The sequence below is a fragment of the Yeosuana aromativorans genome, from assembly GCF_014646655.1.
In the GTDB taxonomy this organism is placed as follows: domain Bacteria; phylum Bacteroidota; class Bacteroidia; order Flavobacteriales; family Flavobacteriaceae; genus Yeosuana; species Yeosuana aromativorans.
Window position 1 is genome coordinate 626,572 of record NZ_BMNR01000001.1, and the last position, 57,671, is coordinate 684,242.

Genomic DNA, 57,671 nt, shown 5'->3' on the forward strand with positions numbered 1-57,671 from the left:
CTTCTCCAGCATTTGGTAATACATCAATTGTAACATTAACTTCCGAAGTGTCTGAACCACAAACGCCGTTGGTAACCGTATAGGTGTAAACTCCCGCAGCATCAATTGAAGGATTGAACATTCCCGTGCCGCTCGATAAACTTGGAGACCAAACTCCACCTGTATCTGGTGTACCATTTAAGCTACCAAATAAATCCACAGGGCTACTGTTCATGCAAATCTCCAAATCCCCGTTTTCTCCAGCATTTGGTAATACATCAATTGTAACATTAACTTCCGAAGTGTCTGAACCACAAACGCCGTTGGTAACCGTATAGGTGTAAACTCCCGCAGCATCAATTGAAGGATTGAACATTCCCGTGCCGCTCGATAAACTTGGAGACCAAACTCCACCTGTATCTGGTGTACCATTTAAGCTACCAAATAAATCCACAGGGCTACTGTTTATGCAAATCTCCAAATCCCCGTCTTCTCCAGCACTCAAGGTATTAGCTTGTTGAAAATCAAAAATACTATCAGAATTACTATCCAGAGGGATTGTATAGCCATCGGGTTCTCCAATAATCAAGCCATTTGCGTCAACAGTATCTGGAAGACTACCTAAAGTACCATTTCCATCACCATCGATAAATCCTGCTTCAATAACATCAAAGCAACCATCACCATCACTATCTAAATCTTGATAATCTGGATGGTTGTCTCCATCTGTATCTCTGTTTGGGTCTCCATTTTGTTCAACGGTGTCAAGAATTCCATCATTATCATCATCTAAATCATCATCATTCAAAATCCCATCTTTATCAAAATCAGGGACACATTTTTCTCTTACTTCATACTCACTACTACATTTTGAAGGGTTATCTTTTATATATATATTACCATTAATAGTCCCTCTAGTCAATAAATTACATAGGACTGAACAATCGGTCAATGAAGAGTTCCCACTAATACTCATGGCAGTACCTCCAGGAGAATCTAATATGAAAATATTTTCTAACCCGGATAAATTTGTCAATGAGGGATTCCCACCAACACCTAACATTCTAATCTCTATAAGGCTTCTAAAACCCTGTAAACTTATTAAATTATTATTTAGTCCTATATCTAAATCTCCTTCAAGTTTAGTTAATCTTGTAAACCCTGTTATTTCTAAAAGATTATCATTTTCATGAATATATAAGTTTCCCCAAGAAGGGTCTAAATCTCCAATAATTTGAATATTATTGAAACCGCTTATATTTGTCAATCCAGTCTGGCGTATTTCCAAACCACTACCAATTGTTACAAGATTATCAAACGTTGGTATTTCAGTTAACAATGGACATCCTACAAAATAACCCCCAATATTAATTTGATAATCTACCTTAGTCAAACTTATAAAGCCTATTACACTAGTTAAGTTAGCATTCTGCCCAATATCAATATTTCTCACAACCTCCATTAACGAGTTAAATCCGTTAATTTCAGTAAGAGTTACATTATTTTCAATACTTAGATTCCCTTTAAAAGATGAAATGTCGAAGACAGTACCAATTCTTATGAGGCCATTAAATCCATCAATTTTTATTAGTGAATTATTTCTTAATATGCTAAACCACCCATCTACAATTGTTAAATTTTGAAAAACATCTATAGTTTCCATTAAAGAATTTCCAGAAATTTCAAAATTTCCTCCAACAGTTTGTAATGCATCAAAACCATTGATTCTCTTTAATCCTCCATAATTATCTGTTATGGAAAAATTGCCATTTACAGTTTGCAAATTATTGATTCCATCAATAGTTTCTATTAAATGACTTTGATCAATTATAAAATCTCCACCTACATATTCTAAATTTCCAAAATTTGAAACACTGTTAATTTTAGAATAACTAATTCTTAAAGAACCTTCAATCCTTTTTATGGACGTTATTCCAGAAATATCGGTGGCGTCACTTATATATAAATTTCCAGTAATGACCTCGCAAGTTCCAAAATTTGCAATATAATTTTGTACATCTGTTTGGCTATTTAAATAAACATCTCCAATTGGGCATTGTGAATAAAATAATTGAGCTATGAAAAATATTAAAATGAAGTAAACGTACTTGTGCACTAATTCTTAAATTTTAATTTAAAATTAAATGTAATTAAAATTTTGTAAGAAAATTATTTTTTTGTTGATATAAGAGTTTAACGTTCTTGTTCACTCAGCTTAATCACCTCATCAACCATACTATCTTCTTGGTTGAAAATTTCTTCATAGGCGCCATTGCCATACAATTGGTCTCCCAAAGTGGCCTTTAAATATTGCTTGACTTCATCATGGTAGGCAAGAAATGTGATTTTTGAATCTGTTCGAGCATTTAAAAAATCTTCAAAAGCATATACCATATCATCGCCAACTTCAAAATTGTCGATAAACTCCTGTCTAGGTATGTTGTTGTAAAAATTTCTGTCTTTTTCAAGTTGTTCAAAAATAAAATAGCCCATAAATCCCTTACGCTGTAAATACGACAAGGTTTCATTTTTCATACCACCATCAATAGGCACAAAAATATCTGGGATAATGCCGCCGCCGCCGTAAACTATTTTCCCTTTGGGTGTTGTATATTTTAAAGAATCTGCCACTTCTATTTTTGCAGAATCTACCAACTCGCCGCTTTCCAAACGGTTATAATAATCGTCGTAGTAATCTTGAACACCGTGATTATATGGTCGTTGAATGGATCGTCCTGTAGGGGTATAATATCGCGATACCGTTAACCGTATGGCACTACCATCACCCAATTCCATTTCCCGTTGTACGAGCCCTTTACCGTAAGACCGCCTACCTACAATGGTTCCTTTGTCATTGTCCTGAAGCGCTCCAGCTACTATTTCGCTCGCAGAGGCAGAATTTTCATTGATGAGCACATACACATCACCTGTTTCAAACTCCCCTTTTTCTGTTGCAAAACTTTTCTCAATAGCACCGCTTTTGTTTTTTGTAAACAAAATAAGCTTTCCATCTTCTAAAAACTCATCAGCAACTTGCTCTGCAATACCCAAAAAACCTCCTGGATTATCCCTTAAATCAAGTACTAGTTTTGTAGCGCCTGATTTTTTAAGCTTATCCAATCCTTTTTTAAATTCTTTATAAGTAGTCTCAGCAAACCGATTGATTTTTATGTAACCCAAATCCTTGGTCAACATATAGGCCGCATCCACACTTTTAATAGGAATATTGGCTCGTTTTACTGTAATGTCTAAAAGCTTAGGCTCTCCTCTTCTATAGACTTTTAAATCTACTTTTGAGTTAATGGGCCCTTTAAGTTTTTCAACAATCTCACCATCTTTCAACACGTTTCCAAACAAAGAATCACCATTAGCCATAATAATCCTATCACCACCTTTAATACCTGCTTTGTCACTTGGACCTCCATCAACAGCCCGTATGACGGCAATGGTATCTCTGTAGGTATAAAAATTAACACCAATACCCACAAAATCACCTTTCATGTTTTCGGTTACGCGCTGCATATCCTCTTTTGGAATGTAAACAGAGTGCGGATCCAGATTTTCAAGGATACCATTTACGGTAACATCAACAATGCTATCGGTATTCACATCATCAACATAATCATATTCTATATAATCAATAAGTCTATCCAGTTTATCTTTTTTGCTATTGGAAGAAGAAAACAGCCTGTCTGGCGAGTCTGAAAAATTCAACTTACCACCAATAAAAATACCTAAGGCAATAGCTATTCCTAAAAGTAATGGCAAATATTTTTTTTGAATGTGCATTAGGCTTCTATATCTTCAATTAATGTGAGTTCAATACCTGCTTTTTTTAAAAATTGCAAACCAGAATCATCTTTATAAGCTACTTTATAAACAACCCTAACAATACCTGCCTGATGGATTAGTTTACTGCATTCTTTACAAGGTGACATGGTTATGTATAAGGTTGCGCCTTTACAAGATTGCGTAGAGCTTGCCACTTTTAAAATGGCATTGGCCTCAGCATGCAATACGTACCATTTGGTGTAACCGTCTTCATCTTCACAAAAATTCTCAAAACCAGATGGCGTTCCGTTGTAGCCATCAGAAATAATCATTTTATCCTTAACAATCAAAGCACCAACCTGTTTGCGTTTACAATAGGATAATTTCCCCCATTCATTTGCAATCCTTAAGTAAGCTTTATCGTATTTAAGTTGTTTGTCTTTTGACATAAAATATATTACTAATTAATTGAGCTTGCTTGTGGTTTTTACAGAATTTTGGTAAAGTAACAAATAAAAAAAGAGCTACAATAATTACTTATGATTTTATAAACTAAATGTATAACGAAGATAATCGCTTGGAATTTTAATTACAATGCTAATTCGTTAAAGTTTTATGAAAGTTTTAAGAATAGCAGGCCTGTAAAAACGGTTAAATATGCTTTAAGCTAAAAAATCCACCGACCCATAATCATGGGGATAACAAGACCAACCACTATGGCCGAAATCACCATCATCCAATCACGCCTTGAGAACCTAAAAATAGTTTGCATGATGTATCCCAAAAAGAGCACACAAAATACAATAATGATTTGCGAGATTTCAATGCCAAGGGCAAACTCCACCAAGAGCGCTAACTTGCTATCTGTTTTACCAGCAAGCATGTGGAACTCTCTAGCAAAACCTAAACCGTGAATCAAACCAAAAAACAATGTTGAGAAAAACAAGACACCCACTTTGCTTTTCTGTGGACCTTTTCCAGCAGTAAAAACATTGAATACCGCAACAATTAAAATGGTAACAGGAATTAAAAACTCAATTAATCGTCCGTTTACACTAACAATGTCATAAGCTGCCAATACAAGGGATACGGTGTGACCAATTGTAAATGTAGATACCAATAAGAAAACCCGTTTCCAATCCTTAAACAAGTAAGGAATGGTAAGGACTATGAGGAATAAAACGTGGTCGTAGGCATTTATATCAAGCACATGGTTTATACCATATTGTACATTGAACCAAAAATTTTCAAGCATGCTGTTTTAGGTATTTGGGTTTCCCAAATATACAATTATTTGGAATTTGTAACCGTGCTGCTATATTTTTTCTGCAATTGGGATATCATTTCCTTGGCAATATCCTCAATAGAAAATTTATGTTGCCAGCCCCAGTCTTGTCTTGCAAATGAGTCATCAATACGCTTGGGCCAACTATCGGCAATCTCTTGTCTGTAATCAGGATTGTAGGTTATTTTGAAATCTGGTATATAACCCCTGATGGATTCTGCCAACTCTTTCGGTGTGAAGCTAATGGCCGATAAATTATAAGACGAACGAATTTTTACTGACTTAGCTTCAGCTGTCATAATATCAACTGTTGCCTGTATGGCATCTTCCATAAACATCATAGGAAGTTCTGTGTTTTCATTTAAAAAACACTCATAGTTTTTGTCCGTAATGGCTTTGTGAAAAATATCCACCGCATAATCAGTAGTGCCGCCACCAGGCAATGTTTTGTAACTTATAATGCCTGGATAACGCAAACTTCTCACATCAACATCATATTTATTATGATAGTATTCACACCACCGCTCGCCTACCTGTTTGGTGATACCATAAACGGTTGAAGGTTCCATAACCGTAAATTGTGGCGTATTCTCTTTGGGAGTTGTTGGTCCAAAAACGGCTATACTGGACGGCCAAAACACTTTTTTGATAAATTTTGCCTTAGCCAGATTGAGTACGTGAAACAAGGAGTTCATATTCAAATCCCAAGCTTTCATAGGGTATTTTTCACCTGTAGCACTTAACATGGCCGCCATTAAATAAACCGTATTGATACGGTATTTTTCAACACAAATTTTAACCGCCGCATAATCTTGCGCATCAACAATTTCAAAAATTCCTGAGTTAACAATATCCAGATTGCTATAGCTTATATCGCTGGCTATAACATTTTTATCACCGTACATTGCCCTAAGCTTATAGGTCAGTTCAGACCCAATTTGACCGCAGGCACCAATAATTAATATTTTGGGATTCATTAAATGTCGATTTATAAGAATATATCAAAAATAATAAGATTTTATTGAAGATATTGTATTTTAAGACAAAAAAACAAAAACTCATTGCACATTGTTTAAAATAAGATTAAGTATTCGTTTATATTTGTAAAGTCGCTTATAACGCAATAAAATGAAAACATCTCTTATAATTGGAATCTGTTTAAGCATGTCTTTGCTATCGTGCCACAATGCTTCAAAAAAAAACAATACCGAGCAAACATTCCAAGAACCAGTGAGTAAAAGTTTATCTGAAAAAGATATTTCAAAACTTAAGTATGTGGAATATACTTTGGATGTAAAAACCGAAAACGCCATTAAGGATTGGCTTAAATACAAAGACCTTGAAGATGTTGTTGAGAATGTGAAAAAAGGAGATCTTTCTTATTTTAACGATAACAAAAAAGGCATCCAAACGTTTTTGGTTGAGTTGTCAAAAACCATCCCAGACACCGTTAACACGCCTTCTGTAACAGCAAGAATCACTGCTTTTGAAACCAAGCTTTATAAACTTGAAAGCCTGGCCAATTTACAAACGACTACAAAGCAGGAATTGGGTGAAACCATTCGGGAGTTTCTGGAAGCCTTTTCAAATTTAAATTTCCAAATGAACAAGAAGTTGGAAAAAGACTCCCAACAGATTGAAAGGCCTTAAATGAACATAAAAAAAGGCATTTTATAAGTTATAAAATGCCTTTTTTTATGTGTGAATTATTTAGTTTTTTGGCTGTGCTGCTTCTGCTTGAAGTGCTTGTTTTTGCCTTAGCAATTCGTTCTTTGTCAATTGTATTAAATTGAAATTAGGAGCGGTTTTTAAAGTGGCGTCCAAAATATCAACAGCAGCATCAATATTGGCTTTGGTATCTCTGTTATAAGTTACTAGAGCATTCAAATACATGAAAGCCGATTTTAATGGCACCTTATACGGATTTTGTGTTTCATAATAGGTTTTTGTCATGTCATCTTTGGCGTTTGCCAATCCATAATCAATATGCTTTTGCGCTTCATCTAAATTTTTGATTTGTAAATTAAGCTCTGCCAATTCATAAGCAATTAAGGCATTTGGGTTTCGTTTGAACATTTCATCAAAAAACCCAATGGCCATCTTTGGTTGTCCCAATGCTTTTAATGATACGGCCTTTACTTGGATGGCAATATCAGAATCATTGGCAACTTTATCAATCCCAATGGTATTTAAAGCTTGGGAATATTCCTCATTGCTCATATAGATATACGCTAAGGTATCTAATCTTGCTTGGGAAGGTGATAGCACATTCAAATGCGTTATACCGTTAATAATTCCTTGAACGTCTCCCTGTTTTTTCATTTGTTGATAGTACGCCTCAAAATGTTTCAATAATTCTGGGTTGCTCTGTGCACTTAGTTGAAAACTACTCACTAACACTATCAATACGACTAATCGTTTCATCTTAATTATATTTAATTTTTATTGACCGCGATAAAACTATAAAAATTTAACATTTAATCTCTTAAAACAATGCTAATTATTTTAAAAAAATTACACGCAATCAAATCATTTTGTTTTGACAATCTATTAAAATATTAACTTAATATTATCTGTATTATCAAATTCTATCAGTTTAAAACATCTAAAAATATAGATTTAGGAAAAATGAAAAAAAATAATTACATTTAGTTATCTTAAATTGAAGTACCATGGGAATAAAAAGTTTTCTTGCCGCAAGAAGGAACAAAAAAAAGACAGCTGGAGATACACCTTTAAAGGTTAGTGACTATATGACCAGAAATTTGGTAACATTTAAATCCAACCAACCTATTGAGGAAGTTATTAATGCCATTATTAAGTACCGCATTTCAGGTGGCCCAGTTGTGAATGATAAAGACGAACTAATAGGGGTTATATCTGAAGGTGACTGTATAAAGGAAATCAGTGAGAGCAGATACCATAACATGCCTATGAGCAACCATACCGTTGAAAACTATATGATTAAAAATGTGGAAACCATAGATGGAAACATGAACATTTTTGACGCGGCCAATAAATTTTTAGAAGCTAAAAGACGGCGGTTTCCAATAGTTGAAAACGGAAAACTGATAGGGCAAATAAGCCAAAAGGATATTTTAAAAGCAGCCTTATCAATTAAAGGTTCTACCTGGAAAAAATAATTTTTATTCCCGTTTTACCAAGGCAAAATAATCGCCTTCCAAGGGTAGGTAACCTTGATCATACACAAAATAATACACGGTACCGGCTTTGGTTGTGTAGATGCTTGTAAAATAATTAAAATCAAAACCCGCCTCGACAAGTTTGGCCCTTGAAACTTTTGTTTTTTGGTCAGGATTGAGCATTTCCAAAATTCTATAATTTTTCCGCAGCCTATTATTAGTATTGCGTATTAAATTTTTACTATCCTTATTAACCTTGTTGTTATAAGCATTTCTACACGCATCACTACAGAATTTTTTGTCAATTCTGCCGACAATTTTTTCGCCGCATTCTAAACATTGTTTTGCCATAATTTAATTTTAAAAAATTATTATTACCATCTGCCAGCATATTCTAAATCAATAGCAGAACTTTCTTTTAAATAATGATATTGATACCTAATTATTTGCCGAATAGCAAGTAATCGTGCGCCAACCAATTGGCGAGAAATTGTTTTGCGGACAAAGGCCCTAATTTAGGATGTTGGTAAACATTGTTCCAATTGGCATTAATTTGTGCATGCAACCAACTGATGGAATGATTGCGTTCCTCTAAAAATTCATGAACTTGCTTATCATAATTTTGAGACATGTACCGTCGCTCTAAAACCCAGCCTTCAGGATTTATGGAAGGCATTTCCAAAAGAGGGGTTTCTAGTGTATGCTTAACTCTGGCTCTAAAATCATCACGCTCTTCGTCCAATAAATGACACACAATCTCTTTTAAACACCATTTTTCAGGTTGTGGCCTCCATAGATATTCTTCCTTGCTTTTAAGCACCAGCAAGCTTTTAAAAATATATTGGTTATTACCTAACTGATTAATAATCTGCGTGATAGTCATGATAAAAACTGCATATAGGTGCTAATATACACAATTTTTATTCGTTTACAAACGACTACAAACATTTACAAACGATTTTAAATATTTATTAACCGAATAACATTTGGAAACCGTCACATCTTTGCCTTGTCGAAACATAAGAACTCGATAGTATTAACTGTTTAACCTTTAAATTTAAAATTATGAACACGCTTAGAAACAAAGTACAGTTGATTGGTAGATTAGGACAAGATCCTGAAATTGTAAACTTTACAGATGGTAACAAAATGGCTAAATTCTCACTGGCAACAGATGATAGCTACAAAGACAAAAAAGGAAACAAAGTGGAACGCGCCTATTGGCATAACATTGTTGTAAAAGGCGGATTGGTAAACGTGGTGGAAAACTATATTACTAAAGGAAAAGAAATTGCTGTTGAAGGCAAGCTCACCAACCGCTCTTGGGAAGATAAAGATGGCAACAAACATTATACAACCGAAATACTTTGCAGTGAATTATTGATGCTTAGCAAATAATACTTAACCTATACGTTATAACTTTTTAAACGAGACTTCTCCCAAAAGTCTCGTTTATTTTTTTACGTTATCAATATTAAAGTAACCTCCTTTATTTTCTGTTCGTTCCAATGATTGACCAATTATTAAATGAGCTACATTAACCATGTTTCGCAATTCGCATAATGAGGTTGTTATTTTAGATTCCCGATAAAGATCTTCTACTTCATTATAAATTAATTCCAAATGTTTTATGGCTCTTTTTAACCGTTTGTTGCTTCTAACGATACCCACATAATCCCGCATTAAAGCCTGTAATTGTTTCAAGTTATGCTGTATTAAAACATGTTCCTCAGGAATGGTTGTTCCTTCGTCATTCCAATCAGGGATTTCAATAGTTAGTGTACCATATTCATGGCTGCTATGAAATCTAAAAATATTGTGGGCATATACCAGCGCTTCCAACAATGAATTGGAGGCCAATCTATTCGCACCATGTAATCCGGTTCTGGTACACTCGCCACAGGCAAATAAATTGGATACGGAAGTCTTTCCGTCTTTGTCAACTTCAATGCCACCACATAAATAATGAGAAGCCGGCACCACAGGAATCCAATCTTTTGCTACATCAATATGATGCTCCAGGCATTTTTCGTAAATATTGGGAAAATGATTTTTAAAGTCCTTGATATCTAAATGGGTACAATCTAAATAAACATGGTTTTCACCTGATTTCTTCAGCTCCCTATCAATGCTTTGTGAGACAATATCCCTAGAGGCCAATTCTGCCCGTGCATCATAATCAGGCATAAAACGATAGCCATTTTTATTTCGTAAATAGGCCCCAAAACCTCTAACTGCTTCCGAAATCAAAAAAGAGGATTCTCCTTTTGCTTCGTACAATGCAGTAGGATGAAACTGAATAAATTCCATGTCCTTAATCTTGGCTTTTGCTCGATAGGCCATGGCTATACCATCTCCAGTAGCAATTTTGGGATTTGTTGTATGGCCATATACACAACCAACACCTCCGGAAGCCAACAGTGTGCTATTAGCTTTAATTGTAAAAATATGTCCTGTCTTTTGGTCTAAAACATAAGCTCCATAACACGAAATTGTATCTGATTTTACATTTTTTATATGATGGTTTGTTACCAAATCAATTGCAAAATGATGTGATAAAATAGTGATGTTTGGTAATTGATGGACGCATTTCAACAGGGCGCGTTCAATTTCATATCCTGTGATATCCTTATGGTGTACAACACGATACTCGGAATGCCCGCCCTCTTTACCTAAATCAAAATCCCCGCTCCCATCCACATCAAAATTAGCACCCCAAAGCAATAATTCTTTAAGGCGTTTGGGGCCTTCTTCAACCACCATTTTAACAACACCCTCATCGCATAATCCATCCCCTGCAATCAATGTGTCTTTAATGTGCTTTTCAAAAGAATCTGATTGTGTATCCAAAACAACGGCTACGCCTCCTTGGGCATATTTGGTATTGGATTCTTCTTCATCAGACTTGGTTATAATTATAACCTCTCTATCAGGAAATTTTTCAGCTATCTTAATGGAAAAGGTCAGCCCTGCAACACCTGAACCAATGACCAAATAATTTGTTGTCATCATCATTATTTTGATAGTTCAAGCATGCGTTCTATTGGCAGTAATGCTTTTTTTCTAATCTCTTCAGCAACTTCTATTTGAGGCGACTCATTCAATAAGCAATCATACAGTTTTTGCATGGTATTCACCTTCATAAATCCACATTCACTGCAAGCACAGGTATTGTCTTCGTGTGCTGGTGCCGGAATCAATTCTGTTTGGGGAACCTCTTGCTGCATTTTGTGCAAAATACCTGCTTCAGTAGCCACAATAAATTTTTCTTGCGGATATTTCTTCACATAATTTATCATACCAGATGTAGAACCAATGTAAGTTGCTGTATTTAAAATATGCTCTTCAGATTCTGGATGCGCTATGATTTTGTGATCTGGATATTTTTTATGCAACTCAATCAATTTATCAATAGAAAAAGCTTCGTGTACAATACAACTACCGTCCCAAAGCAACAGATCTCTCCCAGTCTTTTTCATGATATATTTACCCAAATTTTTATCAGGAGCAAATATAATAGGCACGTCTTTTGGAACAGATTCTACAATCTTTAAAGCATTTGATGACGTACAAACAATATCACTCAACGCTTTAATTTCAGCAGAACAATTAACATAGGTGATCACCACATGGTTGGGATGTTTTTTTATAAATGCTGAAAAAGCTTCTGGAGGACACGAATCAGCTAAGGAACATCCCGCTTTTAAATCCGGTAAAACAACAGTTTTTGTTGGATTTAATATTTTAGCTGTTTCGGCCATAAAATGAACACCAGCAAACACAATGATATCAGCCTCTGTTTCAGCTGCCTTTTGCGACAAGCCTAAACTATCACCAACATAGTCTGCTACATCTTGAATGTCTGCCGTTTGATAATAATGGGCAAGAATAACCGCATTCTTGTCCTTTTTAAGTTGAATTATTTTTTCCTTTAAGCCCATTATTTGGTACGATAAAAAATTAAGAGTGCAAACTTATTGCTTTTTAAACAAAAATCATAAATAACACTTTAATAAAGATTAAAACATCTTTTTTTCTTATGTTTGAAAACAAAAACACTTATGCTCTCAAATGCTTGTAAATATGCCATTCGTTCTATTTTATACTTAGGAATTCAAACGGATGAGAACACTAAAGTAGGTGTTAAAAGAATTGCTGATGAGCTAGAAACACCTCAGCCTTTTTTAGCCAAATTATTGCAACAGCTCACAAAAACCAATTTGGTGTCTTCAACCAAAGGGCCGAATGGCGGATTTTACTTATCACAAAAAGACAAGGAAAATTCTGTTTGGGATGTTATTAAAAACATAGACGGCACCTCAAAATTTGATGACTGCTTTTTAGGTTTGTCAACATGTAGTGACAACAATCCGTGCCCGGTTCATTTTATTGTATCACCATTCAAACAAAAACTATTGGACAATTTTAAGGATAAAACCATTGCCCAATATGTTACGGAAATAACCAAAACAGGAAAAGTTATTTCCCTTAAGGATTTTGATATTTTAAAAAACTAGCTGTTAACGGGAATTAGTGATAGGTTTTCTATTTCTGAACCTATGTTTTGTAACATTTTTACACTCTTCTCCAATTCATTTAAAACAGAATCTTTTATTTCTTCAAAAGCATTGGTGACTGTTTCAAATAAATTTTGATAATACAAAACACCTTCCTGCATATTATTTGTAAAAGTCAATAGATATTTTTCTTCTTTTTTGTTCATGTTCTTTTTGGCGTCTTCCAATTTATTTTTTAGAAAATCCATATAAATATGAAGTTCTTTGATGAACATATTGGGCCGATCTGTTCTGGTTATCATGTTATCCCGTCCATAAATATGATCGGTCATGTTTATTAGGCTCATGATTTTTGAATAGTAAGCCATATTGGGTCCAGGGCAAATGGAAACACCGGTGCCTTCAACTTTAGTATCCAAATTATAGGACAACAAAGCAGATGTACCCAAACCTACACAGGTACAGGTTTTTTCGGTGATTTTATTTAGACTCTCTTGATAGGCCTCTGCTGATAATTGCTGTCCTTCAAGCTCTTTTATTTTTAAATATTGGTATTCCCGCGAAGCCGTACAAATACCGGTTTCCTTGAATTCTTTGTTTAAAGACACAAACTTCTTTGGGCATGCGCTTCCTGGTCTTCCCTTAGCTATAAAGGCTTCTTTTTCTAAATCTTTAGTATTGCCTCTAAGGTTATTAAACGGAACACCTAAGGGAGAAATATCGCTTAAATACAAATCCTCTTCCTTGGCCTCAACCAATTGATGTAATGTTTTTTCATCAACCGTTGTGGCTTCGGGAACCAATAAAAATGGAGTGCCCCAACCAATGGAATCCAATTCATAATGGTCCAATAAAAACTCGTGTTCCTCTTCAGTGCCAACACCGCCTTGAGCAGAAATTTTTATGGATAAATTATTGTTTGAAATAATGCGTCCTTGGTTCTCTAATTCTTGATTTAAAACATCTTGAATAGTAGCCCTTAACTCTTCCCGTTTTTCTTTAAACTCCTGTAAAACCGGGCCTAAAAGATAGCCATCGGTCGCAAAGGCATGGCCACCACAATTAAGGCCTGATTCTATTCTATATTCTGAAACCCACAACCCTTTTTTTGCCAAAAATTTTCCTTGGATTAAAGCCGATCTGTAATCACTGACTTTTAAAATTATTTTCTTGTTAAAGTGACCATTTGCATTTGGATAAAAATCATCAAACTGGCTCATGTAAGCATATAAACGTGGATTCATACCTGCAGACAATATCACAGATGATTTTAACTTACTTTGTGCAAAACCTCTTAATGCGGCATGGGCATCATTATATTCTACGGGGAGTTTTTCAGTTTTATTATAATTGTCTTTATCAACCTTGGTCATAATGTTGACATCTATATGGCCCATGGTTAAATTTTTGTTTGCCCAATTTTTAATTTCTGATAAATTGAAACCATTTTCCATTAGTTTATTGAACTCTGTTTTTAAAGACGAACTATCTGGAAGCATGGCAATATATTTCTTGATTTCATCAGTCTTTTCAATAGACACATTTTTTAAGGCCTGGAAATTTTTTTCGGCCAAATCGCTAATTAAATTTAAATAGGATGTGATTCGTTTCGCCCTAAAATCGTCAATTTTATCTGTGATTTCTTTGTATGGAATCTCAAATTTTTCGCTGTACATTTTGCGTAATTTCTCGAGGAGAATATCATCAACCAAAGAAATAACCGAATCGATTCCGTATTGAGCAACTTTTAAAGGCGTGTCTATAGTAAATCCAATGCCCATTACAGGAATATGGAAGGAGTGTGTGTTTTTCATAGAATTTGTTTAACAATATGTAAATCGGTAAAGATATTTTATTGAAACCTTACAAAATATGACATTCATCATATATTAAAAGGCTACCTTTTTTAGATAGCCCTTTCAACAATGAATTATAATAAAATTGCAGATACTATTTTCCCAACTTTTATTTATCTATTAAGACCCCTAATTTATGTTCTTGATGTTGCTCTTGGAATTTTGTTATGGCGTTGGCTCGAATATCGGCCAACTTGGTTGATGGTTTTTCAATATGGTAATGCCTTAACTGATGCTCTTGTTGTCTACCAGAACTAAAACTTGATACCCGTTTTAAATAGCCAATAACGCGCGTTGCGTGATCCACATCAGTAGAGCCACAAGTAGTACATACATAATTTGTTTGTTTAGATATGGCATTACAATCATTACAAATGGTAATTCTGATATTAAAACAGAAATAATTACAACCAGCGGCAGCCGTTGCATGGATAAGCTTAACAAAACCATCTTTGTTTGGCGCTTCCTCAAGATTAAGGTGAAGTGCTGAACCGCCATCAAGGTATTTGATAATGTCTTTACCGTGTAATATAATTTTATCAAGCGTATTGGTTTGTTGGTCTTCCACTTTATAGAAATAAGAGTTGTAGCAATCTCTTGGAACCAACAAGCCATCTTCTTTGTCCCATTTGGCATTTTTAACACCTAAATTTTCTGCAGGTACAAATTCTGTATTGAACATATAGCCATAGTGCTTTTTAGCCAATTTATTTTCATCATAAATGGCTTTTAAATGCGAGTTTACAAACTTTTTATACGTATCATTATTGCCAACAGTAATCCCTTGGCTTTCGGCAGCTTCAACCATACCATTAATGCCAATAGTCAAAAATTGTTTGTCCAGTGCTATAAATCCAGCTTTATAAACGGGAAGCAAGCCCGCCTGTTCATATTCTTCAATAAGACTTCTGTATGCCACTTGATATTGATGTATTTTTCTAACCTCATCAACAATATTGGCGCCTTTTTGAACCAAGCGGTTCATGTTGAGTGTAATCACGTTTATGGATCCTGTGGCCACACCGCCGGCTCCTAAAGAGTAGCTGAACGTATTATCACTTATCTCATTTCGCAATCTGCAACAAGATGCCAAACTATCGGCACTTTCAGATTGATAGATGAAAAATGAATTGCCCTCACTTAACTCTTTGGCACACATATCAGTAAATTCTTCATCAACCGGTTTGCCATCATTTACCAACATAGCAGCCGTAACCACTGGAAACGTGAGAATGGCTTTATTACGTTCGCCATTGAACCATTTCATAAAAAAGGCTTGTAGTTTTTTTAAGCTTTCCCATTTGGGTTTGGTCATGTCTGGAAATACAAAATCCCCAAACATGCTGTTAAAATACATTTCATCATATAAGGAAATATTCCAAAAAACTGATTGATACCCCCGAGCTGCAGCTGGTTGATTAACCGCATATACCACGTGCTGCAAATGATTGGCTATAATATTTTTATGGGTGTCCAAATAATTTTCACCATAATCATTGACTGCAAAATGATCAAAGTACATCAAAAATTCAACGGTTGCCAAAGCCCCTGCAAATTGCGAGCTTATCGCAAACACCAAATTAACAAACTCACCACAAAAACTTTCCAAATGCTTGGGTGCCCTGCTTTCGCCACCTACCTTGGTAAGGCCATCCAATAAAAATGGGTACATACTAATGGACACACAATAGGGTTTTAAAGAGGTTTCGTCATGAATGTAAATTTCATGTGATTCAATTTGCTTGATGTATTCATTGGCCAAGTCCTCACCAAAAAGCGATGCTATTTTCCGTTTTACCAAAGCCCTGTTGACCTGTATATTGATATCCTTATTAAGTTCTGCCTCCATGGTTGCAATGTTTTTTGAGGTGACATTGGCATTGGCATCTACTTTTGAACCATCGGCTGCATTGGCCGAATGGATGTAATGTTCAATAAAATCAATTTTCTGGTTTACTTGGGCGTTGGTAAGTCGGATCATAATCGTGTTAGTTTTTTATAAATAAGTTGTTTTTTATGGTATTAGATGTTATTTCTATGAATTTTTGATTGGTTTTTTCACTGCTCAATCCGCCTAATTCGGGCATCCATTTTCCTGTTTTTATCCAATCAAGCTGATTAAGTATATCCTTTGAGACGGTTTCTTCCCCGGTATATAAACAGGTTTTATATTGTTTGTTTTTGGCCAGTTTTAATAAATCAACCAACTGGTCTTTATGCCATTCGCCACCCATAAAAAGCACACAGGTAGCCAGGTTTTTATATTGTTGCAATTTTTCAGAAAAAACCGCTTTTGTTAATTCATAACCATTTTCTTCTTTCCATAAAAAAGAAGAATGACAACCTTCGCATTGAAGTGAACAACCGCAGATTGAAAAACACAAACTGATTTCTCCGGGTACTTCTTGCAATACAACTTGAAAGTCGTAGTAATTCATTTACAAAAATATTTAAAAGATTATAGGGTCTTTTATTATTTTATAAAACTAACCACTATTTTTTTTGAATTAAACCCAAGCCAAATGAGTTATTAAAAATGTTATTAACAATCTTGTAATCGCCATATAACATGATAGTTAGTCAACATATATTTTTGAAATCAACAGAAATATTACATCTTGAGAAACCGCTTTTGGAAGCAACTCTATGTGAATTTTAGTAGTTCCTCGATATAATTTGACATTGTAGTTGAAAGATGTTAAATTAATATCAGTTTTTTTTAATTATTCTTAATGAGAATTCATTATACTTTAAAAATCAACAAAACTTATTAGATAAGGCAATGATTCATGAAAGCTTCATTACTTTTACACGTAATTAAAAATTAGATTGATACTATGTCCGTAGAGCCAAAATTAGCACGATTCAAACAAAACGTTTTATCCAAATACCAAATATACAACAGTATATTCATGACCTTGCCTTTTGACACCATTACTAAAACAGGTGTTTTATTGCCATTATTCCATGAAACCTGTAAAAAAGGATTTGCAAACGGTGATGATCCTACTACTATTGTCGACACGTTTTTTAAGAAATACCAAGCAAGACGCACCAAGGAAAGCCAAATAAATTTATTGTTCCGGTTTATTCAATATATAGAACGCCAAGTGGTATTATTTGATGCCATTGAAGATGCCGCTTTCCCAATAGTAAATAACATGGAAGGTATTGGCACCTTAAGGAACCTTAAAGAATCGGCCATTTCTGAAAACCGATTGGAAGAGCTTAAAAGCTATCTTGAGGAATTTAAAGTGCGTATTGTATTGACCGCTCACCCTACGCAGTTTTATCCAGGGTCTGTTTTGGGCATCATCACGGATTTAACCGAAGCCATTAAACGCAATGACCTAAAGGAAATCAACAATTTGTTTGCCCAACTTGGTAAAACACCTTTCTTTAAACGAGAAAAACCAACCCCTTATGATGAGGCCGTCAGTTTGATCTGGTATCTGGAAAATGTATTTTATAAGTCTTTTAGCGAAATTTATAATTACATCCAACAGAATATCTATGACGATAGTAAAAAGCATAACGAAATCATAAACATTGGTTTTTGGCCCGGTGGCGATAGAGACGGAAACCCGTTTGTAAAACCAGAGACTACCTTAAAAGTGGCCGCAAAACTAAAGCAATCAATCTTAAAAAAATATTACGCAGACCTTAAGGATTTACGACGAAAATTAACCTTTAGAGGCATTGAAGAACGCGTGATTCGATTGGAAACCATCATGTATAACTTCAGCATCAACTTAAATGCCGAAGAAACCATTTCGTCCAAGGAACTGCTCCACGAATTACTGGATATTAGGAACACCATCATAGAAAAACATCAATCCTTATATGTTTCTGAAATCAATAATTTAATCAATAGGGTACGCCTTTTTGGATATTATTTTGCAACCCTTGACATCAGACAGGACAGTAGAATCCATCACTCGGTTTTTACAACCGTCATAAATCATTTAATTGAAACCGGTCACCCATCGTTTCCAAAAAACTATCATGACTTATCTGAAGATGAGCAAATCAAGATTTTATCAGAAGCTTCAGAAGGAAATATTGATATCAATGTATTTGAAGATGAAATGGTGTTCAACACCTTAAAAACCATTGAAACCATCAAGGATATTCAAAAAACAAATGGTGAAAGAGGTGCCAACCGATATATTATAAGCAACAACCAAACCGCATTAAATGTCATGCAGTTGTTTGCCATGTTAAAATTAGTAGCGTTCAAAGATCATTTAACGGTTGATGTAGTACCGCTTTTTGAAACCATCACAGACTTGGAAAATGCTCCAAAAGTAATGGAACAACTGTATTCCAATCCAAACTATATGGCCCATTTAAAAAGCCGTGGCAATAAACAAACCATCATGCTCGGCTTTTCTGACGGCACCAAAGATGGCGGTTATTTAATGGCTAACTGGGGTATTTACAAAGCCAAGGAATTGCTTACTGAAATGTCAAGAAAATATGATATTACGGCCATATTTTTTGATGGGCGTGGTGGGCCACCTGCTAGAGGTGGCGGAAAAACACATCAGTTTTACGCATCTTTGGGACCAACCATTGAAGACAAAGAAGTCCAGTTGACCATCCAAGGGCAAACCATCAGCTCTAACTTTGGAACATTGGATTCTTCTCAATACAACTTGGAGCAATTGATTAGTTCGGGCATGTTTAATCGTATTGGAAAAGATAAACTTGCCATGTCTGCTGATGACAGAGTTGTCATGAACGATCTGGCCGAGACAAGCTATCAAGCTTATAAAGACTTTAAAAATCACCCCATGTTCATTCCTTATTTAGAGCGAATGAGCACCTTAAAATATTACGCCAAAACCAATATTGGTAGTAGGCCATCAAAACGTGGCACTTCAGATAAGTTAGTGTTTTCAGATTTAAGAGCTATTCCGTTTGTAGGTTCTTGGAGTCAGTTAAAACAAAACGTACCTGGATTTTTTGGAGTAGGAACAGCCCTAAAAGCCTATGAGGAACGCGGCGAATTCCACAAAGTAGAATCCTTGTACAAAAACTCAAAATTCTTTAAAACACTATTGGAAAACAGTATGATGTCATTGACTAAATCGTTTTTTGATTTAACGCAATACATGTCAAAAGATGAAGAGTTTGGTGCATTTTGGAACATCATACACAATGAATATCTTACCACAAAAAGGTTACTTTTAAAGTTGACAGGATATAAAGAATTAATGGAAAATGAGCCATCTGGAAAAGCGTCTATTGATGTACGGGAAGCTATTGTATTACCATTGCTGACCATTCAGCAATACGCTCTTAAGCGAATTCAAGAGTTGGAAAAAGAACCCGTTAAAGATACCGAACAAATCAAGATTTTTGAAAAGATTGTAACCCGCTCATTGTTTGGTAACATTAACGCCAGTAGAAATTCGGCTTAATAAATAACTGTTTATAAATAAAAAGACGGCTTAAAAAGCCGCCTTTTTTATACAATATATTGTGTTTATTAATGTTCGTTCAGCCTAAAATCCGGATACGCATCCATACCATGTTCATGCACATCAAGCCCTTCCAGTTCTTCTTTTTCAGACACGCGTATTCCAACTGTTTTCTTTAAAACAATAAGTATAATAAAACTAGTGATGACGCAAAAAACGCCATAAACCGCTATTCCAATCAATTGGCTTATAAATTGGTTGAATCCTGCCAATGCACCAAAAATACCAACAGCCAATGTTCCCCAAACACCACAAACCAAGTGAACGGCAACAGCACCTACAGGGTCGTCCAATTTTAATTTATCAATAAAGCTTACCGCAAATACAATTAGAGTTCCGGCAATAGCCCCAATTAAAATAGCATCCATAGGACTCATTTGATCGGCTCCCGCAGTAATGCCAACCAATCCGCCCAAAATACCATTTAAGAACATGGTCAAATCTAAGTTCTTATACATGGCGGTTGAAACCAACATGGCTACAACTCCACCTGCAGCAGCTGCCAAGCAGGTAGTAACCAATGTTATGGATGTTGCTGATGGATCTGCCGAAAGTACTGACCCTCCATTAAATCCGAACCACCCTAACCAAAGTATCAAAACTCCTGTTGTTGCCAAAGGAAGATTATGACCCGGAATGGCCTGAACTTTTCCGTCTTTAAATTTCCCAATTCTTGGGCCCAATAAACATACAGCCACAACGGCTGCCCAGCCTCCAACAGAATGTACTAAGGTTGAACCAGCAAAATCATAAAAAGGTGTGCCCATGGTTTGCAAAAAACCTCCGCCCCATTTCCAAGAACCAGCAATAGGATAGACTAATCCTACATAAATAACTGTAAAAATCATGAACGGTACAATCTTGACACGTTCAGCAACAGCTCCAGAAACAATGGTTGCTGCAGTTGCCGCAAACATCCCTTGGAATAAAAAATCAGTCCAGTACGTATAGCCTCCACTTGCGTAAAGCGTTCCATCTGCATTTGTAAATGCATTTTGCATGCTTCCCAACCCAATACCAAAGTGTGGCATGGCTATAACGCCATTGAAGGCGCCTGGATACATTAAGTTAAAGCCAACCAAGCCATATAAAAGTAGGCCAACAGTAACGATAAAAATATTTTTAAATAAAACGTTTATTGTATTCTTTTGTCTTGTTAAACCTATTTCCAAAAGTGAAAATCCAAGGTGCATAAAGAAAACGAGCGCTGTACAGATCATCATCCATACATTGTTAGTAGTTAGTAATTCCATAAATAGTGTTTCTGATAATTTATTTTAATGTCTCTCCTCCTTTTTCGCCTGTTCGTATTCTGTAAGACTCTTGCATGTCAGATACAAATATTTTTCCATCTCCCACTTGCCCCGTACCTGCTGAGCTTAAAATTGCTTTTATTGTGGCATCTGCAAAGTCATCATTTACCACAATGGATAAATATCTACGTTGAATATCACTGGTACTGTAACTAACACCCCTGTAGACGTGGCCTTCTTTTTCGTTCCCAATTCCAGTAACATCCCAATAAGAGAAAAAGTTCACTCCAACACCGTGCAAGGCTTCTTTTACATCGGTGAATTTCGATTTTCTGATAATCGCTTCAATTTTTTTCATGATGGTATTATTTAATAGTTTGGATCCAAAAGTAGAAAAATAAATTTTAAATGGGTTAAAATTTGAGGTAGAGCGGTTAAAAAATGATAAAATAACAAAAGGACCCCTAAAAAATTAGGGATCCTTTTTTAAAAAACGTTTTATTAATAAAATTTGATATTAATGCTCGTTCAATCTGAAATCTGGATAGGCTTCCATACCATGCTCATGGATATCAAGACCTTCAATTTCTTCTTTTTCAGAAACGCGTAAGCCCATTGTTTTCTTGAGGATGAACAACACAATGAAGGATGCCACTATGGCCCATAGTCCAATGCCGAAGACACCCGCAGCTTGAGCACCTAATTGGCCAAACCCACCACCGTAGAACAAGCCTCCATCAGTAGCAAATAAGCCAACACATAAAGTACCTATCGCACCACAAACACCATGAACTGAAACAGCTCCAACTGGATCATCAACTTTTAATTTTTTATCAACAAACTCTATTGACAATACTACAATGATACCACAAATAATACCAATTGCCATAGCACCAAAGTTATCTACTGCAGCACAACCAGCAGTAACACCAACCAATCCTGCAAGCACACCATTTAACGTCATGGATGCATCTGGTTTTCCGTATTTAATCCAAGTGAAGAACATAGCCGCAAGACCACCCGCTGCACCAGCCAAGTTTGTTGTAATGATAATGTTTGATACATGAGCAGCACTGTCTCCAGAAATTGCTAACTCAGAACCACCATTAAATCCATACCATCCAATCCAAAGAATGAATACACCCAAGGCTCCAAATAAGATACTGTGACCAGGAATAGCGTTAGATTTTCCGTTAGTATATTTTCCAATTCTAGGACCCACCATAGCGGCAGCAACCAAAGCAGCCCATCCTCCAACAGAGTGCACCACAGTTGAACCTGCAAAATCAATAAATCCTAAGTCAGTTAACCAACCATCACCTTGCCATACCCAGTGACCGGATATAGGATAGATAAGTACGGTCATCAATAATGAAAACACCAAATAGGTTGTAAACTTGGTTCTTTCAGCAATGGCTCCAGAAACGATAGTGGCAGCTGTTGCACAGAATACTGTTTGAAAGAATAAGTTATGCATCTCACCAGCATCATTGAAAAACAATGAAGGCGTTCCTATAAAAGAGCTAATATCATCGCCGTACATAAGTGCATAACCGATTAACCAAAACCCAACAGATCCAATACAGAAATCCATTAAGTTTTTCATAATAATATTTATAGTGTTTTTAGATCTGGTAAATCCTGTTTCCACTAATGTGAACCCTGCTTGCATAAAGAAAACCAATGCTCCTGCAATTAATATCCACATAATATCTAGCACACCATTAATGTCTGCTATTCCTTTTACTACTTCTTCCATAATAAATTATTTTTGTTGATTATTACTTAAGGGTATCCCCACCTTTTTCTCCCGTTCTTATTCTATATGACTCAAGGACATCAGACACAAATATCTTTCCGTCACCTACTTCGCCAGTTCCTGCAGAACTAATAATGGCTTTTACAGTTGGGTCTGCAAAGTCATCATTAACGACTATAGATAAGTATCTGCGTTGAATATCACTGGTACTGTAAGAGATCCCTCTGTATACATGTCCTTCCTTTTCATTTCCTATTCCGGTAACATCCCAGTAAGAGAAAAAGTTTACCCCAACACCGTGTAGTGCTTCTTTAACCGCACGGTATTTTGATTTTCTTATTATTGCATCAATTTTCTTCATAATTATATGTTGTTTTAATTAGGATTTTTTAGAAACTATAAATAGCAGCTAATGTGAAGGCAGCTAAACTTTTTGTAGGAGCTAAGTCTGAATCTAAATATGGCTCATCATTGCTCCAAGAATCTAATCTAATCTCAGGTTTAATTATTAAGTTTTCAACTGTATAGCTTCCTGTAAGAGTGGCCGCAAAAACGCTTGGCAAATTGCTGGCATCTTTTACATGGTAACCAAAATACTCACCTCTTAATCCAATACTAAAATCATCAGATGTTTTTAACTGCGGATATAATGCAGCGCCATAAAAACCAGCATCATCCATAGTTTGATAAGCGCCATTGATTCCTAAGAAGAAAGAATCAGATAAATCAAAACCTCCTGTATAATCAATTTCAAAACCTAAAACTTCCTTGTTATCATAGTAAAAGTTTAAAAATTGGCCAGAGAAACCTAACTGGGCACCAAGAGCATAGCCTCCAGTCATGTTGTTGTTAACATCTGTTGGATTCATAACGGCAAGCATCAAACTGAAATCATCTGATAAAGCAAAATCAGCTTTAATACCAACATGAGAGAATGGTCCGTTAGAAAATAAATAAGATGTGCTGTAGTTAAAGTTACCCACCGGAGAAATTACTTCATACCCTAAATACGTATTGAAACGACCCATTGTTAAGGTTGTGCTTTCTGAAACATTCCAGTATGCATATAATTGGTTAAGATTGTAACCGCCAACAGCAGCATCACCTCTTGGTCCAAAAACCACATCGGCAACCACACCTGTTTTTTCACCTTCATAAGATGCAATGATATTGGCCATGCCTAATGCAAAGCCTGTCTCATCTGCAAATGAAGTTCCAAATGACTGTCCTGAATTATCTGGAGCGGTTAACATAGTTTGATAATAAGCATCTACTGTACCGCTAATACTTACTTTTTTAGCCGGAGCCTCTTCTTGAGCGAATAAACTAAACGCTGCTAAAAACATTGAAAGTGTAAAAATTTTTTTCATGATTGTTTAATTTTTAAGTTATTGTTTTTAAATGTTATTTTATTGTTAATATGGCGTAAAACTATATAAAAAAGTTTTAACCCCTAAAAAAAATAGGGTTAACTGGCTAACTTTTATTAATTTTCATGTTTTACCCCTATTTTTTTAATGGCAAACCATTTATTTTTTGATTTTTTGATTTTTTGATAACTACACAATTGAATTATTTGCAGTTAATTTTATTATTTGGTGATATTATTGCTGACAATGGTAATTTTCTTTGCTTTTAATTAACATATTGTTATTTATCATTGATTTTTAGCGATTGAATATTTATTAAAATATCCTTATATTATTGTTATATAATTATTTTTATCTCGCTTATACATCAAAAATCGAAATAATGAAATAGCCCTTGCTATTATTTAAAATCTACTGCATATATTCGCTTTGAAAAGTAGGATTTCAAACCAAAATTTGTTGATTATGTTGAAGAAACAAGGAATGTATTTGCCAGAATTTGAACACGATAACTGTGGTGCTGGCTTTATTTGTAGTTTAAAAGGAATAAAGTCTAATGACATTATCCATAAAGCTCTGGAAATTCTTGAAAAATTAGAACACAGAGGTGCCGTAAGTTCAGATGGCAAAACGGGTGATGGTGCTGGTATTTTAATAGATATCCCTCATGATTTTTTTAAAGAAAACTGCAGTTTTAAATTACCTAAGCCAGGAAGCTATGCCGTGAGCAACGTGTTCTTGCCAAAAAGAGAAAACCAACAAACGTTTTGTATCAATGTTTTTGAAAAACATATTAAAGAACAAGGCCTTCATGTTTTGGGCTGGAGAGATGTTCCCGTTGATGTTTCAGTGTTAGGTGAATTAGCCGCCAAAACTCAACCCTATGTTAAACAAGTATTTGTTGGAAAAGAATCTTCTAAACAAGATGATTTTGAGTTTAATTTAAAATTGTTCATCGCCAGAAAAAAAGCAGAACATGAAATATATGGCTCTAAACTTTCTGAGAGTTCATTTTTCTACCTTCCTAGTTTATCAACCAAAATCATCATCTATAAAGGATTATTGGTGCCAGAAGACATTAAATTGTTCTACAAGGATTTAACCGATCCGCTATTTGTTACCAGACTTGCATTGGTGCATCAACGTTTCTCAACAAACACCTTCCCAACCTGGGATTTGGCACAACCTTTTAGATATATGTGCCATAATGGTGAAATCAATACCTTAAGAGGAAATGTGGCCAGAATGTTTTCTCGGCAAGAACTGATGAAAAGCGATTGGTTTGGGGAGGATATCAAAAACATATTACCAATAGTGCTTCCTGGAAAATCAGATTCTGCTTCTATGGATATGGTTGTTGAATTGTTACTCATGACCGGACGTTCATTGCCTGAAGTGATGATGATGCTCATTCCTGAAGCTTGGGAAAAAAATCCAGAGATGTCTGAAGCCAAAAAGGCGTTCTATGAGTTTAACTCATGTTTGATGGAACCTTGGGATGGCCCCGCTTCTATCCCATTCACCGATGGTAATTATATTGGTGCTGTACTGGACAGAAATGGTTTGCGTCCATCAAGATACACCGTTACAAAAAGCGGTTATGTTATCATGTCCTCAGAAACCGGTGTTATAGAAATTGAGCCTAAAAACGTGGAATATCACGGCCGATTAGAGCCCGGTAAAATGTTCTTGGTTGACATGAACGAAGGCCGTATTGTAAACGATGAAGAAATTAAAGAGGAAATCGCTACTAGACATCCATATAAAAAGTGGCTGGATAAGAACTTGGTACATCTTAAAGATATTCCTTATAATGATTGTCCAGTATTCTTTAACGAAGAAAACTTACTGAAAAGACAAGTTATTTTCGGTTATACAGAAGAAGACATCAAGACCATTATTTTACCAATGGCCCAAGGGGGGAAAGAACCTATTGGATCCATGGGAAGCGACACGCCGCTAGCGGTTCTGTCTGATAGACCTCAACTTATATACAACTACTTCAAACAGTTATTTGCGCAAGTTACAAACCCACCACTTGATGGTATTCGTGAAGAGCTTATCACTGATATCAGTTTGACCTTGGGCAGTGACTCTAATATCTTTGACCTTAATGAAGATCATTGTAAAAAATTAAAAATTAAAAATCCTGTTATTTCAAAACAAGATTTAGATAAAATAAAAAGCTATCAAAATCCAAACTTTAAAGTTACTTCCATCCCCATTTTATACGAAGTAAAAAAAGGACATAATGGGTTAGAGGAAGCCTTGGAAGAAACACTTTCTTCCGTTTCAAAAGCTATTGATGAAGGTACCAATATTGTAATCTTATCTGACAGAGGCGTTAATGAAACCATGGCCCCGATTCCAACGCTTTTAGCATGTTCTTATGTTAATAGTGCATTAAGAACTTTAGGAAAACGCTCTAAAGTAAGCATCATTGTGGAGTCGGCCGAGCCTCGTGAAGTCCATCATTTTGCATTATTGTTTGGCTATGGTGCCAGTGCCATCAATCCATATATGGTTAATGAAATCATTGAAAATAAAATCACAGAATTAGATACCACTATTGATACTCAAGAAGCTGTAGAAAACTATAATAAAGCAGTTGGAAAAGGCATCTTAAAAGTGATGAACAAAATAGGGATTTCAACGCTTAACTCCTATCGTGGTTCACAATTGTTTGAATGTATAGGAATCAATACGAATGTGGTCAACAAATATTTCCCAAATACCGTAACAAGAATACAAGGAATAGGCTTGCACGAAATTGAAAAAGAAATCAGCAAGCGCTACTTAAACGCTTATAAAGAACGTAACATTGCAGCCGATTTAGATTTAGAAGTCGGTGGTCAATACCGCTGGAGACGTAATGGTGAGCAACACATGTTCAATCCATTAACGGTTGCCAAATTACAGGAATCCGTTCGTAGCAATAAGCCTGATACTTATAAAGAATATTCAGAACTTATCAATAACCAGTCTAAGCATTTAATGACCATTAGAGGCTTGTTCCAATTCACTAATTACGACCCTATTTCCATTGATGAGGTGGAACCTTGGACAGAAATTGTGAAGCGTTTTAAAACAGGTGCCATGTCTTACGGCTCTATTAGTAAAGAAGCACACGAGAATTTGGCAGTGGCCATGAACCGAATTGGTGGTAAAAGCAACTCTGGAGAAGGTGGTGAAGACGAAGAACGCTTTTATAAAGATGCCAATGGCGATTGGAAAAACAGTGCCATAAAACAAGTGGCATCGGGCCGATTTGGAGTCACATCCAATTACCTTACCAATGCTTCAGAAATTCAAATTAAAATGGCTCAAGGAGCCAAGCCAGGTGAAGGTGGGCAATTACCAGGACCAAAAGTAAACCCAAGCATTGCCAAAACAAGAAATTCAACGCCATACGTAGGACTGATTTCTCCACCACCTCATCACGATATTTATTCCATTGAGGATTTATCACAATTGATATACGATTTAAAATCTGCCAATCGTGATGCCAGAATCAATGTGAAACTGGTTTCAGAAGTTGGAGTAGGTACAGTTGCTGCTGGGGTTTCAAAAGCAAAAGCTGACGTGATTTTAATTTCAGGTCACGATGGTGGTACCGGTGCATCTCCATTAACATCGCTTAAACATGCTGGATTGCCTTGGGAATTAGGCCTGGCTGAAGCACAACAAACCTTGGTGATGAACGATTTAAGAAATCGTGTGGTTTTAGAATGTGATGGCCAGTTAAAAACTGGGCGTGACGTTGCGATTGCTTGCTTGCTTGGGGCCGAAGAATTTGGCTTTGCCACAGCGCCTTTGGTAGCGTCAGGCTGTATCATGATGCGTGTATGCCACTTAAATACATGCCCTGTTGGTATTGCCACTCAAAACCCAGAATTGCGCAAAAAATTTGAGGGCAAACCAGAACACGTTGTTAACTTCATGTATTTTGTAGCACAGGAGTTGCGTGAAATTATGGCAAAACTTGGATTTAGAACCGTTAACGAAATGGTCGGCCAAGTTCAAAAACTCAATAGAAATAATGCCATTGAACATTATAAGGCTTTAGGTATTGATTTAACACCTATTTTACATAGAGTTCCGGTTGCTCCTAATACCAAATTATACAATACAGAGAAGCAGGATCATCATATGGAAAAATCGTTGGATTTTAAAATTATAAATAAAGCACATCCGGCTCTTTTCAGAAAAGAAAAAACCGTTTTGGATTTCAAGATATGCAACATGGACAGAACCACGGGAGCCATTTTAAGTAATGAAATTTCTAAGATTTATGGTGCACAAGGCTTACCTGAAAACACCTTAAAAATAAACTTTACAGGGTCTGCTGGTCAAAGTTTTGGAGCCTTCTCAACACATGGCCTTACCCTAGTGGTTAGCGGTAACACCAATGATTATTTAGGGAAAGGGTTGTCTGGTGCGAAATTAATCATCAAAGTTCCTGAAGAAGCAACCATTGTTCCTGAGAAAAACGTCATTGTTGGAAACGTGGCCTTATATGGAGCCACTGCTGGTGAAGCCTATATCAATGGAAAAGCAGGGGAACGTTTCTGTGTAAGAAACTCAGGGGCTAAAGCCGTTGTTGAAGGTATTGGTGACCATGGTTGTGAATATATGACCGGAGGAACTGCTGTTATTCTTGGAGAAGTAGGCCGTAATTTTGGTGCCGGTATGAGTGGTGGTATTGCCTATGTCTATGATACTAACAAGACCTTCAAAAAACATTGCAATACTGAAGGCTTAAACCTTGATCCAGTTACCGAAACGGAGGATATTGCAACATTAAAAGGCTTAATAGAAAATCATTACAATGCTACATTAAGTCCGTTGGCACAGCGCATCTTGGAAAAATGGGAGGCTGAATTACCAAAATTCATCAAAGTGCTTCCAGAGGAATACAGACAAGCTTTAATCAGATTAGAAAAAGAAAATCTTATAACACTTTAAGACTATGGGAAAGATCACAGGATTTTTGGAATATGAAAGAGAAGTAGAACAGTATGAGCCTGTTGAAAACAGGGTCAACAACTACAAGGAATTTACCATTCCAATGGAAGAAAAAGCCCTTAAAAACCAAGGTGCTAGATGTATGGACTGCGGTATCCCCTTTTGTCATAGTGGTTGTCCACTAGGGAATTTAATACCAGATTTCAATGATAATGTTTACAAAGGCAAATGGAAAGAGGCTGCTAAAATTTTGCACTCAACCAATAATTTCCCAGAATTCACGGGGAGATTATGCCCAGCTCCTTGTGAAGAAGCTTGTGTGCTTGGCATCAATGAAGACCCTGTTACCATTGAAAACATTGAAAAAAATATTGTTGAAACCGCCTTTAAAGAAGGTTGGATTACGGCACAACCTCCGCAGACCAGAACAGGCAAATCGGTTGCCGTAATAGGTTCTGGACCATCAGGCTTGGCGGCTGCCCAACAACTCAATAGAGCTGGTCATTTAGTAACCGTTTTTGAACGGGATGCCAAAGTAGGCGGTTTATTGCGTTTTGGAATTCCCGATTTTAAAATGGAAAAACACGTTATTGATAGACGTGTGGCCGTTTTAGAAGAAGAAGGTATTACCTTTAAAACCAATGCCCATGTTGGGAAAAACATTAGTGTTGAAACACTTAAAAATGAGTTTGATGCCATTGTGTTATGTGGTGGTGCAACTGTAAGACGTGGCATTCCTATAAAAGGCGCGCATTTAAAAGGCGTGCATCAAGCCATGGACTTTTTAAAACAAAATAATCAACGTGTTAGTGGTATCACTGATTTTGATGAAGTTTTAACGGCCAAAGACAAACATGTTATTGTTATTGGTGGTGGTGACACAGGATCAGACTGTATAGGAACATCCAATCGTCATGGCGCAAAATCCGTGACCAATTTTGAGATTCTTCCAAAGCCAACCACAGGAAGGCCGGCGAATCAGCCATGGCCTTACTGGCCTATGCGTTTACGTACCAGCTCATCCCACAAAGAAGGTGTAGAACGCTTTTTTAGTATTTCAACCAAGGAATTTTTAGGTGATAAAGACGGTAATTTAACAGGGTTGATCACTACTGAAGTGGAATGGGTATTTAAAGATGGCGAACGTCCTCAATTAAAAGAAATACCAAACACTGAAAAGCATTGGGATTGTGATTTGGTTTTATTGGCACTTGGGTTTACCGGAGCTGAAACCACACTTGTTGAGCAACTTGGTTTAGAAACAGATTTTAGGACAAATATCAAATCTAATATCAAAAATTATATGACCAACGTGCCTGGTATTTTTGTAGCTGGAGATATGCGCAGAGGTCAATCATTAATTGTTTGGGCTATTTCTGAAGGCAGACAGGCTGCCCATCATGTAGACTCCTATTTAATGGGGCATTCTAATTTGCCTTTAAAAGATGACAACGATTTGCCTAGGGTTTAAACACTCTAGGCTTTACAACAAAAACTTGCAAGCGTATAATACCGCTGTTTGAGAAGTTTTAATTTTTTTTAACAACTTTGTTTTTATAAAGCAGTAAATTTGCCGTCTTGATTAAATAATAATGAAAAAAAACACAATAGCAATCTTACTAACTGTATTGTTTATGGCGCTTATTTCAGCCCCATCAATAATTGTTGCTATTGATGATTCTGTTGATACGTCCATATTTTATGGTATTACAGAAGAAGAAAGTCAAACCTTTAAATTAACCTTGACAAAAGGGTTTAGTGAGTTAGAAAATTTCTTCGTTTCACCTAACAAACAATATTCTGGGTATCAGCACAAAACTTATCCCAAACCACACTTAAACCTTATCTCTCCGCCACCGGAACTTCGCATATTATAATTCTATCAGCTTTATTAAAGCTCAACTTTTAAATTTTTAACAACATTTAGATTTTTTCTAAATGCATAAAATTATTATAATATGTTTAAATATATTAAAAATGACTTGCCAGCGAGTATAGTCGTCTTTTTTGTAGCATTACCGTTATGTTTAGGTATTGCTTTGGCTAGTGGCGCTCCATTATTCTCAGGAGTTATAGCCGGAATTATCGGAGGTATTGTCGTGGGCTCATTGAGTGGCTCAAAAATTGGTGTTAGCGGTCCTGCCGCAGGTTTGGCAGCCATAGTCTTAACCGCCATTGGAACATTGGGTGGTTATGAAAACTTTTTAGTAGCTGTCGTGTTGGGAGGCATCATCCAACTGATATTTGGAGTTTTAAAAGCAGGTGTTATAGGCTACTATTTCCCATCTTCTGTTATAAAAGGGATGTTAACCGGTATTGGTATCATCATTATTTTAAAGCAAATTCCTCATTTTTTTGGGTATGATGGCAATCCAGAAGGGTCTTGGTCATTCATACAAATTGATGGTGAAAATTCCTTTTCGGAATTAATCAATATGATTAACTACATCAAACCAGGTTCGGCTTTAATTGGTTTAATTGGTCTAGGTATCTTAATTTTTTGGGATAAAGTTCTATCTAAAAAGCACAAGTTTTTTCAGGTTATTCAAGGACCATTAGTGGCTGTTATTATTGGAATTGTTTTTTATGCCTTAACACAAACAAATACAATTTGGGGGATTTCTCCAACTCATTTGGTAAGTGTCCCTATTCCAGAAGATGCCATATCATTCTTAAACCAATTTAGTTTTCCTAATTTTAATGCTATTACAAACCCTGAGATATGGATTACGGCTTTTACCATTGCGCTAGTTGCCAGTTTAGAAACACTTTTATGTGTTGAAGCAACCGATAAATTAGACCCACACAAAAATGTGACCCCAACAAACAGGGAGCTATTGGCCCAAGGAACAGGCAACATCATTTCAGGACTAGTTGGTGGATTACCCATTACACAAGTCATTGTTAGAAGTTCTGCCAATATTCAATCCGGTGGACGAACCAAGTTTTCGGCTATATTTCATGGGTTTCTTTTATTGATATCGGTTATCTTAATTCCAAGGTTACTCAACATGATTCCATTATCTGTTTTGGCTGCCATCTTATTGGTGGTTGGTTATAAATTGGCCAAACCGTCCTTGTTCAAAAAAATGTATGGATTGGGTTGGAAACAATCCATTCCCTTTTTTGTTACCGTAATAGGGATTATCTTTACAGATTTACTTGTCGGAATTAGTTTAGGGCTTTTGGTTGGTGTTGTGGTCATCCTTCTAAAAAGTTATCAAAATTCGCATTTTCTTCATATTGAGGATAAAAGCAATGGAAAGCACAAAATAAAAATGACGCTTGCCGAAGAAGTCACCTTTTTTAACAAAGGTGCTATTTTAAAGGAATTGGAACGTCTTCCAATAGATACTTATTTAGAAATAAATTTGATGAAAACCAGATATTTAGACCACGATATTATAGAAATTCTAGATGATTTTGCATTTAAAGCAAAAGAACGTAACATTGATATCAAGTTAGTATCAAAACGCGGTGTTGTAGAAAATCCACCAAGTTTTATTGGCTTCTTCAAGGAAAGACCAAAATCAACATTAAGTTTAAGTTAAAAAACACATGAAAGCACATACAAGAGAAACACAGGCAACCATGACGCCTCAAAAGTCATTACAATTTTTAAAAGAAGGAAATCAAAGATTTCAAAACAATTTAAAAGCCAATAGGAATTTACTGGAACAAGTTAACGATACCAGTGACGGTCAATTTCCGTTTGCAACCATTTTAAGCTGTATCGACTCAAGGGTATCGGCCGAGTTGGTTTTTGACCAAGGTCTGGGCGATATTTTTAGTGTTAGGATAGCCGGTAATTTTGTAAACGAAGACATCCTTGGAAGCATGGAGTTTGCTTGTAAACTGGCCGGCACAAAACTCATTGTTGTTTTGGGCCACACCAGTTGTGGCGCCATAAAAGGAGCCTGCGATGACGCCAAACTTGGAAATTTAACCGCCATGCTTAGCAAAATAAAACCTGCTGTAAAAGCGGTTAAAGAACCCATGGATTCCAGTTTAAGGAATTCCAAAAATCAGGAATTTGTTGATAATGTATCAAAAATGAACGTTCAATTAACTATTGATAGAATTCATGCCGAAAGTCCTGTACTTAGTGATATGGAAAAAAATGGAGACATCATGATTATTGGCGCCATGTATGACATTAACACGGGTGCCGTTACTTTTTTTGAATAATCACTAGAAAATAAATTGAAAAAGAAAACGTCTAAAAGCGGTATTGATTTAAAAGGCAATGCCGCTTTTTTATTGTGCGTCTCTCATAAATTCCTCAACTTTTTCAACCATATTTTTACTTCCGCAAACAAACGGAACACGCTCGTGTAGTTCTGTTGGTTGTATATCCAAAATCCTTGTAAACCCATCACTTGCTTTTCCGTTAGCCTGCTCGGCAAGAAAAGCCATCGGGTTACATTCATACAACAACCGCAATTTACCATTGGAATTTAAGGAGCTCTTTGGATACAGATAAACACCGCCTTTTATCATATTTCTATGGAAATCTGACACCAAAGACCCAATATATCTTGATGTATATGGTCTGTCCCCTTCTTCTTTTTGGCAATATTTTATATAGTTTTTTATGCCTTGTGGAAAATGGATATAATTTCCTTCATTTACTGAATAAATATGGCCGTTTTCTGGGAATTGCATGTTGGGGTGTGACAAATAAAATGTTCCAATGGCAGGGTTAAGTGTAAACCCATTCACACCATGACCGGTAGTGTAAACAAGCATCGTAGACGTTCCATAAACCACATAACCTGCAGCCACTTGTTGATTCCCTCTCTGTAAAAAATCCTCAATGGTAACGGGTGTTCCAATGGGTGTTACCCTCCTGTAAATGGAAAAAATAGTCCCCACCGATACATTTACATCAATATTTGAAGACCCATCCAAAGGATCTATCAAAACAACATATTTATTTTGATGGTTCTCGTCTTGACTGTTAATAGAAATGAAATCATCTTCTTCCTCGCTGGCAATGCCACAAACTATATTTCTATTGGTAAGCGTTTGAATAAACTTCTCATTGGCATACACATCCAGTTTTTGTTGGTCTTCACCTTGAATATTAACATCGCCGGCAGCTCCAATAATATCAACTAATCCGGCTTTATTAACCTCATGGTTCACTACTTTTGCCGCTAAGCGAATAGAATTGATAAGACTTGACAATTCCCCTGATGAATACTTAAAAGCAGCTTGGTTTTCTATAATAAATTCACCTAATGTTTGTTTTTTATTGGCCATGAATACTGTTGATTTGTTTGTGCAAATATCTACCTTTTTTAAATGAACTACAACGTTTTAGTGCAATAATGCCATATTTATATAACGAACTTTACGTTATCTTTGAATCAAATTTCAAAATATGACTTTTACAATTAGAGATGCCGTTAAAAATGATATGCCTCAGGTATTAAAGCTTATTAATGAATTGGCCGTATTTGAAAAAGAACCCGATGCCGTTGAAGTTACCGTGGACGATTTAGAGCAAGACGGTTTTGGCAACAATCCGGCTTTCCATTGTTTTGTTGCAGAAGTAAATAATAAAATTGAAGGCATGGCTTTGGTTTACCAACGCTATTCTACTTGGAAAGGCAAAACAATACACCTTGAGGATTTAATAGTTAGCGAAGCTATGAGAGGTTCAGGTATTGGATCTGCTTTGTTGGATGAAGTTGTTAAATACGCCCATCATTTGGGAGTGAAACGGATTAATTGGGAAGTACTGGACTGGAATGAGCCCGCCATTGTTTTTTATGAAAAAAAAGGTGCTAATGTAATGCGTGATTGGAACGTTGTACATTTAGATGAGCAAGGCATTAAAAATTACATTTCAAAATTATAACATGCAAGTATTTAAATTTGGAGGTGCTTCAATAAAAGATGCCAATGGTGTTAAAAATTTAGCATCGGTTTTGCAAAAAGTTGGTTACGCAAAGACCTTGATAGTGGTTTCTGCCATGGGAAAAACAACAAACGCCTTGGAAGTGGTAATCAACAACTACTTTGATAACAAAAGTGAATTGCAAAGTTCGTTACAGGATGTAAAAAAATATCACAATGCCATTCTTTTGGACTTATTTGAGAATGAGGATACAGCGGTTTTTAAAAATGTGTCCAATTTATTTGATGAATTGAATCGGTTTTTAAACAGTAACAAATCACCCGATTATAATTTTGTATATGACCAAATAATCGGTTATGGTGAATTGGTTTCCACAACCATAATAAGCCATTATTTAAATGACATTGGATTAAAAAACAATTGGTTGGATGTAAGAGACTATATAAAAACCGATACTTATTACAGAAGGGCAAACGTCAATTGGGATGAGACTCAACGCTTAATAAGTTCTCAATTTAACACCGCAAACTTAAATATAACCCAAGGTTTTTTGGGTAGTGATTCCAATAACTTTACCACATCGCTTGGCAGAGAGGGCAGTGATTATACGGCCGCTATTTTTGCCTATTGCCTGAATGCCGAAAGTGTTACCATTTGGAAAGATGTTCCAGGTGTATTGAATGCTGACCCACGATATTTTGAAAATGCCCAACTGCTTCATAACATATCTTACAGAGAAGCCATTGAGCTGGCTTTTTATGGTGCCTCTGTTATTCATCCAAAAACACTACAACCCTTACAAAGAAAAGAAATTCCGTTGTTTGTAAAATCTTTTTTGAATCCTGAAGCCCCAGGAACAAAAGTTGGTAAGGGCGTCCCCTTAAAACCCAATATTCCTTGTTTTATAGTCAAAAAAAATCAGGTGTTGATTTCACTGTCTTCTTTAGACTTTTCCTATATAGTTGAAGAAAATATTAGCGAGATTTTTGGCTTGTTGCATTTATATAAAATGAAAGTTGATGTCATCCAAAATTCGGCCATTAGTTTTTCGGTGTGTGTTGATAATATCTATAAAAACCTAGATAAATTATTGCAGCATTTAAAAGCCAAATTCAAGGTTACCTGTCATGAAAACGTATCGCTTTATACTATCAGAAACTATAACGAAACTGCTATTCAGCAGCTAGAACAAGGTAAAACTATTTTGCTCAAGCAGTTAACACAAGGAACCATCCAAATTGTAACAAAATAAGTAATTATAATGTTGCCTAGTCTGTCTTTTTAACAACTTTAACCATGTGTTTGCTCTGTTATTTGAGTGTATAAAATAAAAAAAATGATTAGGTTTGTAGGTATGACCAAAAAAGTTGATGTAGGATTAGTCTCTGCTAAAGAAATAGCCAAAGTAATAAATGTTGATGGCTATGGCTTTATTGGAACCTTTTTAGGTTGGCTGCTCATGAAGTTGCTCAAAATATCCACACTCAATAGAATTTACAAAAAAAATAAGCATCTTGAAAACCTTACTTTTTTAAACAGTATTCTAGATGATTTTGAAATAAAATTTGAAATCCCCGAAGAAGATTTAAAACGCCTACCCAAAGAAGGTCCCTATATCACCATTTCCAATCATCCGTTAGGCGGTATTGATGGTATTTTGCTATTAAAGCTCATGCTTGAACAGCGCCAGGATTTTAAAATTATAGCCAACTTTTTATTGCACCGCATAGAACCATTAAAACCTTACATCATGCCTGTTAACCCATTTGAAGACAGAAAAGATGCTAAGTCCAGTATTACTGGTTTTAAAAACGCCTTATTGCATTTAAAAGAAGGACATCCGCTTGGAATTTTCCCTGCAGGGGAAGTATCAACCTATCGCGACGGAAAACTTGTGGTTGACAGACCTTGGGAAGAAGCTGCCATGAAATTGGTTAAAAAAGCCGAAGTGCCCGTGGTTCCTATCTACTTTCATGCAAAAAACAGTCGGTTGTTTTATAAACTATCCAAAATAAGTGATACGTTAAGAACCGCCAAATTGCCTTCGGAACTATTAACCCAAAAACGCCGAATTATAAAAGTAAGAATAGGAAGGCCCATTTCGGTTGCCGACCAAAAAGAACATGCAACCCTTGAAGAGTTCTGTGATTTTTTACGACGAAAAACCTATATGCTTTCCAATTCATTTGAAGATAAATTTAAAATTTTTGATAATCTCTCATCAACGCTCAAGGTCACGAAAATACCCAAACGCATCGTAACTCCTATCTCAAAAGAGCTAATGACCAAAGAGGTCAACGCACTTCGAGATAAAGACTGTAGGTTGTTACAAAGTAAAAACTATGAAGTGTTTTTGGCCAAAGCCGATAACATTCCAAACATTCTGAGAGAGATTGGAAGGTTGCGTGAAATTACTTTTAGGGAAGTAGGCGAGGGCACCAACGAATCCATTGACCTAGACCAATTTGACACCTATTACCACCACATGTTCCTTTGGGACGATGAGGCCAAATTAATTGTTGGCGCATACCGAATGGGATTGGGTTCCAGGATTTTTGCGCGTTTTGGCATTGATGGTTTTTATCTGCAAGACTTATTTAGGTTTGAACCCGAATTGCATAAAATGATGAGCCAATCCATTGAAATGGGTCGTGCCTTCATCATAAAAGACTACCAACAAAAACCAATGCCGTTATTTTTACTTTGGAAAGGTATTGTACATACAACCCTTCGTTTTCCAGAGCATAAATATTTAATTGGCGGCGTGAGCATTAGTAACCAGTTTTCAAAATTCTCTAAATCGTTGATGATTGAGTTTATGAAATCACATTACTACGACCCGTACATTGCGCAGTATGTGCACCCAAAAAAGGAGTTTAAAGTCAAGCTTAAAGATGCCGATAAGGATTTTGTGTTTGATGAAACCGAAGCCGACCTCAATAAGTTTGATAAAATAATTGACGAAATAGAACCAGGAGCATTGCGCCTGCCTGTACTCTTAAAAAAATACATTAAACAAAATGCTCGTTTGGTAGCCTTTAACGTAGACCCTTTGTTTAACAATTCGGTTGATGGCTTAATGTACATTAAAATTGCCGATTTGCCCGAAAGTACCGTGAAACCCGTGATGGAAGAATTCCAAGCCGAGCTGGAACGGAAGTTTATGGAGAATAACGGAGAGGATTAAGAAAAAAAAGCCCGAAATTTAATTTCGGGCTTTTTTGTTTTTTCCATTTTTTATTAAAACCAGGGCTTTTTACCTACTTGATAGGTATTGTAAAACTCCTCATCTGATTTGGTGAGGTAAATAATCCCTTCAATTAAGCCTAAAACACTCATCACCCAGCCTGCCATTCCACAGGTAAGGATGCCCAGTATCAAGGTAATTACAAGGATAATAATACCTTCTTTAGTATATCCCAACACAAATTTATGGATTCCAAAAACTCCTAAAATAATGGCCAGAACACCTGCCAATATTTTTTTGTTGTTCCCCGTAAAGGTTTCCTTAGCATTTTCTGTAAATTCTGAAGCCGATTCTTTGGCTTCGTCTGCAAATTCTTTGGCCTTATTTTTAAGGTCGTCTGTTTCGTTTTTTTCTTCTGCCATGATTGGTTATAATTTGGTTTGACCATTAAAAGTAATAAAAAAACAGCATACAATGGCTATCTAAAGAACAAGATGATACCCCCAATGGCTGTTACTATTAAAATAAATCGCCTATAATTTACATTTGAAATCAACTTTACAATGGAAACACCTATAAAAAAACCAAGAATCACAATAGGAACCAATACCGAATTTAAAACAAGTGATTCTACAGTAACCGTTTTCCAAATAAGAATGTGAAAAGGCAGTTTAAATAGATTGATGATAAAAAACAACCAGGCTGCTGTGCCAATAAACTCATTTTTTGGAAACCGCATGGTCAAAAAATACAGGTTTGATACGGGGCCTGCTAAATTTCCAATCATTGTGGTAAAGCCCGTTAAAAATCCCGTAATCCATGAAAACAATTTATTATTGGGAATCTTGGTTGATTTTCTGTTTTCTGAGATAAACATAAGAATGACCGAGCCAATGATAATAATAGCCATGAGTCTTTTAAAAAGCATTTCAGAAATATCGTTTCCCAACCAAACGCCTACCAAAACGCCGACTATCATCATGGGCAATAACTTAAAGATATATTTCCACTGTGCATGCCGATTGTAATAGATAACCGCTAAAATATCAGCACTAATCAACATAGGAAGCAGCACGCCTGTAGATTCCTTTTCTCCAAAAACAAATGCCAAAATCACAACTATAATGATGCCAATACCTTTTATGCCGGCTTTTGATAAACCTAATAAAAAAACAGCTGTGCCAACTGCAATCCACTGTAATGCTGATAACTGGTAGGATTGGAGAATTTCTAGATAAGTCAAATGGAATAAAGTTTATGGAATTTATAAATCAAAATTACGAAAATGGCGTGTCTAAGGTTCCCAAAGTTCTATTTTATTGCCGTCGTTATCTAGTATCCATCCAAATTTTCCATAATCATATGTTTCCATATCTCCAATAACGGTAACCCCCTCAGCCTTTAAGGTTTTTAATAGTTCCTCCAAATTTTCAACTCGATAGTTAACCATAATATCTTTTTTTGAAGGCTCAAAATACTTGGTGTCTTCGGGAAACGGACTCCATTGTGTTGCGCATTCCTTTCCGTCTTTGTCTTTCCATAAAAAAGTACATCCATAATCATTGGTGTTAAACCCTAAATGTTTTTTATACCATGCCATGGTGGCTTTTGGATCTTTGGTCTTAAAAAACAATCCGCCTATTCCGGTAACTCTATTTTTCATTTTCTCGTGTAAAAGTTAAACATGTTGGTCTATAAGTATGGTATTTCCGTCAGGATCAAACATTACAATACTAGCAGGTCCAGACGTGTTTTCGTCAGCTTCCCTTTCTAATTTAATATTGTTTTCCTTTAAATTCCTCTGAATGCTTCTCACATCATCAAAAGGTTCTACTTTGTTGGCATTTTCATCCCAACCTGGATTAAAGGTTAAGATATTGTTTTCAAACATGCCTTGGAACAATCCAATGAGTGCATTGCCGTTTTTCATGATAAGATAGTTTTTTTCCATCTGCCCTGCATACACACTAAATCCCAAGGTTTCGTAAAATTGTTTTGATGCCTTAATGTCCTTGACACTAAGACTTGCTGAAAAGGCTCCTAATTTCATGGTTATGGTTTTATTGGTTGATCTACTATTTTTTTATGTTTGATTCATAAATGGTAATCCATTCATCTACTGTCATTTTTGAAGCCAGCTGTCCTATTAATTCATAGGGGATGTCTTCAATGTTTTTAAATCGGATACAGCATTTGCCCATATCCAACCTGCGTTTACTGTACTTTGGGAATTCTGAAACAAACCAATCTTGAATCTCATTTTTGACATAAATACCACTATGGTAAATATTAACAGAATTTTTTTGTGAGGCAATACTTAAAAATGGCAATGGCAGTTCTGGGGTGCAATGATAACCATTTGGATATATTGAGTGTGGTACCACATATCCAATCATACCGTAGCTAACAGTTTCGTGAAACCCTTTCGGGAGATTGGCCTTTATGGTTTTACGCAACTTATTGATAACCATTTGCCGTTCCTGCGGTAGTTGTCCAACATAATCTTCTGGCGAATTTGCAATGTATTGCATTATGTAACTTTTAGGTTTCTAAAGTTAGCAAAATTTTGCAATTATCTTGTCTACAATGGTTTGGGCCAATTTTTGTTTACTTTCTATGGTCCATCCTGCCACATGAGGCGACAGAACAACATTTTTTGCTTGGATTAAATAGTGGAACGCTTCAGGCATATCAGAAGTAAAAAGTTGTTCAAACGAGGCTTTTTCGTATTCCAACACATCAAGCCCGGCTCCCAATATGTTTCCAGATTTTAGGGCTGCCACCAAATCTTTTGTTACCACGCTTTTGCCGCGGGCTGTATTGATAAACCAGAACGGTTTTTTAAACTGATTAATGAAATCAGCATTAATCATGTTTAAAGTCAATGGTGTTTGCGGTGTGTGCAAACTAACTACATCCACTTGTTCCATAAATTCTTTTAGGGATACTTGTTTGGCATTTTTATCTCCAACATTCTCTAAAATATCATAACACAGAATCTCAACATCAAATCCACGAAGTTTTTTGGCAAAGGCTTTTCCCATATTGCCATAACCAATAATACCAACTGTTTTGCCGTCCAATTCAATACCTCTGTTATCTTCACGTAGCCATTTGCCTTGTCGTACCTCGGCATCGGCCTTATTGAGTTTGTTGAACAAGGATAACAACATGCCTAAAGTATGTTCACCAACCGCATTTCTGTTACCCTCAGGAGCTGCAATTAATGATACTCCTTTAGTTTCAGCATAGTCACAATCAATATTTTCCAACCCAGCACCCACACGTCCAATAAATTTTAGGTTGGTTGCAGCATCCAAAAATTGTTTATCAACTGTAAATCGGCTTCTTAAAATAATGCCATCGTAGTTTGAAATTTTGGCTTCAACAACTTCTTTTGAAGAGGTGTAATCCTCATCATTAATAAAGCCTACATCATTCAGTTGGTTTATCAATAATGGATGGTTAGTATCTAGATGGAGTATTTTCATTTATATTTTAGGATAGTGCGTTTGTGTTTTGGCGTGCTGTACATTTCCCGTATGGGCCGTTGTTATTTTTTCAAACAAAAGTACCTGAACTTCTTCGTTGTCTTTTGTCATTGGGTTGTGCTCAACGCCCTTTGGAACAACAATTAATTCACCTTCTTTTACTATTTCAGTTCGGTCACGAAATTGCATAAACAGAGTTCCTTTGATAACCTGAAACAATTCATCTTCATCCTCATGGCTGTGCCAAACAAATTCACCTTTTAATTTCGCTAAGAGCACTTGCATATTATCAACAATGGCTATTTGATGCGGATGCCAATTTTGACTGAATTTTGAAAATTTATCTAGAATATTGATTGTCTTCATGCAGTAAATTTACAAAGTTTTGCGTTAGCGATTACAGAGAAAATCCTTTTGCTTTTGCAAAAGATTGTAACGGAAAGCGCGACCCGAAGGGTAACGCCCAATAATTAAAACCCTAGAATAAGTTTTGCAATTAGGAAGTATAAGAGAATACCAAAAATATCGTTACTTGTGGTGATAAAAGGCCCGGTTGCCACTGCTGGATCTACACCTCGTTTATCTAGAAAAATAGGGATGAAAGTACCTATTAAAGCGGCAATGATGATGACGGTAATCAAGGCGGCACCAATGGTTAACGACACTAAATACTCTGTTTTGAAAAAGAAATGGCTAATGATGATGGCTACAAATGCAATGGCTACACCATTGACCAAGCCCAGTACAAATTCTTTAAATAAGCGTTTTAAAATTTCGCCTTTTATGGTGTCATTTGCCAACCCTTGAACCACAATAGCTGAGGATTGTACCCCTACATTACCAGCTGTTGCCTGAATTAACGGCACAAAGCACAATAGAATGGCATAATCTTTCATGACCGTCTGGAAATTGGTAATAATGGTTGCTGCGCCTATGCCACCAAACATACCAATAAGCAACCAGGGTAAACGGGCTTTGGTAAGTTCCCAAATACTATCATCGGCCTCAACGTCACTGGTAATACCCGCTGCCAACTGATAATCTTTTTCGGCTTCTTCTTTCATGACATCGACTATGTCATCAATGGTAATTCTACCCAGAAGTTTTTGGTTATTATCTACCACCGGAATGGCTTCCAAATCGTATTTCTGCATGACCCTGGCCACATCTTCGGCCTCATCATGTACATTAACACTGTCTACATTTGATATGTAGATATCGGCTATTTTTTGATCACTTTTTGCAACTATCAAATCTTTAAGGGACAGTCTTCCTATCAATTTGTTCTGCTTATCCACAACGTATATGGAGTGCACACGCGTAACGTCTTTAGCTTGCCCCCTAATCCTTCGTAAACATCCAGCCACAGTCCAGGTTTCATAGACTTTTACCAGCTCTTTGGCCATCAAGCCACCAGCAGTATCCTCATCATAGGCTAAAAGTTCCTTGATTTCAGCCTTATGGTCTTCATCCTCAATATGCGAAATAACTTCCTGTTGCCGTTCTTCAGGCAACTCTGCTATGATATCGGCTGCATCATCGGTATCTAGCTCTTCAATTTCTTCGGCAATCTCTTTGGCCGAGAGATTTTTCAATACCTTTTCCCTGTTATCCTCATCAAGCTCCATGATGATATCAGAGGTCATTTCGGAATCAAGAAGTTTTATGACATACATGGCCGCTTCTAGATCCAGTTCATCTAAAATTTCGGCAATATCCGCGTAATGGAACTCATTTAACAGCTTTTGTAATTCTTTGTCGTTTTGTTGCGCGACCAGAATTTCAACTTGCTCTATAAGTTCATCACTTAGCTCAAATTGTATGTTTTCTTTTTCTTCTGACAAATTGAAAAGTTTTAAGGATTTTTAAACGTCTTTTTCAATTTCTTGTGTGAGTTCAATAAATTCTTGAACACATAATTGTTCAGGACGTTTGCCAAAGATAGCATTTGCTTTTAAATTATCTGACAAATTAAATGTTTTTAAACTGTTACGAAGCGTTTTTCTGCGTTGTTGAAAAGCCGTTTTCACAACCTTAAAAAATAACGCATCATCACAGGGCAAGGTATAATCTTGTTTTCTAATAAGTCTTAAAACACCCGATTCCACTTTTGGAGGTGGATTAAAAACCGAAGCCGGTACGGTGAACAAATATTCAGCATCATAAAAGGCTTGTGTTAACACCGATAGAATACCGTACACTTTACTGCCTTCTTTTGAACAAATACGTTGGGCCACTTCTTTTTGGAACATGCCCGAAAACTCAGGAATCTGGTTTCTCATTTCCAACAGTTTAAATACAATTTGGGTAGAGATATTGTAAGGGAAGTTTCCAATAATGGCAAATGGTTCGTCATTAAAAACCGCTTTCAAATCGTACTTTAAAAAATCCTTTTCAATGATTCTGGGTGCCAGATTTAAATAGCTAGATTTTAAATAATCCACCGATTCTGAATCAATTTCAATGACATAGGTTACTGTGTCTTTTTCAAGTAAATATTTGGTTAAAACCCCCATGCCTGGACCAATCTCCAAAACTTTTTTATAACCGTTCAAACTGAGCGTATCGGCAATTTTTTTTGCAATATTCTCATCATTTAAAAAATGTTGCCCTAAATGTTTTTTTGCTTTTACGGTCATGGTCTTGGTTATATTCTCAAACTACTTAACAAAATACTCATCAACAATTTCCAATTCTGTTCTAAAAGACAGTACTTGATCTCCAAAATGCTTTAAAACATCTTGCCGTAATATATCTGCATTATTTTTATAATAAGCTTCCAACGCTTCTCTCGATTTTGCCCTATATTGAATGGAATAGGTAACACCTCCCATATCTTCCTTTACCAACACCCTTGTTAATTTAGCTTCAGTAAAATGACCGGTTGCCAGAACTTGTGGAATATGTTCCTTAACCCATGCCAGCCATTTTTGATGGATGCTTTCATCAATATTTGATGTTACATTGTAAATTATCATACTTGTATGGTTATGCTGTGTCTAATTGTTTTGCAAATAACAGGAGTTCTTCATCATCTTCAAAAGGTTTTACCCTTTTTTCATACCTAAACCCTAATTTCTCCAACAATTTTATGGATTTTGTATTGATTGGCAATGTGATTGCTACCAGCCTTTTTATGTGAAACTTTTCTTTGGCCAACTTTAGGATAGCCTCCGAGGCTTCAAAACCATATCCTTGGCTTTCAAAAGTTTCCAAAAAAGCAAACCCCATATCTATATCTTCAAGTTGTTCTCGTTTAACCAATCCGCAAGTACCAATAGCTTTATTGTTTTCTTTAAGTTCCAATTTATAAAAACCGAAACCAAGATTCTTATAACTTTTTAAGGTGCCGTTTGTTAAATAGTCTTCGGCGTCTTTAACGGTTTTAAGATGTCGATCCCCAATATATTTCAGCCAGTTTGGAGAATTTACCAATTCTAGAAAAAACGGCGCATCTTTAAGTGAAAGTTCTGATACCAACAGTCTTTTTGTCTCGGCTATAATCATTTGACACTAATTTATGGCATCGCCCCTTAAGGCTCTAAACTTTTTCCTGGCATCAATAAAATAAATGCTGTCTGCATGGTTTAAAAAAATGTCTTCATACAGAGCCTTTGCTTTTTCAGGCTGCGACAAGTGGTTTACATACAGTTCGGCCAGAGCATAACTGGCATCGTCAACCAAAATACCATCCCTATAATTGGTTAAAATAGCCTGGTAGTTGCTTTCTGCTTTTTGATATTCTTTTTTGTGTTCAAATAACTGGGCTTGTTTGAATAATGCTTGCGGAATAATGTTCTCGGTTTTATGCTCTTGCAAAATGGTGTCCAATAACTGAATGGCCTCGTCATCTTTATTTTGAAATGCCAATAAATCGGCCTTTGCATATAATTTTAAGGCCACATGAAGCGAGTCGTCATACTTGTTGTCAGAAATAATCAGCTTTAAGCCCAAAGCATCGTTGGCTATGAGCTGGGATGTAGAGGCTTTTAAAATTTTAAGTTGTGATTCTGCCCAATCAAAATCACCTTTATAGTAGCTGGCTTTTGCCACTCTAAACCGTGCCTCTTGTGAAATGGTACTGTTTTTTAAACTTCGCTGAATTTGCGTGTAATAAATCAACGCTGTGTTAAATTCTTCTCTCAAAACAAAAATATCACCCAGTTCTAATTTAACTTGTGCCTTTTGAGTGTCATTCAGCGGCAATTCCAAAGCCTTTTCTAAAAATGTGGTCGCACTTTTTGTGTCATTTAGATAAAATGCCAAAAAATGGGCGTATGCAATCTGCAATTGCAAGGTTTGTGAAAATGTGCCGTATTCCTTAAACAAGGCTTCATACTCGTTTTTTATGTTTTGATAATTATCCTTTTGGCTTTCCTTGGTTTTTAATTGAAGTAAATGATAGTGTGCATTTAACAGTGTATCTAAATCTTGGGCCTTTTGGATTAAATAGGTCAGAATCTCTTTGGCCACTTGATTTTCATTTTCACTCATGGCAATGTCTGCCAATTCCTCTATTCTGTCCAAACTTTCGGGTTGTCTATTAAAAATAGCTTTTTCCTGTATAAATGCTTTGTTATAATCCTTTTGTTGAATAAACAGCCAACTCAGCAAATCATTCCACAAAATATCAGGTTGCTCTTGTAATTTCCTTAATATTATCTTTCTGAGCAACACGTTATTTTCATTGCTGCTATCTTCAGTAATAAAATCACTGATGGCCCGTTTGATATTGCCAACCGTAATGGGGTTCTCTGCCACAAAATCCATATAGCTGACAAACATCTTTTCTACATTGCCTTGCTCACCATATATTTGTGCCATTTGAAGTTTAAAATTAAAATCGGGCTTCAATGCCATACCCTTTTCATAAGTAGCAAGGGCTTCATTTAAAAGGGAATGGTTTTGGAAACTTCTGGATACTGGAAATACATTATTGGCATTTTGGTCCAAACTGGAAAGTGCTTTATTGTAGTAAGCATTGGCGTTTTCTAAATCGCCTTTAAGTTGATAATTATATCCCAATTCAACATAAAAAGCAGGATACTTAACCCGTTCAAGAAGTTGATTTAAAAATTGCTCGGCATCATCATATCGCTCCAACTGCTGATAGGATGTAACTATTTGATTGATATAATTAATATTTGAAGGGGATTGGGCGTAGAGCTTTTTATATTCGTACAATGCCTTTTCAAAATCGCCATTATCAAAATATTCTTTGGCAAATAGGTCATCTTGCGAAAATACCTGTACGCTAACTAGCATGAATAAAACCAAAACAAATCTCATAGGGTAAATATAACAAATGTGAAGAGTCCTTATTGTAAATATTATGATAAAAAAATGCCCGAATAGAATTCGGGCATTTACCAACCTAAATAAATACCTATTAATCTCCGTTAATTTAAAAAACGAAATAATTACTAGATTGGGGACATTCTTCTAACGAAATAAATCCCTATTTATTTACCATTACCGTTGTTTTGTTTTCAGGTTTGGTTATATGAAAATCTGAAAACAAAACCTTGCTGGCTATAAACACAAGTAGTAAAAGAAGTACGATTCTTTTGAAATTTTTCATGGATCAGTAGGTTAACTAGATTTTTGGTCTGGCTAACTTCTGAAATAAATATGAAAATGCAAAAGAAATCAATAAAAAATCGTTAGATGACTTGTTTTTTAATCACTTAATCGATATTTTTTTAAATTTAAGATAATTTTTGTAAGCTAAAAGCTACTTTTTTAATTAGTCGATTTTTGAAAAACCTGTATACTTTTGCAATACTTCAGGAATGACTATACCGTCCTTGGTTTGATAGTTCTCCAAAATGCCTGCAAGTACACGTGGTAAGGCCAATGAACTACCATTAAGTGTATGTGCCAGTTCGTTTTTCCCTTCAGTGTTTTTAAAACGTAATTTTAAGCGATTAGCTTGAAAGGTTTCAAAGTTTGAAACAGAAGAAATTTCCAACCATCTATTTTGGGCGGTAGAGAACACTTCAAAATCATAGGTCAACGCTGACGTAAATCCTAAATCGCCACCACACAAACGCAAAATTCGATACGGTAATTTTAATTCCTGCAAAATACTTTTCACATGATTGACCATGCCATCCAAAGCCTGATACGATTTACTTGGATGCTCAATGCGTAAAATTTCTACTTTATCAAATTGATGCAACCTGTTCAACCCTCTTACATGTGCTCCGTAACTTCCTGCCTCCCGACGAAAACAAGGCGTATACCCCGTAATGCCAATTGGCAAATCGCTTTCATTAAGCAAAACATCCCTAAAAATATTGGTGCCAGGAACCTCAGCTGTTGGTATTAAGTATAGATTGTCTTCAGTAACGTGATACATCTGCCCTTCTTTATCGGGTAATTGTCCAGTACCAAAACCAGAGGCCTCATTGACTAAATGTGGCAATTGATATTCGGTATAACCCGCTGCCGTATTTTTATCAAGGAAATAGGTGATTAAAGCACGTTGGAGTTTAGCTCCTTTACCTTTGTAAACCGGAAATCCTGCTCCTGTAATTTTGTTGCCCAGCTCAAAATCTATGATGTCATATTTTTTGGCGAGTTCCCAATGCGGTAAAGCACCTTCAAACAGCTCAGGGATATCACCTTCTCTATAAACCTCTTCATTGTCTTCATCTGTATTTCCTGCTGGAACAATTTCATTTGGTACATTAGGGATTTTATACAACAATTGGTTTAACGCTTCTATCTTATTGTTAAGCGTCTCGTTAAGTTCTTTGGTGGTCTCTTTTATTTGACTGGTTTTTTCCTTTAAGATATTGGCTTTTTGTGCCTCACCTGATTTGTACAAGTTCCCTATTTCTTTTGATAAGGAATTGGATTCCGCCAACAGACTGTCCAATTCTGTCTGAATACGTCTTCTCTCTTCATCAAAAGCAATGACGTCATTTATCAACCCCGTAGCATCAATATTTCGTTTTGCCAAACCGGCAATGACCAAATCCTTATGTTCTCTAATAAAAGGTACTTGTAACATGTTTTTAAAATTTAAGTGACAAATTTAGCGAATTGCCAAGAATTTAAAGGGTGTTTTTATAGCTAAAATCCGATTAATTAAAATGAGCTTTCACGTAATTAAGCGATGTGTCTCTATCTTTTAATAACTGTGCTTTTAAAGCCTCAACCGATTCAAACTTTATCTCATCACGAAGACGGTGCAATAAGTTGATTTGAATTGTTTTATTGTAGATGTTTTTATTGAAATTGAAAAAATGTACCTCAATGGATTCTGATGTCCCATCAACTGTTGGGTTTGTGCCTATATTCATCATTCCAAACACAAGATTGTTGTCAATACTGGCATTTACCACATAAGATCCGTGCTTTGGAATAAGCTTATAGTCTTCTTGTATCACGATATTTGCCGTAGGGAAACCCCATTGATTGCCCAGCCCTTTTCCTTTAACAACCTTTCCCGTAAGCATAAAAGGATAGCCTAAATACTTATTGGCCTTTTTAATATTACCGTCAAGCAATGCTTTTCTGATTTTTGTTGAACTAACGGATACATCATCAACATCTTGAACCGATATTTCCTCTACCTCAAAACCGTAACTCTCTCCAAACACTTTTAAATCGTTAATATCGGCATTTCTGTTTCTGCCAAACCGATGGTCATAGCCAATGATAACTTTTTTTGCATGCAATTTATCTACCAAAATATTTTTTACAAAATCCTCGGCTGATAACCTTGAAAAAGCTTGAGTGAATTTTTTAACCAAGAGGTAATCCAATCCTAAATCATCCATAATTTTACTGCGCTCATCAATGGTATTGATGAGTTTGATACTGGAGTCTTTTTGCAACACCATTCTTGGATGGGGGAAAAAGGTCAGGATTACAGATTTTAATCCTTCGCGCTTTGCTGTATTGACCAACCGTTTTATGATTTTTTGATGCCCAACATGTACACCGTCAAACGTTCCAATGGTGACCACGGTATCACTATTGGAATTGTATGTTTCTATTTTCTTTACCTTTTGCATAAAAATCTAGAATTGCTAATTTCATTAAAAAAAGTTAGATTTGTTATTGGTATAATGAAATTGCCCTAAATATATTTTATGAAAACAAAGCTACATTTTGTTTTGTCATTGACAATATTTTTGATTGTCTTTTCAGCCCTAGGGCAAAATTCTTCTTTAAAAAAGATTGCAAGCAATAAAAATGCTGGTATTATTTCTAAACTTCATTTAGAAAAAAACAGTTCTGAAATGTTTGAGCTAAATATGGCTTCATTAAAGCAAAATATTGCTACTGCCAAATTAAGAACCGTAAAAAACACATCTGGAGAGACTACTATAAGTCTACCCACTAGAAATGGTTCCTTTGAATCTTTTAGAATTTATGAAGCCCCCGTGTTTTCTCCATCTCTTGCGAAAAAATATCCCAATATAAAATCATTTGTAGGTATTGGCATAGATAACCCAAAGGCCAGATTGCGTATGAGTGTTTCTCATTTGGGTATGGAAACAATGGTTACTTATCTAGATAAACCAACCCTATATATGCAACCCGTTTCAAAAGGATCAAATCAGTATATACTATACAATGAACGGGACAAAACTCTTCATGCGCCTTCTTTTAATTGTGGAACTCTGGACGCATTAAGTACGTCATTAAACAAAACAAGTAGCATTAAGGTTAATGAAGGTGGTGCTAACAACCAAACCTTACAAAAATTTAGGATTGCCATTTCAACAACTGCCGAATATACGGCGTATCATTATGTGAGCGACTCCATTGCTGATGCATTAGCCGCCATAAATGCAACCTTAAGTCGGGTTAATGAAATTTTTGAGACCGATATGGCCGTAACTTTTGAACTTGTAGATGCCACACAATTAATTTATACTGACCCCACAACTGACCCATACTCAGATGCCAGTATAGGTACAGATAAAAATAATGCAGATAATACGGATGGTTGGAATCTCCAATTACAGAACACCTTGTCACAACAACTTGGTGCTACTATTAATGATGCTAATGCCGCTTATGATATTGGCCATTTATTTGGTGCAACAGGGGGCGGTGGAAACGCCGGTTGTATTGGATGTGTTTGTGATAATGATACAGCATCAACAATGGACAAAAACAAAGGCTCTGGATATACCTCTCCTGCAGATGGTATTCCAGAAGGAGATACCTTTGATGTGAATTATGTTGTTCATGAAATTGGGCATCAAATGGGTGCTAACCACACGTTTGCTTATAGTTCTGGAGAACAAACCGGGGTGAATTCAGAGCCTGGTAGTGGCACCACCATTATGGCTTATGCCGGTGTTGCAGATCCTGCTCAAAATAACTTACAAACAAACAGCGATGCCTACTTTCACTATCAAAGCATCAAACAAATACTTAATAATTTAACCACTAAAAGTTGCCAAACCACAACTGCAATAAACAACAACCCTCCTGTTGCCAATGCAGGTAGCAACTATAAAATTCCAGCTGGAACGCCTTACATTCTTAAAGGTAGTGCAACTGATAGTGATAGTGGAGATGTTTTAACGTATTGTTGGGAAGAAACCGATAGTGGACTAGTAGATTATACCAATTTTGGCCCAACACTTACCAGTGGTCCAATGAACAGGTCATTACCTCCATCTACATCCCCAAACAGATATATTCCCAGATTATCCAGTGTGTTAAATGGTGCCATTGAGCAAACAAATCCTGGTCTGGGGAGCGATTGGGAAACAGTTGCCAATGTCCATAGGTTTTTAAATTGGGCTTTAACTGTTAGAGACAGAAATACCAGTAATCCTTCTGGTGGACAGTCCAGTTATGATACCATGCAAATTGAAGTTTTGGCAGGAACCGTTGGCCAACCTGTTGGTCCCTTTGAAGTCACATCTCAAGCAACCTCTGGAATTAGTTGGGTTCAAGGCGGTACTGAAACAATTACTTGGAATGTAGCCAACACAAATGATGTAGCGGGCATTAACACTCAACTTGTGAATATATTGCTATCCACTGATGGCGGTGCAAATTTTGATACCGTTTTAAAAAGCAGTACACCCAACGATGGTACAGAAAATATAACTGTACCAAACATGGCCGCTCCTTTTTGTAGAATCATGGTTGAGCCCGTTGGGAACATTTATTATGCCGTCAACCCTGTTGACTTTGCTATTGGATACACAGTAACCACCACTTGTAATCAGCAATTCCCTTCAAATGCTAATTTAAATCTTTCAATCCCTGATGGAACAGGAGTAAACCAAACTGGTCCTGCTGTTTCTAGCACCATTAACATACCTGTTACCGGTACCATAAACGATGTTAAAGTAAACGTTGATGTTTCACATGCTTATATAGGAGATTTAATTGTCACTTTAACGCATCCTAACGGTATTACCAGTGTGAATTTATGGGAACGAAATTGTAATTCTGACCCAAGTAATACTGATTTTGACATCATCTTCCAAGATGGAGCCAATTCCATTTTTTGTGACAATCCAACAGTTGGCACCTATAGACCTGCTTCTAGTTTAAGTGCTTTTGATGGATTGGATGTTTCTGGCACTTGGACACTTTCCATTACAGATAATTATATTGGCGATACTGGTACTTTAAATGATTGGTACATGGAATTCTGCACAACAACAGCTACGCTTAGCAATCCTGAAAGTATGGAGTTTCAAACTTTGAGTGTTTTTCCAAATCCTAACAAAGGTAGCTTTACAGTTTCATTAAACACGTTAGACTCAAAATCAATTGATATCACTGTTTTTGATTTAAGAGGACGCCTTATTTCAAAGAAATCCTATAACAATGTAACCAATCATTTTTATGAGACTATAGATTTAAACAATGCGCAACCAGGCATGTATCTTTTAAATATAAGTGATGGCATTAGACAATCCACCAAGAAAATAATTGTAGAATAATTTACTTAGAAGATCATTTCCCATTAAAAGTGTTCATGGCTCTATTGACACCTTCCAGTACAAAAGACTTTATAAGGTTTACAGAAACATCCAATCGCTCATTGAGATTGTTTTCTTCTTCACTATCCCATTCACCAAGAACGTAATCAATTTGTTTGCCTTTGCTAAACGCATCACTGATTCCAAACCGGAAGCGATTGTATTGGGTGGTATTTAATTTTTCTTGAATATCTTTTAACCCATTGTGACCACCATCACTTCCTTTTGTTTTTAACCTGATATTTCCAAATGGCAAGTTTAAATCGTCTGTTATTACAAGCAAATTCTCAAAAGGAATTTTTTCTTTTGTAAGCCAATACAAAACGGCTTTGCCGCTTAAGTTCATATACGTATTGGGCTTAAGGAATATTAGTTTTCTGCCCTTTAACATATAGGTTGCTATATCTCCAAGTTTTTGGGTTTCAAAGGTCAAGTCTTCCTGCTTTGCAAATCTATCCAATATCTTAAACCCTACATTATGGCGTGTGTTTGCATATTTTTCACCAACATTTCCTAAACCTACAATTAAATATTTTTTCATGGCAACGGAGTCTTCTATATGATGTTTTCTTGTAAATAGTTTTCGCAGAAAATGGCACATAAAAGTTTATTTGTGTAAAAATAAAAAAGCATCCTGAATAATTGAGGATGCTTTTCTAAAATTAAATTTATACGGTTTATTCTTGAGCGGTTTCTTCAGTTGCTCCTGCTTCTGCAGTTGTTTCTTCAGCTCCTTCCAAATCTTCTCCTTCTTCTTCCTCTTCAACCAAAATAGCTGTACGAGCTGTTTTAACTTGTACTACAACTTGGTTGTCTGGATGTAGAATAGTGAAATCATCATTTTTAAGCTTGTCAACATCTATATGCATTCCTATTTTAAGTTTAGAAATATCTATATTGAAGAAATCAGGAAGTTTGCCTGGTAAAGCTTTAATGGCTAATTTTCTTTTTCTGAATAACAATCTACCTCCATTTTTAACCCCTGGTGAATTACCAACAAGTCTAACAGGAATATTCATGGTTACTGGTTTGTCTTCAAATAATTGGTAGAAGTCTACGTGTAAAATTTTATCAGATACTGGGTGAAACTGAATGTCTTGCAAAACGGCATTGTAAGTTTCTCCATTTTCTAAAGCAATCACAACTGTATGCGCATTAGGTGTGTATACAATTTTTGAGAAAGCTAATTCGTCTGCAGAGAAATGAACTGGCTTATCTCCTCCGTATAATACGCAAGGAACCTGACCAGCATTACGTAAGGCTTTTGTTGCTTTTTTGCCCACGCTTTCTCTTTGAGATCCGTTGATTGTAATTGATTTCATGATTTTTATTTATATTAATTATTAGATTACATTATAAAATTTGAGCTTATTGAACTGTTTTCATGAACTTTGTGCATGACATCTGCAAATAAGTTAGAACAGGTCAACACTCTTATTTTGTCGCTTTTTTGTAAAACAGGAATAGAGTCTGTAACAATCAATTCTTCCAGTTTAGATTTATTTAATTTCTCATAAGCATTACCAGACAAAATGGGGTGCGTACAAATAGCTCTTACGCTAATGGCTCCACGCTCCATCATCAAGTCCGCTGCTTTTGTTAAGGTTCCTGCGGTGTCAACCATATCGTCAACCAACACCACATTTTTACCGGTTACATCACCAATCAACTCCATGTGAGAAATCACATTGGCTTTTTCTCGTTGTTTATAACAAATTACCACATCGCTTTCCAATGCTTTTGAATAGGCATAGGCTCTTTTGGAACCACCCATATCAGGAGAGGCTATGGTTAAATTTTCTAAATTCAAACTTCTTAAATACGGCAGAAAAATAGTTGATGCAAATAAATGGTCAACTGGCTTTTCAAAAAAGCCTTGAATTTGGTCGGCATGCAAGTCCATAGTGATAATCCTTGTTGCTCCTGCTGCTTCCAGCATTTTAGCAACCAATTTAGCCGCTATGGGAACTCTAGGTTTATCTTTTCTGTCTTGTCTTGCCCAACCAAAATATGGAATTACCGCTGTAATGTGTCTGGCAGAAGCCCGTTTGGCAGCGTCAATCATCAACAACATTTCCATTAAATTCTCCGGACCAGGATTGGTAGAGCCTATAATAAAAATCCGTGTGCCTCTGATAGATTCTTCATACGACGGTTGAAACTCGCCATCACTATATTTTGAAGTAATAACATTACCCAGTTTAGCTCCAAAAGCTTTAGCAATTTTTTCTCCAAGAACCTTACTTTGTGTACAAGCAAAAATTTTGGCTTCTGTTATTACAATTGGCATAGTTAACGTATTGTTTTATAGCAATAAAGACTTCTTGTTTTTTCAAACGAGGTGCAAATTTATACATTTATTTTTACCTAAAAAGTATATTGAATGGTATTTTTATGTTTAATATGAAAAAAATATATATTTTTGCAATCCAAAATAAGCTCAAGTGGCGGAATTGGTAGACGCGCTGGATTCAAAATCCAGTATCTTCGGATGTGTGGGTTCGATTCCCACCTTGAGTACAAAAGCCTTTATCATATGATAAAGGCTTTTTTATTTGGGGTTTTATGGGCATCAAACCTAGCAACCTTTTTAAGACCTGTATTTGATGGCTTAAACTGTGAATTAATTTCCCTTTCTAATTTTTTTGATTGTTCTGTTAGCAAATAATATGCATGACATTATATTCCATATTCCTCAACTCTCAACTGAAAATTAATATCAATATTATCTTTAACCACTATAAGCCCAAGGACTTTTTTGGGTGGTTCTAAATTAAAGTCCCTAAGATTTAAAGTCAACATACCTTTAATAACTAATGTATCTTCATTTTCAAATTCAACAGGTACGCTGTAAGACCTTGTAACTCCCGCAATCTCTATGTCCAATAGTGTTTGGATACGGTTTTCATCATTGGGGCATTTGGTTATTTCCCTTAATTTGATAAATATTTCTGGGTAGGTCTCCGATTTTAAAAGTTCTTGAAAATCATTGTTTATTGCAGTTCCTCCACAATCAAAATTAGCATTTTCTAATACTAAGGTTGTTTTCTCAAAAATAATCTCATCATTATGTTTCCTAAAAAAAACAGATATAGGTTTGTCCAATTTCAAGACATTGTACTGACATTTAAAGGTATTGACATTTGTTCTCCCTTTGATAACAATTTTACTTGATGGGGCTATTATAACAGAAGCACTTTTAACAAACTCATTTGTAAAAGCCAATGTTATTAAAATAGAAACAAAAAATAAAATCCTTTTCATGTCCTTATTTATTAAATAATGATTTTTTAGGTTTTAGAATTTAAAAAAGTAAGTCTAAAAGCATATGGTCTTTTAATAAAATTTATTAATACACTTTCAGACTTACCCATTATACTTGTTTTTTTAGAAACTAATTACAGCTTCAAATACTAATCCTTTGAATTTACCACCATATAGATCATTAGGGTTTCCTCCAGAGGTGATGTTAAAATCTTTATAGTTTTGGTTTACATATTCCAATTTAGTTAAAATATTTTTTGTCATAAACCAACCTAAACTTGATTCAAATCTGTTGATGTTTATTTTATTGGCATCAGCATTTGAAAGTTTTCCGCTTACTGTATTATATTTAGCTCCAATATATAGGTTTTCTTTATTTCCAAATCTATATACCACATCTCCTGCGTATTGATTTACCTTACGAGTTGCATCATCTCCTCTTTTGTTACCTCCTGAGGCAAATTCTAAAGTTCCAAATAACTCTAATCCACCATATTTCACAAATGGGTTAACCATAAAAGAAGTTGCCCAATTGCCAAATCCTGGGTTGAAACGGCCTGTATCTTTATTAGATGTTGGATCAAAATTACTTGATACAGGACCTGCTATTCCTGTGTAATCATCATGTGTCATAACACCATAGAAACGGCTACCTGCTCTATCTGAAGCATATAAGTTACCACTAGAGTTGGATACGTGGTACAAAGACCCGGTAAGTCTTACTCTTAAATCATCGCTAAGCTGTTTATCAAATCCTACTTTTGCTAAAATAGTTGGACTAATAGTTGTGTTTTGACCTGGTGTACCAGCTTTGATTTCTTTAACATCTTGATTCAATTTTGAATTTGTAACACCCAACATGCTTACAAAACCGCTTCTGTTATAATATACTTCAATACCAGGTTCTGTAGTAAATGCATCCATAATATTGTTGCCAACAAACGGATTCATTAAAGCATTTCCATTGTCAGATCTTCTAAAATGGGCATCACCATAGTTATTCTCCATTTGTCCAATTTTAATGGTGGCATATTTCATGATGTCTGATGCAAATCCTTCTTTAATAAAGTCTAGTTTATCTATTTGAAGATATCCTCCTTTTACCCATGTCTCATGGTGGTGTCTTGATGCAAGGTAAAGATCTAAATTTACTCGTACTCCATCAGCTAATTGAGCACCAATGGTCATGTTAGCTGTAGGTAAATTAAGGTTGTTTGACAAGTTATTTAATCTGTATCCAGAAATTGGAGCCGTTTGAGTTGCAGGTTGATCATTAAATTGATCTATTGCTTGAAATTGAAGTGCAAAAGCTGCTCCTAAATCCACACTTAAGCCTTTAAACTCTACACTGTCTTTTTTGACATCAAATTGATTGATTCCATTTTGATCTCTCGGAATTTGATTCTGTATTTGCCCTAAAGTTAATTGAGCGTTTGCAACATTTCCTATAACAAGGAGCGTAAATAATAATATTATTTTTTTAAAAATTGTGTTCATGATTTC

At 35.8% G+C, this 57,671-nt stretch carries 51 protein-coding genes, 1 tRNA gene and 1 pseudogene; 15 read left to right on the forward strand and 38 right to left on the reverse strand.

The window, feature by feature from the left end:
• The 5 genes and pseudogenes from IEW94_RS02490 to IEW94_RS02510 all read right to left on the reverse strand — a co-directional run.
• Nucleotides 1-2,095, reverse strand: a pseudogene (locus IEW94_RS02490) (hypothetical protein); the annotation flags it as partial.
• A gap of 77 nt (nucleotides 2,096-2,172) precedes the next feature.
• Entirely contained in the window at nucleotides 2,173-3,768 is a 1,596-nt protein-coding gene (locus tag IEW94_RS02495; protein WP_188649679.1) for a S41 family peptidase, read from the reverse strand.
• Nucleotides 3,768-4,199 carry a deoxycytidylate deaminase gene (locus tag IEW94_RS02500; RefSeq protein WP_188649680.1) on the reverse strand — a complete coding sequence of 144 codons (432 nt, stop codon included), beginning with the start codon at nucleotides 4,197-4,199 and terminating at the stop codon, nucleotides 3,768-3,770. Before IEW94_RS02500 ends, IEW94_RS02495 begins: the two co-directional genes overlap by 1 nt.
• A 218-nt stretch (nucleotides 4,200-4,417) precedes the next feature.
• A complete protein-coding gene (locus tag IEW94_RS02505) occupies nucleotides 4,418-5,005 on the reverse strand; it encodes a HupE/UreJ family protein (RefSeq protein WP_188649681.1) in 588 nt (195 codons plus the stop codon).
• Between the two features lie 35 nt (nucleotides 5,006-5,040).
• Entirely contained in the window at nucleotides 5,041-6,012 is a 972-nt protein-coding gene (locus IEW94_RS02510) for an NAD-dependent epimerase/dehydratase family protein (RefSeq protein WP_188649682.1), read from the reverse strand.
• 151 nt (nucleotides 6,013-6,163) lie between these two features.
• Here IEW94_RS02510 and IEW94_RS02515 point away from each other — a divergent pair, with 151 nt between their 5' ends.
• The gene (locus tag IEW94_RS02515) at nucleotides 6,164-6,685 is read left to right on the forward strand and encodes a hypothetical protein (RefSeq protein WP_188649683.1); all 522 of its coding nucleotides are present in this window, start codon (nucleotides 6,164-6,166) and stop codon (nucleotides 6,683-6,685) included.
• A gap of 60 nt (nucleotides 6,686-6,745) precedes the next feature.
• Here the strand turns inward: IEW94_RS02515 and IEW94_RS02520 are convergent, their stop codons facing one another.
• Nucleotides 6,746-7,459: a tetratricopeptide repeat protein gene (locus tag IEW94_RS02520; RefSeq protein ID WP_188649684.1), complete on the reverse strand. Its 714-nt coding sequence runs from the start codon at nucleotides 7,457-7,459 to the stop codon at nucleotides 6,746-6,748.
• 248 nt (nucleotides 7,460-7,707) lie between these two features.
• Between IEW94_RS02520 and IEW94_RS02525 the strand changes: the two genes are divergently transcribed.
• The gene (locus IEW94_RS02525) at nucleotides 7,708-8,178 is read left to right on the forward strand and encodes a CBS domain-containing protein (RefSeq protein ID WP_188649685.1); all 471 of its coding nucleotides are present in this window, start codon (nucleotides 7,708-7,710) and stop codon (nucleotides 8,176-8,178) included.
• A 3-nt stretch (nucleotides 8,179-8,181) separates the two neighbouring features.
• Here IEW94_RS02525 and IEW94_RS02530 read toward each other — a convergent pair whose 3' ends face one another.
• Together IEW94_RS02530 and IEW94_RS02535 are read right to left on the reverse strand one after the other, a co-directional pair.
• On the reverse strand, nucleotides 8,182-8,529 hold the full coding sequence (locus IEW94_RS02530; RefSeq protein ID WP_188649686.1) for a hypothetical protein: 348 nt from the start codon (nucleotides 8,527-8,529) through the stop codon (nucleotides 8,182-8,184).
• A gap of 91 nt (nucleotides 8,530-8,620) precedes the next feature.
• Nucleotides 8,621-9,061: a DinB family protein gene (locus tag IEW94_RS02535; protein ID WP_188649687.1), complete on the reverse strand. Its 441-nt coding sequence runs from the start codon at nucleotides 9,059-9,061 to the stop codon at nucleotides 8,621-8,623.
• A 182-nt stretch (nucleotides 9,062-9,243) separates the two neighbouring features.
• Between IEW94_RS02535 and IEW94_RS02540 the strand changes: the two genes are divergently transcribed.
• Nucleotides 9,244-9,576, forward strand: a complete 333-nt coding sequence (locus IEW94_RS02540) for a single-stranded DNA-binding protein (RefSeq protein ID WP_188649688.1) — start codon at nucleotides 9,244-9,246, stop codon at nucleotides 9,574-9,576.
• A 54-nt stretch (nucleotides 9,577-9,630) separates the two neighbouring features.
• On the opposite strand, the gene nadB is transcribed toward IEW94_RS02540, so the two are convergent.
• Entirely contained in the window at nucleotides 9,631-11,190 is a 1,560-nt protein-coding gene (nadB, locus tag IEW94_RS02545) for an L-aspartate oxidase (RefSeq protein ID WP_229669433.1), read from the reverse strand.
• Between the two features lie 2 nt (nucleotides 11,191-11,192).
• Entirely contained in the window at nucleotides 11,193-12,119 is a 927-nt protein-coding gene (nadA, locus tag IEW94_RS02550; RefSeq protein ID WP_188649690.1) for a quinolinate synthase NadA, read from the reverse strand.
• 102 nt (nucleotides 12,120-12,221) lie between these two features.
• On the opposite strand from nadA, the gene IEW94_RS02555 reads away from it, so the two are divergent.
• Complete coding sequence (locus IEW94_RS02555) at nucleotides 12,222-12,695, forward strand: RrF2 family transcriptional regulator (RefSeq protein ID WP_229669420.1); 474 nt, start codon at nucleotides 12,222-12,224, stop codon at nucleotides 12,693-12,695.
• Here IEW94_RS02555 and IEW94_RS02560 read toward each other — a convergent pair.
• The 3 genes from IEW94_RS02560 to nrdG all read right to left on the reverse strand — a co-directional run bounded on the left by IEW94_RS02560 (nucleotide 12,692) and on the right by nrdG (nucleotide 16,989).
• Nucleotides 12,692-14,509, reverse strand: coding sequence for a hypothetical protein (locus IEW94_RS02560; RefSeq protein ID WP_188649691.1), 1,818 nt, complete (start codon nucleotides 14,507-14,509; stop codon nucleotides 12,692-12,694). The genes IEW94_RS02555 and IEW94_RS02560 overlap by 4 nt on opposite strands.
• A 151-nt stretch (nucleotides 14,510-14,660) precedes the next feature.
• Nucleotides 14,661-16,532, reverse strand: coding sequence for an anaerobic ribonucleoside-triphosphate reductase (nrdD, locus tag IEW94_RS02565; protein WP_188649692.1), 1,872 nt, complete (start codon nucleotides 16,530-16,532; stop codon nucleotides 14,661-14,663).
• Nucleotides 16,533-16,539: 7 nt separating this feature from the next.
• Nucleotides 16,540-16,989 carry an anaerobic ribonucleoside-triphosphate reductase activating protein gene (gene nrdG, locus IEW94_RS02570; RefSeq protein WP_188649693.1) on the reverse strand — a complete coding sequence of 150 codons (450 nt, stop codon included), beginning with the start codon at nucleotides 16,987-16,989 and terminating at the stop codon, nucleotides 16,540-16,542.
• Between the two features lie 399 nt (nucleotides 16,990-17,388).
• Here nrdG and IEW94_RS02575 point away from each other — a divergent pair, with 399 nt between their 5' ends.
• A complete protein-coding gene (locus IEW94_RS02575) occupies nucleotides 17,389-19,977 on the forward strand; it encodes a phosphoenolpyruvate carboxylase (protein WP_188649694.1) in 2,589 nt (862 codons plus the stop codon).
• Nucleotides 19,978-20,045: 68 nt separating this feature from the next.
• Here the strand turns inward: IEW94_RS02575 and IEW94_RS02580 are convergent, their stop codons facing one another.
• From IEW94_RS02580 to IEW94_RS02600, 5 genes are all read right to left on the reverse strand, one after another.
• Nucleotides 20,046-21,290, reverse strand: a complete 1,245-nt coding sequence (locus IEW94_RS02580; RefSeq protein WP_188649695.1) for an ammonium transporter — start codon at nucleotides 21,288-21,290, stop codon at nucleotides 20,046-20,048.
• 19 nt (nucleotides 21,291-21,309) lie between these two features.
• On the reverse strand, nucleotides 21,310-21,648 hold the full coding sequence (locus tag IEW94_RS02585; protein WP_188649696.1) for a P-II family nitrogen regulator: 339 nt from the start codon (nucleotides 21,646-21,648) through the stop codon (nucleotides 21,310-21,312).
• Between the two features lie 159 nt (nucleotides 21,649-21,807).
• Nucleotides 21,808-23,049 carry an ammonium transporter gene (locus IEW94_RS02590; protein WP_188649697.1) on the reverse strand — a complete coding sequence of 414 codons (1,242 nt, stop codon included), beginning with the start codon at nucleotides 23,047-23,049 and terminating at the stop codon, nucleotides 21,808-21,810.
• 22 nt (nucleotides 23,050-23,071) lie between these two features.
• The gene (locus IEW94_RS02595) at nucleotides 23,072-23,410 is read right to left on the reverse strand and encodes a P-II family nitrogen regulator (protein WP_188649698.1); all 339 of its coding nucleotides are present in this window, start codon (nucleotides 23,408-23,410) and stop codon (nucleotides 23,072-23,074) included.
• A 28-nt stretch (nucleotides 23,411-23,438) separates the two neighbouring features.
• Nucleotides 23,439-24,419: an outer membrane beta-barrel protein gene (locus tag IEW94_RS02600; RefSeq protein WP_188649699.1), complete on the reverse strand. Its 981-nt coding sequence runs from the start codon at nucleotides 24,417-24,419 to the stop codon at nucleotides 23,439-23,441.
• Nucleotides 24,420-24,884: 465 nt separating this feature from the next.
• On the opposite strand from IEW94_RS02600, the gene gltB reads away from it, so the two are divergent.
• The 5 genes from gltB to IEW94_RS02625 all read left to right on the forward strand — a co-directional run bounded on the left by gltB (nucleotide 24,885) and on the right by IEW94_RS02625 (nucleotide 33,572).
• A complete protein-coding gene (gene gltB, locus IEW94_RS02605; RefSeq protein ID WP_229669421.1) occupies nucleotides 24,885-29,384 on the forward strand; it encodes a glutamate synthase large subunit in 4,500 nt (1,499 codons plus the stop codon).
• A gap of 4 nt (nucleotides 29,385-29,388) precedes the next feature.
• Nucleotides 29,389-30,855 (forward strand): glutamate synthase subunit beta, encoded by a 1,467-nt coding sequence (locus IEW94_RS02610; protein ID WP_188649700.1) that lies wholly within the window; start codon nucleotides 29,389-29,391, stop codon nucleotides 30,853-30,855.
• Between the two features lie 163 nt (nucleotides 30,856-31,018).
• Complete coding sequence (locus IEW94_RS02615; RefSeq protein WP_229669422.1) at nucleotides 31,019-31,261, forward strand: hypothetical protein; 243 nt, start codon at nucleotides 31,019-31,021, stop codon at nucleotides 31,259-31,261.
• An 81-nt stretch (nucleotides 31,262-31,342) separates the two neighbouring features.
• Entirely contained in the window at nucleotides 31,343-32,935 is a 1,593-nt protein-coding gene (locus IEW94_RS02620) for a SulP family inorganic anion transporter (protein ID WP_188649702.1), read from the forward strand.
• Between the two features lie 7 nt (nucleotides 32,936-32,942).
• Complete coding sequence (locus IEW94_RS02625; RefSeq protein ID WP_188649703.1) at nucleotides 32,943-33,572, forward strand: carbonic anhydrase family protein; 630 nt, start codon at nucleotides 32,943-32,945, stop codon at nucleotides 33,570-33,572.
• A gap of 69 nt (nucleotides 33,573-33,641) precedes the next feature.
• Here IEW94_RS02625 and fbp read toward each other — a convergent pair whose 3' ends face one another.
• Nucleotides 33,642-34,649, reverse strand: a complete 1,008-nt coding sequence (gene fbp, locus IEW94_RS02630; RefSeq protein WP_188649704.1) for a class 1 fructose-bisphosphatase — start codon at nucleotides 34,647-34,649, stop codon at nucleotides 33,642-33,644.
• Nucleotides 34,650-34,770: 121 nt separating this feature from the next.
• Between fbp and IEW94_RS02635 the strand changes: the two genes are divergently transcribed.
• The 3 genes from IEW94_RS02635 (at nucleotide 34,771) to IEW94_RS02645 (ending at nucleotide 38,437) form a co-directional block, all read left to right on the forward strand.
• On the forward strand, nucleotides 34,771-35,250 hold the full coding sequence (locus IEW94_RS02635; RefSeq protein WP_188649705.1) for a GNAT family N-acetyltransferase: 480 nt from the start codon (nucleotides 34,771-34,773) through the stop codon (nucleotides 35,248-35,250).
• A gap of 1 nt (nucleotide 35,251) precedes the next feature.
• Nucleotides 35,252-36,502 carry an aspartate kinase gene (locus IEW94_RS02640; protein ID WP_188649706.1) on the forward strand — a complete coding sequence of 417 codons (1,251 nt, stop codon included), beginning with the start codon at nucleotides 35,252-35,254 and terminating at the stop codon, nucleotides 36,500-36,502.
• A gap of 102 nt (nucleotides 36,503-36,604) precedes the next feature.
• A complete protein-coding gene (locus tag IEW94_RS02645; RefSeq protein ID WP_188649976.1) occupies nucleotides 36,605-38,437 on the forward strand; it encodes a GNAT family N-acyltransferase in 1,833 nt (610 codons plus the stop codon).
• Nucleotides 38,438-38,490: 53 nt separating this feature from the next.
• On the opposite strand, the gene IEW94_RS02650 is transcribed toward IEW94_RS02645, so the two are convergent.
• The 14 genes from IEW94_RS02650 to IEW94_RS02715 form a co-directional block, all read right to left on the reverse strand.
• Nucleotides 38,491-38,859 (reverse strand): NINE protein, encoded by a 369-nt coding sequence (locus IEW94_RS02650; RefSeq protein ID WP_188649707.1) that lies wholly within the window; start codon nucleotides 38,857-38,859, stop codon nucleotides 38,491-38,493.
• 56 nt (nucleotides 38,860-38,915) lie between these two features.
• Nucleotides 38,916-39,680 carry a sulfite exporter TauE/SafE family protein gene (locus IEW94_RS02655; protein ID WP_188649708.1) on the reverse strand — a complete coding sequence of 255 codons (765 nt, stop codon included), beginning with the start codon at nucleotides 39,678-39,680 and terminating at the stop codon, nucleotides 38,916-38,918.
• Nucleotides 39,681-39,731: 51 nt separating this feature from the next.
• Nucleotides 39,732-40,100: a VOC family protein gene (locus IEW94_RS02660; protein ID WP_188649709.1), complete on the reverse strand. Its 369-nt coding sequence runs from the start codon at nucleotides 40,098-40,100 to the stop codon at nucleotides 39,732-39,734.
• A 15-nt stretch (nucleotides 40,101-40,115) separates the two neighbouring features.
• Nucleotides 40,116-40,487, reverse strand: coding sequence for a VOC family protein (locus IEW94_RS02665; RefSeq protein ID WP_188649710.1), 372 nt, complete (start codon nucleotides 40,485-40,487; stop codon nucleotides 40,116-40,118).
• Between the two features lie 25 nt (nucleotides 40,488-40,512).
• Complete coding sequence (locus IEW94_RS02670) at nucleotides 40,513-40,968, reverse strand: DUF1801 domain-containing protein (protein WP_188649711.1); 456 nt, start codon at nucleotides 40,966-40,968, stop codon at nucleotides 40,513-40,515.
• A 24-nt stretch (nucleotides 40,969-40,992) separates the two neighbouring features.
• A complete protein-coding gene (locus IEW94_RS02675; protein WP_188649712.1) occupies nucleotides 40,993-41,928 on the reverse strand; it encodes a 2-hydroxyacid dehydrogenase in 936 nt (311 codons plus the stop codon).
• A complete protein-coding gene (locus IEW94_RS02680; RefSeq protein ID WP_188649713.1) occupies nucleotides 41,929-42,294 on the reverse strand; it encodes a cupin domain-containing protein in 366 nt (121 codons plus the stop codon).
• 104 nt (nucleotides 42,295-42,398) lie between these two features.
• On the reverse strand, nucleotides 42,399-43,772 hold the full coding sequence (gene mgtE, locus IEW94_RS02685) for a magnesium transporter (RefSeq protein ID WP_188649714.1): 1,374 nt from the start codon (nucleotides 43,770-43,772) through the stop codon (nucleotides 42,399-42,401).
• A gap of 21 nt (nucleotides 43,773-43,793) precedes the next feature.
• The gene (gene rsmA / locus IEW94_RS02690) at nucleotides 43,794-44,567 is read right to left on the reverse strand and encodes a 16S rRNA (adenine(1518)-N(6)/adenine(1519)-N(6))-dimethyltransferase RsmA (RefSeq protein WP_188649715.1); all 774 of its coding nucleotides are present in this window, start codon (nucleotides 44,565-44,567) and stop codon (nucleotides 43,794-43,796) included.
• Nucleotides 44,568-44,588: 21 nt separating this feature from the next.
• The gene (locus IEW94_RS02695; protein WP_188649716.1) at nucleotides 44,589-44,906 is read right to left on the reverse strand and encodes a DUF4286 family protein; all 318 of its coding nucleotides are present in this window, start codon (nucleotides 44,904-44,906) and stop codon (nucleotides 44,589-44,591) included.
• 10 nt (nucleotides 44,907-44,916) lie between these two features.
• Complete coding sequence (locus IEW94_RS02700) at nucleotides 44,917-45,435, reverse strand: GNAT family N-acetyltransferase (protein WP_188649717.1); 519 nt, start codon at nucleotides 45,433-45,435, stop codon at nucleotides 44,917-44,919.
• 6 nt (nucleotides 45,436-45,441) lie between these two features.
• Nucleotides 45,442-47,217 carry a tetratricopeptide repeat protein gene (locus IEW94_RS02705; protein WP_188649719.1) on the reverse strand — a complete coding sequence of 592 codons (1,776 nt, stop codon included), beginning with the start codon at nucleotides 47,215-47,217 and terminating at the stop codon, nucleotides 45,442-45,444.
• A gap of 457 nt (nucleotides 47,218-47,674) precedes the next feature.
• Nucleotides 47,675-48,946 carry a serine--tRNA ligase gene (gene serS, locus IEW94_RS02710; protein ID WP_188649720.1) on the reverse strand — a complete coding sequence of 424 codons (1,272 nt, stop codon included), beginning with the start codon at nucleotides 48,944-48,946 and terminating at the stop codon, nucleotides 47,675-47,677.
• Nucleotides 48,947-49,019: 73 nt separating this feature from the next.
• Nucleotides 49,020-49,955: a bifunctional riboflavin kinase/FAD synthetase gene (locus IEW94_RS02715; protein WP_188649721.1), complete on the reverse strand. Its 936-nt coding sequence runs from the start codon at nucleotides 49,953-49,955 to the stop codon at nucleotides 49,020-49,022.
• 78 nt (nucleotides 49,956-50,033) lie between these two features.
• Here IEW94_RS02715 and IEW94_RS02720 point away from each other — a divergent pair, with 78 nt between their 5' ends.
• Entirely contained in the window at nucleotides 50,034-52,865 is a 2,832-nt protein-coding gene (locus IEW94_RS02720; protein WP_188649722.1) for a zinc-dependent metalloprotease, read from the forward strand.
• Between the two features lie 13 nt (nucleotides 52,866-52,878).
• On the opposite strand, the gene pth is transcribed toward IEW94_RS02720, so the two are convergent.
• From pth to IEW94_RS02735, 3 genes are all read right to left on the reverse strand, one after another.
• On the reverse strand, nucleotides 52,879-53,505 hold the full coding sequence (pth, locus tag IEW94_RS02725) for an aminoacyl-tRNA hydrolase (protein ID WP_188649723.1): 627 nt from the start codon (nucleotides 53,503-53,505) through the stop codon (nucleotides 52,879-52,881).
• Nucleotides 53,506-53,581: 76 nt separating this feature from the next.
• Complete coding sequence (locus IEW94_RS02730) at nucleotides 53,582-54,226, reverse strand: 50S ribosomal protein L25/general stress protein Ctc (protein WP_188649724.1); 645 nt, start codon at nucleotides 54,224-54,226, stop codon at nucleotides 53,582-53,584.
• Nucleotides 54,227-54,252: 26 nt separating this feature from the next.
• Nucleotides 54,253-55,194 carry a ribose-phosphate pyrophosphokinase gene (locus IEW94_RS02735; protein ID WP_188649725.1) on the reverse strand — a complete coding sequence of 314 codons (942 nt, stop codon included), beginning with the start codon at nucleotides 55,192-55,194 and terminating at the stop codon, nucleotides 54,253-54,255.
• A 148-nt stretch (nucleotides 55,195-55,342) separates the two neighbouring features.
• Between IEW94_RS02735 and IEW94_RS02740 the strand changes: the two genes are divergently transcribed.
• A tRNA-Leu gene (locus tag IEW94_RS02740) sits at nucleotides 55,343-55,424 on the forward strand.
• A 159-nt stretch (nucleotides 55,425-55,583) separates the two neighbouring features.
• Here IEW94_RS02740 and IEW94_RS02745 read toward each other — a convergent pair.
• Nucleotides 55,584-56,168, reverse strand: a complete 585-nt coding sequence (locus IEW94_RS02745; protein ID WP_188649726.1) for a YceI family protein — start codon at nucleotides 56,166-56,168, stop codon at nucleotides 55,584-55,586.
• 123 nt (nucleotides 56,169-56,291) lie between these two features.
• On the reverse strand, nucleotides 56,292-57,665 hold the full coding sequence (locus IEW94_RS02750) for a hypothetical protein (protein ID WP_229669424.1): 1,374 nt from the start codon (nucleotides 57,663-57,665) through the stop codon (nucleotides 56,292-56,294).
• Nucleotides 57,666-57,671: the final 6 nt, after the last annotated feature.

Excerpts from the sequence above, each read along its gene's own strand:
- IEW94_RS02495 (WP_188649679.1), bottom strand. The coding sequence starts at position 3,768 with ATGCACATTCAAAAAAAATATTTGCCATTACTTTTAGGAATAGCTATT.
- IEW94_RS02500 (WP_188649680.1), bottom strand. The coding sequence starts at position 4,199 with ATGTCAAAAGACAAACAACTTAAATACGATAAAGCTTACTTAAGGATT.
- IEW94_RS02505 (WP_188649681.1), bottom strand. The coding sequence starts at position 5,005 with ATGCTTGAAAATTTTTGGTTCAATGTACAATATGGTATAAACCATGTG.
- IEW94_RS02510 (WP_188649682.1), bottom strand. The coding sequence starts at position 6,012 with ATGAATCCCAAAATATTAATTATTGGTGCCTGCGGTCAAATTGGGTCT.
- IEW94_RS02515 (WP_188649683.1), top strand. The coding sequence starts at position 6,164 with ATGAAAACATCTCTTATAATTGGAATCTGTTTAAGCATGTCTTTGCTA.
- IEW94_RS02520 (WP_188649684.1), bottom strand. The coding sequence starts at position 7,459 with ATGAAACGATTAGTCGTATTGATAGTGTTAGTGAGTAGTTTTCAACTA.
- IEW94_RS02525 (WP_188649685.1), top strand. The coding sequence starts at position 7,708 with ATGGGAATAAAAAGTTTTCTTGCCGCAAGAAGGAACAAAAAAAAGACA.
- IEW94_RS02530 (WP_188649686.1), bottom strand. The coding sequence starts at position 8,529 with ATGGCAAAACAATGTTTAGAATGCGGCGAAAAAATTGTCGGCAGAATT.
- IEW94_RS02535 (WP_188649687.1), bottom strand. The coding sequence starts at position 9,061 with ATGACTATCACGCAGATTATTAATCAGTTAGGTAATAACCAATATATT.
- IEW94_RS02540 (WP_188649688.1), top strand. The coding sequence starts at position 9,244 with ATGAACACGCTTAGAAACAAAGTACAGTTGATTGGTAGATTAGGACAA.
- nadB (WP_229669433.1), bottom strand. The coding sequence starts at position 11,190 with ATGATGACAACAAATTATTTGGTCATTGGTTCAGGTGTTGCAGGGCTG.
- nadA (WP_188649690.1), bottom strand. The coding sequence starts at position 12,119 with ATGGGCTTAAAGGAAAAAATAATTCAACTTAAAAAGGACAAGAATGCG.
- IEW94_RS02560 (WP_188649691.1), bottom strand. The coding sequence starts at position 14,509 with ATGAAAAACACACACTCCTTCCATATTCCTGTAATGGGCATTGGATTT.
- nrdD (WP_188649692.1), bottom strand. The coding sequence starts at position 16,532 with ATGATCCGACTTACCAACGCCCAAGTAAACCAGAAAATTGATTTTATT.
- nrdG (WP_188649693.1), bottom strand. The coding sequence starts at position 16,989 with ATGAATTACTACGACTTTCAAGTTGTATTGCAAGAAGTACCCGGAGAA.
- IEW94_RS02575 (WP_188649694.1), top strand. The coding sequence starts at position 17,389 with ATGTCCGTAGAGCCAAAATTAGCACGATTCAAACAAAACGTTTTATCC.
- IEW94_RS02580 (WP_188649695.1), bottom strand. The coding sequence starts at position 21,290 with ATGGAATTACTAACTACTAACAATGTATGGATGATGATCTGTACAGCG.
- IEW94_RS02585 (WP_188649696.1), bottom strand. The coding sequence starts at position 21,648 with ATGAAAAAAATTGAAGCGATTATCAGAAAATCGAAATTCACCGATGTA.
- IEW94_RS02590 (WP_188649697.1), bottom strand. The coding sequence starts at position 23,049 with ATGGAAGAAGTAGTAAAAGGAATAGCAGACATTAATGGTGTGCTAGAT.
- IEW94_RS02595 (WP_188649698.1), bottom strand. The coding sequence starts at position 23,410 with ATGAAGAAAATTGATGCAATAATAAGAAAATCAAAATACCGTGCGGTT.
- IEW94_RS02600 (WP_188649699.1), bottom strand. The coding sequence starts at position 24,419 with ATGAAAAAAATTTTTACACTTTCAATGTTTTTAGCAGCGTTTAGTTTA.
- gltB (WP_229669421.1), top strand. The coding sequence starts at position 24,885 with ATGTTGAAGAAACAAGGAATGTATTTGCCAGAATTTGAACACGATAAC.
- IEW94_RS02610 (WP_188649700.1), top strand. The coding sequence starts at position 29,389 with ATGGGAAAGATCACAGGATTTTTGGAATATGAAAGAGAAGTAGAACAG.
- IEW94_RS02615 (WP_229669422.1), top strand. The coding sequence starts at position 31,019 with ATGGCGCTTATTTCAGCCCCATCAATAATTGTTGCTATTGATGATTCT.
- IEW94_RS02620 (WP_188649702.1), top strand. The coding sequence starts at position 31,343 with ATGTTTAAATATATTAAAAATGACTTGCCAGCGAGTATAGTCGTCTTT.
- IEW94_RS02625 (WP_188649703.1), top strand. The coding sequence starts at position 32,943 with ATGAAAGCACATACAAGAGAAACACAGGCAACCATGACGCCTCAAAAG.
- fbp (WP_188649704.1), bottom strand. The coding sequence starts at position 34,649 with ATGGCCAATAAAAAACAAACATTAGGTGAATTTATTATAGAAAACCAA.
- IEW94_RS02635 (WP_188649705.1), top strand. The coding sequence starts at position 34,771 with ATGACTTTTACAATTAGAGATGCCGTTAAAAATGATATGCCTCAGGTA.
- IEW94_RS02640 (WP_188649706.1), top strand. The coding sequence starts at position 35,252 with ATGCAAGTATTTAAATTTGGAGGTGCTTCAATAAAAGATGCCAATGGT.
- IEW94_RS02645 (WP_188649976.1), top strand. The coding sequence starts at position 36,605 with ATGACCAAAAAAGTTGATGTAGGATTAGTCTCTGCTAAAGAAATAGCC.
- IEW94_RS02650 (WP_188649707.1), bottom strand. The coding sequence starts at position 38,859 with ATGGCAGAAGAAAAAAACGAAACAGACGACCTTAAAAATAAGGCCAAA.
- IEW94_RS02660 (WP_188649709.1), bottom strand. The coding sequence starts at position 40,100 with ATGAAAAATAGAGTTACCGGAATAGGCGGATTGTTTTTTAAGACCAAA.
- IEW94_RS02665 (WP_188649710.1), bottom strand. The coding sequence starts at position 40,487 with ATGAAATTAGGAGCCTTTTCAGCAAGTCTTAGTGTCAAGGACATTAAG.
- IEW94_RS02670 (WP_188649711.1), bottom strand. The coding sequence starts at position 40,968 with ATGCAATACATTGCAAATTCGCCAGAAGATTATGTTGGACAACTACCG.
- IEW94_RS02675 (WP_188649712.1), bottom strand. The coding sequence starts at position 41,928 with ATGAAAATACTCCATCTAGATACTAACCATCCATTATTGATAAACCAA.
- IEW94_RS02680 (WP_188649713.1), bottom strand. The coding sequence starts at position 42,294 with ATGAAGACAATCAATATTCTAGATAAATTTTCAAAATTCAGTCAAAAT.
- rsmA (WP_188649715.1), bottom strand. The coding sequence starts at position 44,567 with ATGACCGTAAAAGCAAAAAAACATTTAGGGCAACATTTTTTAAATGAT.
- IEW94_RS02695 (WP_188649716.1), bottom strand. The coding sequence starts at position 44,906 with ATGATAATTTACAATGTAACATCAAATATTGATGAAAGCATCCATCAA.
- IEW94_RS02700 (WP_188649717.1), bottom strand. The coding sequence starts at position 45,435 with ATGATTATAGCCGAGACAAAAAGACTGTTGGTATCAGAACTTTCACTT.
- IEW94_RS02705 (WP_188649719.1), bottom strand. The coding sequence starts at position 47,217 with ATGAGATTTGTTTTGGTTTTATTCATGCTAGTTAGCGTACAGGTATTT.
- serS (WP_188649720.1), bottom strand. The coding sequence starts at position 48,946 with ATGTTACAAGTACCTTTTATTAGAGAACATAAGGATTTGGTCATTGCC.
- IEW94_RS02715 (WP_188649721.1), bottom strand. The coding sequence starts at position 49,955 with ATGCAAAAGGTAAAGAAAATAGAAACATACAATTCCAATAGTGATACC.
- IEW94_RS02720 (WP_188649722.1), top strand. The coding sequence starts at position 50,034 with ATGAAAACAAAGCTACATTTTGTTTTGTCATTGACAATATTTTTGATT.
- pth (WP_188649723.1), bottom strand. The coding sequence starts at position 53,505 with ATGTGCCATTTTCTGCGAAAACTATTTACAAGAAAACATCATATAGAA.
- IEW94_RS02730 (WP_188649724.1), bottom strand. The coding sequence starts at position 54,226 with ATGAAATCAATTACAATCAACGGATCTCAAAGAGAAAGCGTGGGCAAA.
- IEW94_RS02735 (WP_188649725.1), bottom strand. The coding sequence starts at position 55,194 with ATGCCAATTGTAATAACAGAAGCCAAAATTTTTGCTTGTACACAAAGT.
- IEW94_RS02745 (WP_188649726.1), bottom strand. The coding sequence starts at position 56,168 with ATGAAAAGGATTTTATTTTTTGTTTCTATTTTAATAACATTGGCTTTT.
- IEW94_RS02750 (WP_229669424.1), bottom strand. The coding sequence starts at position 57,665 with ATGAACACAATTTTTAAAAAAATAATATTATTATTTACGCTCCTTGTT.